The organism is Azospirillum largimobile (genome assembly GCF_977007025.2).
Genome location: NZ_CDRMUA020000003.1, coordinates 1 through 55,767, shown reverse-complemented (window position 1 = coordinate 55,767; position 55,767 = coordinate 1). Strand labels below are relative to the sequence as shown.

Here is a 55,767-nt window from a genome sequence, read left to right as displayed (position 1 = left end):
GCGGCTTGGCGCGGTGCTGGACCGCCGGCTGGGACAGCACAGGCCCCGCCCCGGCACCCCGGCAGGAAGACCCGCGGCACAGGCTGCGGTCCTCGTCCCCTCCCCCGCAACCAAAGCAGGATTGCAGCATGATCGACCTGATCGACAGACTCCCGGCTATGGCCGACACCGACCTGACCACGCTGGCCTCCAACGCCGAGCGGCTTGCCCTCAGCGGGACGCCAAAGCAGCGGACGGCCGCCGATGCCGCCCTGCCCGCCATCCGGGCAGAGGTCACCGCACGGAAGGAAAAGCTTGCCGCCCTTGCCCCCACCCGCGCACCGCGCCGCAGCAAGAAGGCGGCGGCGGTAGTAGACGCTCCCCAGTAGACGAAACGTCTGCAACCACGGCATTCTTGACCGGCGTAGCGTCTACCCCTACCCTCCGGCCCGGCTCATGTCGGGGAGGTGACGGTGAAGGGCGAGGAGTTGCGGACCTACCGCGAGGCGAAGGGGCTGTCGCAGTCCGAATTCGCCGTCTGGCTGAACGAACGGCTGCAGCGCCGCTACGACAAGCAGAAGGTCAGCCGCTGGGAGAATGATGCCGAGCGCATCCCGTCCGCGCTCGATGCGCTGATCAGGCGCGAAGCGGCCGGGGTCGAGAAGCTGGGCGGCCCGGCGCTGGTCGTCGTCGTCGCGAACCAGAAGGGCGGCTGCGCCAAGACGGTGTCCGCCGTCAACATCGCCTCCGCCCTCGCCCTCCAGGGCTATGCGACGATGCTGATCGATTGCGACCCGCAGGCGAACGCCACGCAGCATCTCGGCATCGACTCCTACACGCTGGAGGCCGATGCCAAGACCCTCTACTACGTCATGCATGGTGACCTGGACCTGCGGGACATCCTGGTCACCGTCGAGGAAAGCGGGCTGCGGGTCGCCCCCTCCTCCATCCGGCTGGCCGAGACGGAGGTCGAACTAGGCAAGGAAGCCGGCGGCGACTTCATCATGAAGGAGAAGATCGCCGCGGCAAAGCGGACCTTCGACTTCATCATCATCGACACGCCGCCCAACATCGGCGAACTGACGAAGAACGCCATGGTGGCCGCCCACACCGCCATCATCCCCTGCCAGACCGAAAAGTTCAGCCTGCTTGGCATGGGTTTCCTGCTGGAGAATGTCGCCAAGATCCGGCGCCGGATGAACACCGCCCTGTCGGTTCTGGGCATCGTCCCGACCATCTACAAACAGCGCGAGCGGAACGACCGCGAGGTTCTGGAGCAGATCCAGGAGCAGTACAGCCCGCACCTGCGGGTGTTCGACCCCGTGCCTAAGGCCTCGGTCTATGCCCAGGCCACCTCGGTCGGCCGCGCCGCGGTCGAAGCGATGCCCGATGTCGCCGGGGCCGCCGTCTACCGCGACGTCGCCGCCGCCCTGGTCGAGGAACGCATCATCCGCATCAAGGAGGTCGAACGTGTCGCGTAGTCTGCTGGGCAAGGCGCAGAAATCCGCCCAGAGCGCCAACAGCACGGCCGCCGCCCGCGTGAAGGATGCGCTGTTCGGTCTCAGCCGCCATGCCCCCCATCTGGTCGAAGTGCCGGTGGACCGCATCGCCCCCAACCCGAACCAGCCGCGGCGCGAGTTCGACGAGGAGGAGTTGCAGGGGCTCGCCGCCTCCATCGAACGCCATGGACTGCAGCAGCCGGTCGGCGTGCGCCAGATCGCCGACGACCGCTGGCAGCTGGTCTATGGCGAGCGACGGCTGCGGGCGATGAGGCTGCTCGGGCGGGAAACCATCTTCGGCATCCTGTTCACCGGCGACGACGACGAGGAAATCGCGATCGTCGAGAACCTGCAGCGGAGCGACCTGAACCCGCTGGAGGAATCCGACGCCCTGTTTCGTCTGGCGGAGCGGCATGGATATTCGCACCGGCAGCTTGCCGATGCGCTGGGGCGCAAGAAGACCTACGTCACCATGATGCTGTCCTTCCAGCGTCTGGCGCCGGCCATCCGTGCCGACTACGCCGCTGTCCGCCCGACCAAGTCGAAGCTGGAGTCCCTGGCGGCGATCGAGGACCAGGACGAGCAGGTCCGGGCCTGGGAGAAGCTGAAGCGGTCGGACGCGGGCGCTCCGCCCTCCCCCGCCATCGATCCCGTTTCAGCATCGCCGGAGACGGCGGCAAAGCGCGCAGTGGTCAGCGCACCGGCCGGCGTGGCGTCAAGCGCGCTGCCCAAGCGTGCGGCAAAGCCGGTGTTCCAGGCGCGTGACGTGCTGAGAGACCTGCAGGAAAAGCCGCAACGACTGTCGGAGACCGACCGTCAGGCCTTGCTGGAAATGCGGGCGGCCATCGACGCCGTACTCGAAGCCGCCACCAATTGAGACTGGTCGGAATCCGACCACCTTGCGTGACTTATGCAGGTGGTCGGATTCCGACCAGCAGGGTCACCGCGGGGCAGGGCCGGGCAGGGCCACTCCGCCGTTCATTCCGTCATGCGCGCCTGTGCTGGCTAGCCAATGGCCGATGGGTTTCTGCGGGTTGTCCGACGCCTCGCTCCATCCGGGCGGGACGCCCTGCATGTCGGGCAAGCGGTGGGCGATGCCCTTGTGGCAATCGATGCAGGTGCGCTCTCCGGTGAACAGATATTGTTCGTGGATGCGCGCGGCCCGTGCCCCCTGCTTGGTGATGTCCATGGAATCGGCGCTGTGGCAGTTGCGGCATTCCAGCGAGTTGTTGGACTTCAGCCGCGCCCATTCATGCTCCGCCAATTCGCGGCGCATCGCGACGAACTTGTCGCGGGTATCGATGGTGCCGAAGATCTTGCCCCAGACCTCCTTCGACGCCTGCATCTTGCGGGCGATCTTGTCGGTCCACTCGTGCGGGACATGGCAGTCGGGACAGGTCGCCCGCACGCCGGAGCGGTTGGTGAAGTGGATGGTCTGCTTCATCTCCTCATAAACGTTCGCCTGCATCTCGTGGCAGCTGATGCAGAAGGCCTCGGTGTTGGTGGCCTCCAGCGCCGTGTTGAAACCGCCCCAGAAGAACACGCCGGCCAGGAAGCCGCCCAGCGTCAGAAACCCCAGGCTGAGGGTGCGGCTGGGGCGGGAGATGGTCTGCCACGCCCGCCGCACCGAGACCGGAATGCGCGCCTTCATCGGCGGTCTCCCCGGTCGGATGGCCGGCTGACCAGGGTGTCGAGGTCGGTGAAGGTGTTGGGAACGATGGGCTGCGCCGTCGTCTGCGGCACATGGCACTGCATGCAGAAATAGCGCCGCGGCGCGACGGCACCCAGTGTCTGGCCGTCACGGTCGACGTAATGGGTGATGCTGACCATCGGCGCCTGCACCGCCTCGGTGAAGCGGCGGCTGTGGCAGGTCAGGCATTGGTTGTTGTTCAGCGTGATCTGATAGTCGCGGACATTGTGCGGGATCACCGGCGGCTGTTCCGGGTAATTGCGGGCGACCCGGCGGTCGTCGGTGACGTCGGGCGGGATCGGCGGGGTGTTGTTCTGCACGACGAAGTTCACCGGCGGCCGGAAGGGCGAGTCCAGCCGGCGCGGTTCGGAATTACCGCCGGCATTCTGGGCCGACAGCACCGCCGGCACGAGGAAGGGCAGCACCGCCAGCGCGGCGAGGTGATGGGGACGCATGGCTCAACTCCTTCCTCAGACCGCGACGATCTTGACGGCGCATTTCTTGAAGTCGGACTGCTTGCTGATCGGGTCGGTGGCGTCCAGCGTGCACTTGTTGATCAGCCGGGCGGAGTCGAACCAGGGTACGAAGACCACGCCGCGCGGCGGCTTGTTGCGCCCGCGCGTCTCCACCCGCGTCTGCATTTCGCCACGCCGGGACATCACCTTCACCTCCGACCCGCGGCGCAGGCCGCGCGCCTTGGCGTCGTCGGGATGCATGAAGACCAGCGCCATCGGCATCGCCTTGTACAGCTCCGGCACCCGCATGGTCATGGACCCGCTGTGCCAATGCTCCAGCACCCGGCCCGTCACCAGCCACAGGTCGAAATCCTTGTCCGGTTCCTCGGCTGGCGGCTCGTAGGGGAAGGCGAAGATGTTGGCCTTGCCGTCCGGGTTGCCGTAGAAGCGGACGTCCTCGCCCGGCTTGACGAAGGGGTCCAGACCCTCGCGGTAGCGCCAGCGCGTCTCCTTGCCGTCCACCACCGGCCATCGCAGCCCGCGCACCTGATGGTAGGTGTCGAAGGGCGCCAGATCATGGCCGTGGCCGCGGCCGAAGCCGGCATATTCCTCGAACAGGCCCTTCTGGACGTAGAAACCAAAATCCTTGGACTCGTCGTTGGCGTATTCGGCATCCACCTCCGACAGGGGGAAGCGGTCGACGTTGCCGTTGCGGAACAGCACGTCGAACAGCGTCTTGCCGCGATAGGAAGGATTGGCGTCCAGCACCTCCGCCGGCCAAACCTCGTCCGTGGTGAAGCGCTTTGAGAACTCCATCAGTTGCCAGAGGTCGGAGCGCGCCTCGCCCGGCGCGTTGACCAGCTGGTGCCAGAAATGGGTGCGGCGCTCGGCATTGCCGTAGGCGCCTTCCTTCTCCACCCACATGGCGGCGGGCAGGATCAGGTCGGCGGCCGAGGCGGTGACGGTGGGATAGGCATCGGACACCACGATGAAATTCTCAGGATTGCGGTAGCCGGGATAGGTCTCGTTGGCGCTGTTGGGGGCTGCCTGCAGGTTGTTGTTCACCATGATCCAGTAGGCGTTGAGCTTGCCGTCCTTGAGCATGCGGTCCTGCTGGACGGCGTGGTAGCCGACCTTGGCCGGCAACAGCCCCTTGGGCAGCTTCCAGGCTTCCTCCGTGTGGGCGCGGTGGGTGGGGTTGGCGACCTGCATGTCGGCGGGCAGGCGGTGAGCGAAGGTGCCGACCTCGCGCGCGGTGCCGCAGGCCGAAGGCTGGCCGGTCAGCGAGAAGGGGCTATTGCCGGGTTCGGAGATTTTCCCGGTCAGCAGGTGGATGTTGTAGACCATGTGGTTCACCCACACGCCGCGGACATGCTGGTTGAACCCCATGGTCCAAAGCGACATGACCTTGGTCTTCGGGTCGGCATACAACTCGGCGAGCGCCAGCAGCCGCTCCTTCGGCACCTTGGTCAGCTCGGCGGTGTAGTCCAGCGTGTAGGTGCTGACGAACTTGGCGAAGGCGTCGAAGTCGATGGGCTTGGAATCCGCCGGGTCCTTGGCATTGGCCGCCCGCACCTCCAGCACGCTTTCCGGACGCAGGCCATAGCCGATGTCCTTCTGCCCCATGCGGAAGTTGCAGTGCTTCTCGATGAACTCCTTGTTCACCCGGTTGGTCTGGATGATGTGGTTGGCGATATAGTTCAGGATCGCCAGGTCGGTTCCCGGCTCGAAGATCATCGGGATGTCGGCCAGCTCGAAGCTGCGATGCTCGAAGGTCGACAGCACCGCCACCTTCACATGGCTGTGGGCAAGGCGGCGATCGGTGATGCGCGTCCACAGGATGGGATGCATCTCCGCCATGTTGGAGCCCCAGAGGACGAAGGCGTCGGCATGCTCGAAATCGTCGTAGCAGCCCATCGGCTCGTCCATGCCGAAGGTGCGGATGAAGGCGACGGCGGCCGACGCCATGCAGTGGCGGGCATTGGGGTCCAGGTTGTTGGTGCGGAAACCGGCGCGCATCAGCTTGGACGCCGCATAGCCCTCCCAGATCGTCCATTGGCCGGACCCGAACATGCCGACCGCATCCGGCCCCTTGGCCTTCAGCACGCGCTTCCACTGGCTGGCCATCTCGTCGAAGGCGCGGTCCCAGGAGACCGGCAGGAACTCGCCATCCTTATGGTACTTGCCGTCGCGCATGCGCAGCAGCGGCTGGGTCAGGCGGTCCTGGCCATACATGATCTTGGACAGGAAATAGCCCTTCACGCAGTTCAGGCCGCGGTTCACCTCCGCCTGCATGTCGCCGTGGGTGGCGACGACGCGGTTGTCCTTGGTCGCGACCATCACGCCGCAGCCGGTGCCGCAGAAACGGCAGGGCGCCTTGGACCATTTCAGCGCCGTGTCCTCGCCCGCAACCATCGAACTCTGTGCGGCGGCCGGCAGGCTGATGCCCCCCGCGGCGGCAGCGGCGGCCACCGCCTGGGCCTTGATGAAATCGCGACGGTCCAACATGGGCGTTCCCCCTTGTCTTTTGGCGTTCGGGTCGGGCGGGCAGGGCAGGGCGGATCAGCACCTTGCCGGTCAGGGCTCGGAAGGCGGCACTCCCTCCCCGTGGTCGACGTGATGGAAGACCATGACCGCGGAGAACACGCCGTCCAGCAGATGCAGCGCGGTCATGCGGTCGGCGATCCAGCCCTCATGCGGACCTTCGACCGTGACCACCATCTTGCCGGGCTGTTCGATGTGAAGCTCGGTCCCGGGCATGGCCGTGATTGCCGTGCGGACCGTCGGCTGACGATCGGGCCGCACATGCAGCAGCAGCGAGGCGATGTGCAGTTCGCCGGCGGGCTTTAATCCAACGGTGTCATCGAGCGGCGTGGCGAGCGGCATGGGCTGGGCTCCCGGTCTGGTGGTCGAGGGTCACGGCACCGGCCGGGCAGGCGGCGACGCAGGCGCCACAGCCGGTACAGGCGGCATCGTCGATGCGCGCATGGGCGGCCCCGCCCGCGGCGGGGAGGAAGCGGATGGCCCCTTCCGGACAGGCATCCTGGCAACTGCGGCACACCACCCGCCGCACCGCCAGACAATCGTCGGCGACGGTGGCGCGCAACGACCAGGGTGCGCCCGTGGGATCGAAGATCGGCTCGGCGCAGGCATCGGCGCAGGCGCCGCAGAAGCTGCATTCTCCGCGCGCGAAGTCGACCTCCGGATAGCCGCCGTCGCCCGGACGCAGGATCGCCTCCGGGCAGGCGTCGGCACAGGCGCCGCAGCGGGTGCAGAGCGCGGTGAAATAATCGGGACGCGACCAGGGCGGATGGATCGGTGCGGGACCGCTTGCCGGACGGCCTCGCAGGAAGCTCCGCCGTCCCCTGTCGATGGTATCGGCGGCCATGGAGTCGGCCTCCGTCAGACCGGCGGCGGACCGGGCGGCCCCAGGATCAACTGCGACATCCAGACGGCGAAGCCATAGCCGCCGACGACAGCGATCGACAGCACCGGCCAGATGAACACGGCCAGCACAAGGAACATCGCGATCTCGCGCCTGCGGACCCCCGGATCGACCGGCGGAACTGGTTCCGGCGACAGTCGGGGATCGGCAGATGTGGAAGCATCGGTGCGGCGGGCTGGGCTGGGCTGCCGGGCTGCGCTCATGGAATGCGACCTTCCGCTTTATCTCGGATTGACGGTTCCAACCGGAAATTGCTGGAAACGTCACGCAGCAGCACCTTGCCCCTAGGGGGTATGTCGTCAGAGAGTCGGCAACTTCCTCTCGCGCCCGCGGAAAAGGCACTTCCCCGCCAACTCACACCTTCCCTCAAGAGTTGTTGATCTGGCGCAATTCGCACAGAGGTCCGCCAAACTCTTGACCGCGGTCAAGAACTCCTCCGCCACCGCGCGCTTTCATGCCTCCCGAGACACCAATGCCCGAGACACCAATGCCAAGGGGCGAAAGCCGGAGGATGGCCGTCGTGAGGTTCACGCGCTTACAACGCTGGGTAGGATCGGTTCTTGTCGCCATCCTTCTGCTGCTGACCGGCATCGCCGCGGCGCATGCCGCCGACAGCGGCCGGCTGCTGCCCTATCTGGCGAAGCTGCAGCCCTCCGACCTCGTTCCCGGCGCGGACCGCTTCGGCACACCGGCCGCCAACTCCCCCACCGTCCCGGTCTACAAGGGCGATGCCGTGGTGGGTCACGCCTATCTCACCTCCGACTTCGTCAACACGACCGGCTATTCGGGCCGGCCCATCGATGTGGTGGTCGGACTGACGCCGGACGGCACGGTGACGGGCGCGCGGCTGATGGACCATCACGAGCCCATCGTGCTGATCGGCATCCCGCCCGCCCGCATCAACGGCTTCATCGATGGTTATGTCGGCAAGAACGTGCTGGCGCTCGCCACCCAGAGCGCCGCCAGCCCGCCGGTGGATATTGTGTCGGGCGCCACGGTGACGGTGATGGTCATCGGCGATTCGATCATTCGCTCCGGCAAGAAGGTGATGACCGCGCTCGGCAAGACGGTGGCGGAAGCGGCACCGGCGGTGACGAAGACCATCGACCTGTCGAAGGATGCGGTGGAGGACTGGGCGACCCTGGTCGGCGACGGCTCGGTCCGCCGCCTGACCCTGACGGTGGGGGAGGTGAACGCCGCCTTCGAGCGCACCGGCAAGGCCGAGGCCATCGCCCGCGCCGAGCCCGGCAATTCCGACGACACCTTCATCGACCTCTACGCCGCCCTGGTGACCATCCCCACCATCGGCCGCTCGCTGCTGGGCGATGCGGAGTACGAGGCGCTGACCAAGCGGCTGAAGCCGGGCCAGCAGGCGGTGTGGGTGGCGGGGCAGGGGCGCTATTCCTTCAAGGGCTCGGGCTATGTCCGCGGCGGCATCTTCGACCGGGTGGAGATGGTGCAGCATGAGGGCTCCATCCGCTTCCGCGACAAGATGCACAAGCGCATGGGCAGCACCGCCGCGGCCGGCGCCCCCGACTTCCCCGAAATCGGCCTGTTCTTGCTGCCGGAGGGCACCGAATTCGACCCGGCCGCTCCGTGGCGCCTGCAGCTGCTGGTGCAGCGGGCCGTCGCCGCGCTGGACAAGGTGTTCGTCACCTTCGACCTCGGCTACCAGCCGCCCGACAAATATCTGAAGATCGAAAAGCCGGCCGCTGCGATTGCCGCCCCGGCCGCCACCCAGCCTGCCGCCCAATCCGCCAGCCACAGCGCCGCCATCCAGGCCGCCGGCGTGGCGGAAGCCGAGGAGGCCGCCGAAACACCGCTGTGGCAGCGCATCTGGCAGAACCGGCAGCTCGACATCGCGATCCTGTCCGCCGCCATCCTGCTGCTGACCGGCATCTTCTTCTTCCAAGACCAGCTGACCAGACGCCCGGCGCTGTACGAGCGGGTGCGGACGGCTTATCTGGTCTTCACGCTGGTCTGGCTCGGCTGGTACGCCACGGCGCAGCTGTCGGTGGTCAATGTCCTGACCTTCGCCAACGCCCTGCGCACCGACTTCCGCTGGGACTATTTCATGATGGACCCGCTGGTGTTCATCCTGTGGTTCTCGGTGGCGGCGTCGCTGCTGTTCTGGGGCCGGGGCGCCTTCTGCGGCTGGCTCTGCCCGTTCGGCGCGCTGCAGGAACTGGCGTCGAAGGCGGCAAAAAGGATCGGCATCCGCCAGGTCACCGTGCCCTTCGCCCTGCACCAGCGCCTGTGGCCGATCAAGTACATCATCTTCCTGCTGCTGTTCGGCTTTTCGCTGCAATCGCTGGCGACGGCGGAGAAGGCGGCGGAGATCGAGCCGTTCAAGACCGCCATCATCCTGCATTTCATCCGCGACTGGTGGTTCGTGGCCTTCGCCGTGGCCCTGCTGGCGGCCGGTCTGGTCATCGAACGCTTCTTCTGCCGCTATCTTTGCCCGCTGGGCGCGGCGCTGGCGATCCCCGGCCGGCTGCGGATGTTCGACTGGCTGCGCCGCTACAAGGAATGCGGCAGCCCGTGCCAGCGCTGCGGCAACGAATGCCCGGTGCAGGCCATCCATCCCGACGGCACGATCAACCCCAACGAATGCATCCAGTGCCTGCACTGCCAGATGCTCTACCACCACGACCACAAATGCCCGGTCATGATCCAGAAGCGGCAGAAGCGCGAGAAGTGGCAGGCCGCCGAGGCCAAGGCTGCGGCGGAGAAGGAAGCCGCCAAGCCCGCCGCCGCCCGCACCGCCGTGGCCACCGCCGATCCGGCCACCGGCCGGCTGACGCTGCGGCCCCACGGATCCTGACCGCCATCCCCTCCTCATCCCCATAACCGGACCCGGTCGCAACGGGTCTTATGACAACCCCGAAGCGGGGTCAGCGAAGGAGCAGACCATGTCGAACGAGACGAACAACACGGCAGGCGTCAACCGCCGTGCCCTTCTGGGCGGAACGGCGAAGGCGGCGGCACTCGCCGGCCTGACCGGTGCCGTGGGCGGTGCCGCCGCCGGCGGCATTGCCGGGAACGCGCTGTTCGGCGCCTCTGCCGCGCTGGCGGCGACCCCGCAGGCCGGCCGTCAGAGCGTCGAGGTGAAGCCCGGCGATCTCGACGAATACTACGTCTTCCATTCCGGCGGCCATTCCGGCGAAGTCCGCATCATGGGCCTGCCGTCGATGCGCGAACTGATGCGCATCCCGGTGTTCAACCGCTGCTCCGCCACCGGCTGGGGCCTGACCAACGAGAGCCGCAAGATTCTCACCGCCAATCTGACGGAGGAAACCAAGGCCTTCCTGTCCAAGCGCGGCGGCGAGTACCTGAACGGCGACCTGCACCACCCGCACATGTCCTTCACCGACGGGACCTATGACGGGCGCTACATCTTCGCCAACGACAAGGCGAACAGCCGGGTGACGCGCATCCGCTGCGACATCATGAAGCCGGACGTCATCCTCGAGATCCCGAACGCCTCGGCCATCCACGGCCTGCGCCTGCAGAAGTACCCGCGCACCGGCTACGTCTTCTGCAACGGCGAGCAGCGCGTGCCGACGCCGAACGACGGCAAGATCCTGGACGAGCCGAAGAAGTACCGGTCGCACTTCACCGCCATCGACGGCGATTCGATGAAGATCGCTTGGCAGGTGTGGGTCGACGGCAACCTCGACAACACCGACGCCGACTACCAGGGCAAATACGTCTTCTCGACCTGCTACAACTCCGAGGAAGGGGTGACGACGGCCGAGATGACGGCCAACGAGCAGGATTGGCTGGTCGTCTTCAACATCAAGCGCATCGAAGAGGCGGTGAAGGCCGGCAAGGTGGAGGTGATCCACGGCGTGCCGGTGGTGGACGGCCGCCATGGCAGCGCCTACACCCGCTACATCCCGATCCCCAACAGCCCGCACGGCGTCAACACCGCCCCCGACGGCATCCACGTCACCGTGAACGGCAAGCTGTCGCCGACCGTCTCGGTCATGGACGTGCGCAAGCTGGACGAGCTGTTCGAAGACAAGATCAAGCCGCGCGACGTGATCGTCGCCGAACCGCAGGTCGGCCTCGGCCCGCTCCACACCGCCTATGACGGGCGCGGCAACGCCTACACCACCCTGTTCCTCGACAGCCAGGTGGTGAAGTGGAACATCGACAAGGCCAAGCGCGCCTTCAAGGGCGAGAAGGTCGATCCGATCATCCAGAAGCTGGATGTGCACTACCAGCCGGGCCACCTGCATTCCTCCATGGGCCAGACCAAGGAGGCCGACGGCAAGTGGCTGATCGTGCTGAACAAGTTCTCCAAGGACCGTTTCCTGAACGTCGGTCCGATGAAGCCGGAGAACGACCAGCTGATCGACATCTCCGGCGACGAGATGAAGCTGGTGCATGACGGCCCCACCTTCGCCGAGCCGCACGACACGCTGATCGTCCACCGCTCCAAGGTCAATCCGAAGAGCATCTACACCCGCGACGACAAGATGTGGGAGGACGCCCGCATCCAGGCGAAGAAGGACGGGGTGGACCTGGACAACGACACCAAGGTGATCCGCGACGGCAACAAGGTCCGCGTCTACATGTGGAGCCGCGCCCCGGCCTTCGGCCTGGAGGAGTTCACGGTGAAACAGGGTGACGAGGTGACGGTCTACATCTCCAACATGGACGATGTGGACGACCTGACCCACGGCTTCACCATGACCAACCACGGCGTTTGCATGGAGATCAGCCCGCAGCAGACCGCGTCGGTCACCTTCACCGCCGACCGTCCGGGCGTGCACTGGTACTATTGCCAGTGGTTCTGCCACGCCCTGCACATGGAAATGGGCGGCCGCATGCTGGTCGAACCGCGCTCGACCTGATCGGAGCGGCGGGAAATCGCGCTCGCGTACCGCCCACTGCCAAAGCCCCTCTCCCCTTGCGGGAGAGGGGTTGGGGTGAGGGGGCGCAATCCCGATTTCCACTGGCCTCGGCCAGCCGCACCCCTCATCCCAACCCTTCTCCCGCAAGGGGAGAAGGGCATCCGAAACGGATCCCTCCATGCTCCTCCGCACGGCGACCATCCTCGGCACGGTTCTGCTCGGCTCCCCCGCGCTGGCGGCCACCATCCCGGTGGCTCCGGGCGGGCTGACCGCCGCCATCGCCGCTGCAAGCCCCGGCGACACGCTGCGCCTCGCCGCCGGCCGGCACATCGGCCCGGTGAAGGTCGACAAGCCGCTGACCCTGGAGGGCGAGCCCGGCGCCGTGCTGGACGGGGAAGGGCAGGGCAGCGTCGTCACCGTCACCGCCCCCGACGTCACGCTGCGCGGGCTGGAGGTGCGCAACACCGGCACCAGCCTGTTCGACCAGCATTCCGGCATCTTCCTGAGCAAGACCGCCAAGCGGGCGGTGGTCGAGGACAACCGGCTGCGCGACACGCTGATCGGCATCTATGTCTGGGGCGCCGACGACAGCCTCGTCCGCCGCAACGACGTCACCGGCCGCACCGACCTGCGCGTGTCGGAACGCGGCAACGGCATCCAGATCTGGAACGCGCCCGGCACCCGCGTGCTCGACAACAGCGTGCGCGATGCCCGGGACGGCGTCTTCACCACCACCTCGCGCAAGAACCTGTTCGCCGGCAACCGCTTCGAACGGGTCCGCTTCGCCGTCCACTACATGTACACCAACGACTCCGAGGTGTCGGGCAACGTCTCGATCGGCAGCAGCGTCGGCTACGCCATCATGTATTCCAACAATCTGGTGGTGAAGGACAACCGATCGGTCGCCGACCGGGAGCACGGCTTCCTGCTGAACGCCGCCAACAGCGCGCAGTTCACGAACAACAGCGTCGCCGGCCGCTTCGCCGGTGCGGTGTCCGACAGCGGCGAGGCGCTGGCCGACAACGACATTCCCCATGACAGCGAGGCGATGGACGGCCGGCTGCGCAGCGGCACCTGGAAATGCGTCTTCATCTACAACGCCAACAAGAACCGCTTCGCCGGCAACCGGTTCGAGGGCTGCGAGATCGGCGTCCATTTCACCGCGGGATCCGAGCGCAACAGCATGACCGGCAACGCCTTCATCGGCAACCGCACCCAGGTGAAGTATGTCGGCACCCGCTACCTCGACTGGTCGGAGAAGGGGCGGGGCAACTACTGGTCCGACAATGCCGCCTTCGACCTGAACGGCGACGGCATCTCCGACGAGCCCTACCGCCCCAACGACGTGGTCGACCGCGTCATGTGGGCCTATCCGGCGGCCAAGCTGCTGATGAACAGCCCCGGCGTCCAGGTGATCCGCTGGGCTCAGAAGCAGTTCCCGGCCCTGCATCCCGGCGGCGTGATCGACAGCGCGCCCCTGATGGCGCCTCCCGCCATGTCCGCTCCCGTCCAATCTGCCGAAAGGAACCAGCCATGACCGACTTCACCGCAGAGGTGCGGGGCGTCACCAAGCGCTATGGCGAGACCGAGGCGGTGCGCGGCGTGGACCTGACGCTGGCGCCCGGCGAATGCGTGGCGATGGTCGGCCACAACGGCGCCGGCAAAAGCTCTCTCATCAAGCTGATGCTCGGCCTGACCACCCCGACGGAGGGCAGCATCCGCGTGCTGGGCGGCGATCCGGCCAGCGCCGCCTGTTCCCCCATCCGCCGCCAGATCGGCTTCCTGCCGGAAAACGTCGCCTTCCATCCCAACATGACCGGGCGCGAGACGTTGGATTTCTACGCCCGGCTGAAGGGCGCTTCGCGCCGCGACAACGACGCGCTGTTCGAAAAGGTCGGACTGGAGCCCGCCGCCATCAAGCGCCGCGTCTCCACCTATTCCAAGGGAATGCGCCAGCGCCTGGCGCTCGCCCAGGCCCTGCTCGGCGGGCCGAAGCTGCTGTTCCTGGACGAGCCCACCACCGGCCTCGACCCGGCGTTGCGCCAGAGCTTCTACGCCATCGTGGCGGAACTGCGCGACAGCGGCACCACCGTCCTGCTGTGCAGCCACGCCCTGACCGAGCTGGAGGGGCAGGCCGACCGCGTGGTGGTGATGAGCCGGGGCCGCAAGGTCGCCGACGGTTCGCTCGCCACCCTGCGCAGCCTCGCCCAACTGCCGGTCCGCATCCGCCTGACCCTGCCCGGCGACGACATCGACGCCCTGGCGAGCCGGGTGGGGCAGGGTGCCGCCCTGACCCGTCTGGCCGGCGGCGTGGTCGAACTGGCCTGCGCCAACGACGACAAGATCGATCTGGTGCGCCGCATCGCCTGCGACGGTTCGGCCGCCAATGTCGCCATCGAGGATATCGAGATCGTCCAGCCGAGCCTGGACGAGATGTACGCCCACTTCCTGCGCCGGGAGGCTGCGGAATGAACACGCTACTCATCATCGCCGGCAAGGAACTGCGCGAGGCGACCCGCAACCGCTGGGTCGTCGCCACCACCCTGTTGATGGCGGCGCTGGCCCTGACGCTGAGCTTCCTGGGCTCCGCCCCCACCGGCACGGTCGGCGTCGGCCCGGTGGAGATCACCATCGTCAGCCTGTCCAGCCTGACCATCTTCCTGCTGCCGCTGATCGCATTGCTGCTGTCCTTCGACGCGGTGGTGGGCGAGATCGACCGCGGCACCATGACCCTGCTGCTGTCCTATCCGGTGGCGCGCTGGCAATTGCTGCTCGGCAAGTTCCTGGGTCATGCCGCGGTGATCGCGCTGGCCACCGTGGTCGGCTACGGCGCCGCCGGGGTGGCGATAGCGATGGGGGACGCCCCCATCGGCACGGAGAGCTGGCGTGCCTTCGCCGCGATGATCGGATCCAGCGTGATGCTGGGCGCCGCCTTCACCGCGCTCGGCTATCTCGCCTCCACCATCGTGCGCGACCGCGGCACGGCGGCCGGCATCGCCGTGGCGGTCTGGCTCGGCTTCGTCCTGCTCTACGACATGGCCCTGCTCGGCCTGCTGGTCGGCGGCAGCGGCATCGGGGTGGAGGCGCTGAACTGGCTGCTGCTCGCCAACCCGGCCGACGCCTACCGCCTGTTCAACCTGACCGGCTTCAAGGGCGTCAGCACCTTCGCCGGCACCGCCGGCCTCGCCGCCCATGTCCAGCTGTCGGTCCCGCTGCTGCTGGCCGTGATGGCCGGCTGGATCGCCGCCCCGCTGGCGCTGGCCGCTGCCCTCTTTTCGAGGAAGCAGATCTGATGCGCACCTCCCCACTCCTGCGGACCGCCCTTTTCGCCGCCGTCCTGCTGCTGCCGCTCACCGCCTGCAAGCAGGATAAGGCGGAAGTCGCCCCGCCGCTGCCCGTGACGCTGACCGCCGACGCCATCGGCCATTACTGCGGCATGAACCTCGCCGACCACCCCGGTCCCAAGGGCCAGATCCTGGTGAAGGGGCAGCAGCGGCCGATCTGGCTGTCCTCCGTGCGCGACACCTTCGCCTTCACCATGCTGCCGGAGGAACCGAAGGAAATCAGCGCCATCTACGTCACCGACGTCGGCAAGGCCAAGGACCCCACCGCCCCCGACCTGACCGTCTGGGTCGAGGCGCGCAAGGCCTGGTATGTGCTGGGCAGCAAGCTTCGCGGCGGCATGGGCGATACGGAACCCTATCCCTTCGCCGAGGAATCCGCGGCCCGCGCCTTCGCCGCCGCCAATGGCGGCACGGTGCAGCGCTTCGCCGAGGTGCATGAGGACCAGATCCTCACCCCGCCGGCCGGCCCCGTCGCCGAGGGAGGCCACTGATGGCCGCCGCGCTCACCAGACGCCGCTTTCTTACCGTTGGCGCAACCGCGGCCGGCCTGTCGCTGCTGCCGCACCGGCTTCTGCATGCCGAGGGCGTGCCCGTCCGGGTCTGGCGCGGTGTGGCGCTGGGGGCGGACGCCAGCCTGACCATCGCCCATCCCGATCCCGCCGAGGCCGATCGCCTGATCGCGCTGAGCCTGGAGGAGGTTTCCCGGCTGGAACGCGTTTTCAGCCTCTACCGCGCCGACTCCGCCCTGCGCCGCCTCAACCGCGACGGCCTGCTGGAAGCGCCGCCGACCGACCTCGTCCGCCTTCTGGCCCTGGCCGCCGCTTTCGGCCGCAGCACAGGCGGCGCCTTCGACCCTACGGTGCAGCCGCTGTGGCAGCTCTACGCCGGTCATTTCGCCCGGCCCGGCGCCGATCCAGCCGGCCCGCCGGCAGGGGCCGTCCGCGCCGCGCGGTCGCTGGTCGATGTCCGGGCGCTGCGAGTGGAGCCCGACCGCATCGCCTTCGGTGCCAAGGGCATGGCGGTGACGCTGAACGGCATCGCCCAGGGCTACATCACCGATCGGGTGACGGAACGGCTGAAGGCCGAGGGGATGGACCGCGTGCTGGTCGACATGGGGGAACTGCGGGCGCTCGGCCACCATCCCACCGGCCGCCCCTGGACCGTCGGGCTGGCCGATCCGGCAGACCCCGACCGCACGGTCGAAACGCTTGAGCTTGCGGACGGCGCACTGGCAACCACCGGCGGCTACGGCACCCGCTTCGACGCGGCCGGCCGCTTCACCCACCTGTTCGACCCCGCGAGCGGCGCTTGCGCCGCCCACTGGCAGGCGGTTACGGTACAGGCACCGGACGCCACGACGGCCGATGCCCTGTCGACCGCGCTTTCGGTGGTGCCGGAGGATCGGGTGCCGGCCATCCTGGCAGCCCATCCCGGCGTCGCCGCCCGCTTCACCCACCCCGACGGCCGCATCCTGCGGCTGCCTGCTTGAGAGATCGGATCATCGTCATGGGTAGTTTCAGCCTGTTCCACTGGGCCGTCGTTCTGCTGGTCGTCCTGCTGCTGTTCGGCGCCGGCAAGCTGCCGAGCGTGATGGGCGACTTCGCCAAAGGCATCAAGAGCTTCAAGTCCGGCCTGAAGGACGAGGAAGAGGAGCGCAAGCCGATCGCGTGATGGGGGAGGCGTCGGCTGACGATGCCCCCACCCCAACCCTCCCCCGCTGGGCGGGGGAGGGGGCAGGTGCTTAGCCGGCGGAGCGGCGGCAGTCCCTCCCCCGCCCAGCGGGGGAGGCTAGGTGGGGGTCTAACCTCCCCACCCCCTCAAGCCACCCGCAACGCCCCCGCGGTGTCGTGGTAGAAGCCGTTCACCAGCGGCGCGTCGATCAGCCCGCCCAGTTCCGCCGCCACTTCGGCTCCATCGCGCCGCCCGTCCAGCACCGCGCGGAACGCCTCGGCGACGCGCACCATGTCCATCGCCTGCGGCGACAGGCGGAAGCGCGAAACACCCATCTCCACCAGTGCCGGCAGCTCCGCCGCCAGGCACAAACACCCGTGCGACATCGTCTGCGTCCCGTTGACGGTCAGGAAGGGCTGGCCGTCCATCGTCGTCACCGGCATGCCGTCCGGGTCGTTGCCGCAGACGAACTGGCAGCCGTCCTTGTGCAGTCCATGGGCGCGCGCGTGATAGCAGCGGGCCGAGATGGCGAGCGGCGCCCGGCCCCAGGCCTGCACCTCCACCGCGACGCCCAGTTCCCGCCCGGCCTTCGCCAGCGCCGCAACGGTCGCCGCCGGCAGTTCGGCCGGCAGCGACACCGACACGGCTCCACGCTCCGCCATCCAGGCCAGCGTCGCCTCGTTGTAGACGTTGATCGTCGGCCCGATTGCGTGCGGACGCCCGGCCAGCAGGGCCAGCGCGCCCATGTCATTGGCCTCGACCAGCCCACCGTCCGCGAGCCCGGCATCCGCTGCCACCAACTCGCGCATCGCCGACCGTTCACGCTCGCTGCCGACCAGGATCGGGCTGGCGAGCCAGGCCGTCTTTCCGGCTGAGCTCAGGCGTTCGATCACCTCGCCCATCGCCTCGGCGAAGAAAGGCGCCCGCTTGAAGCAGACGATCTCGCCGACGATCACCGTGTCCACCGGCGCCTCGTCGGCGATGCGGGCGTAGAAGTCGCGCCAGCGGTCGACCGGCCAGTTGAACAGCACCGGCCCCAGAGTGAGTGACGCAGTCATTCGATAAAGCTCCTTACCGCCCGGTGCTCAGCGCCAGGCGCGGGTGTAGGCGCCGGTGGTCTGGGTTCCGCCCTCGACCATCGCCTGCAGGTCGATGTGCGGCACCGGCCGGCCGGCGGCGAAGCTGTCCAGAGCCTCGCGATAGGCGCGGACGACGGCGCCGATATAGGCCTTGCCGCGCTGCCGCCCCTCGATCTTCAGCGCATGGACGCCGGCCGCCTTCAACTCGGGCAGCAGATCCATGGCGTTCAGGCTGGTCGGCTCCTCGAACAGGTAGGCCGGCGCGCCGCCGGCGACGAAGCGGCCCTTGCACAGCGTCGGATAGCCCGCCTGCTCGCCCTCGCCGAACACGTTGATGGTGAAGCCGCCCAGCGTGGAGGCCAGCGCGCCGCCGCGTTGCTCGTACCGGACATGGCTGGCCGGGGAGCAGACGCCCTGCTTGTTGGGCGACAGGCCGGTGGCGTAGGAGGACAGCGAACAGCGCCCCTCCGCCATCGGGCAGAGGCCGCCGAAGACGAACACCTCGGTCTCGACGTCGACCTCGGCGTTCAGCTTGGCGATCTCCGGCACCGTCAGCACGCGCGGCAGCACCACCCGGCGCACGCCGAAGGCATCGCGGTAGAGCCGGATCGCCTCCACATTGGCGGCCGACGCCTGGACCGACAGGTGCAGGCGCAGATCGGGATGGCGCTTGGCGGCATAGGCCAGCAGGCCCGGATCGGCCAGGATGACCGCATCCACCTTCAGCCGCGCCGCGTCGTCCACCGCCTTCTGCCAGGGACCGAGATTGCCGGCCTGCGGGTAGGTGTTGATGGCGACATAGACCTCCACCTTGCGGGCGTGGGCATAGTCCACCGCGTCGGCCACATCCTGCCGGGTGAAGTTCAGTCCCGGAAAGTTGCGGGCGTTGGTCTCGTCCCGGAAGCCGAGATAGACCGCGTCGGCCCCGGCATCGACGGCGGCGCGCAGGGCGGCCGGGGTGCCGGCCGGGCAGATCAGTTCGAAATTGTCCATGATCCTCACGCCCCCGTCCCCGGATTTGTGCCCGGAACCGTCCCCGTCAGGCGTGCCTCGATCCTCGCGCCGATCCGCTCGATCCCGCGCCGCAGCGGCGGGGGCAGCAACCGGCGCGCCGCTTCGACGCGGTCCAGCACCGGCCCGGCATTCCGGCGCAGCACCGGCAGGGCGCGGGCCAGCGGTCCGGCGATGGACGCTGCATCGGCGATCAAATCCATCTCGTCCTCGCCGTCCAGCGTGTTGCGCAGGGCCAGGATCAGGGCGGTGTCGCCGGAAATGGTCAGTTCGCGGCGGAAGAACAGGGCGTCGCCGTCGATGCGCCCTTCCAGCAGGTCGAGCAGCCGGGCATAGGGGCCGCGGATGACCGCGTCGGCCGCAGCCCCACCGGCCCCAATCGCCCCACGGGGCAGTGCATGCAGGGACAGCTCCGGCCCGACGCGCATCATCAGTGCAACCGGGGCATCCACCGGCTCGATCAGCACGCGGGCGTCCTGCATCTCGCGCAGTGCGTCGAAGGCGCGCGGGTGGCGCTCCGCGAGCACGCGCAGAAGGCGGGCCAGCAGCGCATCGCTGACCCTCTCCCCCAGCCGCGGGACGAGCCCGAGCCCCGCACGGCTCAGGCTGGCTTCGAAACGTCGGGCCCGGTCGTCGTCAATCGCGGTCGGTGCGACGGCAGGATCGCGCATGGGCTCTCGAATGGGCTCTCGCATGGGCGGAGTCCCTCCTTATCGGTCATTCCGCCGCCCATCAAATCCGCTAATCGCCCGCCGTCATTGACCTCGGTCAAGTTTAAGCTTGAAAAGCCGGGCTCAGGCGGCGCCGGCCAGCCCCGCGCGGTCGATCAGGTCGTACAGTTCGCGGTCCTCGCGGCCGATGCGATGTTTCAGCGCAACCACCACCTCGCGCGTCTCGCGGACGAAGGCGGCGGGGTCCTTGGCGACCGCCACCGGGCCGGGCCAACGCGTGCGGTAGAGGTCGAACCGCGCCCGCAGGCCGCCCATTTCCGCCTGGAAGCGCGCCGCCGTGCTGCGCAGTTTCGCATCCGGGTGGGCGAGCAGGCGGGGGTAGAGCGCGCTGTCCTCCAGCGACAGGTGGACGGCGAAGATGCCGAACAGCTCCCGCACCGTGGCGATGAGCGCCGCCGTGTCCGACTCCACGGACTTCGAGGCGAGCAGCGATTCGATGCGGCCGACCAGCTGGCCGACGCCGGCATGGTGGTCGCGGTAGAGCGCGGTGCTGACGGTGACGCTGGTCATGATGCTGTCTCCAACCGGTGCCGCCCTTCATGGGCAGCGTTGAAGGCAGTATGCCGGCCCACCCGGCCGGCATCGTTGCGCCACAGCAAGCAGTTCCCCGAAAGATCGGGGTAACGCGGTGGCGGCCCTCCCGCACTACCTAACTGTCCAGGCCGCCGACAGGCTTACGATACGGGCGCAGGAGGGAGTGAGCATGACAGCGACACGACGAGCGATCCTGCAGGGTGCTCTGGCCGCGATAGCCATGGCGATGCAGCCGGCATTCGCCGGGGCCCAGGCCTATCCGCAGGCCGGCGCACCGGCGGCACGGCGCATTCCCTCCACGGGCGAGGCGATTCCCCCCGTGGGGCTCGGCACCTGGATCACCTTCAATGTCGGCGACGACGACGAGTTGCGCGACGAATGCGCGGCCGTCATGGATGCCTTCTTCCGGGCCGGGGGCGGGATGATCGATTCCTCCCCCATGTACGGCTCCGCCCAGCAGGTGGTCGGTTACGGCCTGCGGAAGCTGGGGCAGCCGAAGGGCCTGTTCTCCGCCGACAAGGTCTGGATCTCCTCCGGCAGCCGCGGGCCGTCGCAGATCGAAGAATCGCGCAGCCTGTGGGGCGTGCCGCGCTTCGACCTGCTGCAGGTGCACAACCTGCTGTCCTGGGAAGAGCATCTGAAGACGCTGTTCGCGATGAAGGCGGCGGGCCGGCTCCGTTATGTCGGCATCACGACGTCGGAGGGCCGGCGCCACGACCTGCTGGAGACGATCATGGCCAGCCAGCCGCTCGACTTCGTGCAGCTGACCTACAACATCGTCGACCGCGAGGTGGAGGACCGCATCCTGCCGCTGGCGGCGGACCGCGGCATCGGCGTCATCGTCAACCGCCCGTTCCAGCAGGGCGTCCTGCTCCGCCGGCTGTCCGGCCAGCCGCTGCCCGCCTGGGCCGGCGACATCGGCGCGTCCAGCTGGGCGCAGGTCGTCCTGAAATTCATCATCTCCCACCCCGCCGTCACGGTTGCCATACCGGCGACCAGCCAGGTCGCGCATGTGCGCGAGAACATGGCCGCGATGAGCGGACCGATGCCCGACGCCGCGATGAGGAGGCGCATGGCCGAGCATGTGAGGGCGCTCTGATGCCGGAGTGGTGGACCTACTCCGCCGAGGATTTCCTGCTGTTCAGCCCCCGCGCCTACTGGCGGCTGATCGAACGCCACAACGAGGCGCTGTGGCCGGCGCAGGTGTTGGCGCTGCTGCTCGGCATCGCGATTCTGTGGTTCCTGCTCCGGCCCCGGCCCTGGTCGCACCGGCTGATCGCGGGGAGTCTGGCGGTCCTGTGGGGCTGGGTCGCCTGGAGTTTCCTGTGGGAGCGTTACGCCACCATCAATTGGGCGGCAGTCTACATGGCGCCGCTGTTCGCGCTTCAGGCCGTGCTGCTTGCGTCGGTCGGGGGGCGGTTGCGCTGGTCGTTCGACCGGTCGGTGCGTGGAATGGTGGGGCCCGGATCTGTGGGGTTGGGGCTGTTCCTCTATGCTCTTGTCCTCCACCCGCTGACGGCGTCGCTGATGGGGCGGTCGATACGGGGAGCGGAGGTCTTCGGCATCATGCCGGACCCGACCGCCATCGCGACCGTCGGGCTTGTCCTGATGGCGGCCGGGCGCTGGTCGTGGCTGCTGCTCGTCATCCCATTGCTCTGGTGCCTTGCCGGCTGGCTGACCCTGTACGGCATGGGAGCGGCGGAGAGCTGGGTCCTGCTGGCGGCGGCGGGGGCAGGGGCGGCACTCGCCGTCCTGCCCGTCGCACGCCGTCAGGATTCGGATTGAAGCCAATTGTGGGGCCGCTCACAGCGCTGGAGCGGGAATGCGCCCAGGATCGCTCCGACGCCGCAAACAGCCTCCGGACGGAGCGATCCCATGAGTGTCCTGTTCATCGCCATCGCCCTATCGATCCTCAGCATCGGGCTGCTGTTCGGCTTCGATCTCTGCATCGACCTGCCTTCGGATTTGGCGGGGACAAGGACCAGCCGATGCAACGACGGAAAGCTCGGTGAGGACGTCATGGGTTAGCGGCAGGACAGTGGCCGAAGCGGTCGCCATGCGCCTACGGCTGGCCGCTGCCGCCGGCGGCACCATAGATGTGGCCGGTGGTGTAGCTGCCGTCCTCCGCCGCGAGCTGGACATAGATGCCGGCAAGCTCGGCCGGCTGGCCGGGACGGCCCAGCGGGGTCTGGCCGCCGAACTGCTTCAGCTTCTCCTGGGTGGCGCCGCCGCTGACCTGCAGCGGGGTCCAGATCGGGCCGGGGGCCACGCCGTTGACGCGGATGCCCTTGGACGCGAACTGCTTGGCCAGCGACTTGACGTAGTTCATCGTCGCCGCCTTGGTCTGGGCATAGTGGTACAGCTCCGGTGTCGGGTCGTAGGATTGCTCCGAGGTGGTGCCGATGATGACCGAGCCGGGCTTCAGATGCGGCAGCGCCGCCTTGATGGTCCAGAACGGCGCGTAGATGTTGGTCTTCATCGTCGCGTCGAACTCCTCGCTGGTCAGGTCGAGGATGGATGGGCAGGCCTGCTGCCGCGCGGCGTTGCACACCAGGATGTCGAGGCCGCCGAGCCCGGCGACCGCATCCGCCACCATCTGCCGGCAGAACGCCTCGTCGCGCAGATCGCCGGGGATGGCGACGGCCTTGCGGCCCGCCGCCTCGATCAGCGACACGACCTCGCGGGCGTCCGGCTCCTCGGTCGGGAAATAGTTGATGGCGACGTCGGCGCCTTCGCGGGCATAGGCGATGGCGGCGGCGCGTCCCATTCCGGAATCGCCGCCGGTGATCAGCGCCTTTCGCCCGGCCAGCCGGCCGGAGCCCTTGTAGCTGGTCTCGCCATGGTCGGGCGGCGGGTCCATGTCGCGGGCCAGGCCCGGCCAGGGCTGCGACTGGCCCTTGAACGGCGGCTGGGGATACTTGTACCGCGGGTCCTGCGGCGATGCGGTGTCGTCACTCCGGTCCATGTGCGTCTCCTTGGTCGGGCGTCACACACAGAACCGGGCAGGGGCGGATTGGTTGCCGGCCGGGGCGGGCGGCAGCCATTCCGAAACCGGGGATGGCCGCCCCGCCCCCCTGTCCTCAGCCGCACATCCCGCCGCAGCAGGAACCGTTGCGCCGCGCCAACAGCCGCTCGTAGGCGATGCTGACCACGCCGGCCGGCGGGATCACGCCCTGCAGCAGCGACAGCACGTCGGCCGTCAGCGTGCCGGGCGGGCAGTCCGTCACTTCACAGACAGACGCGCCGCTGCCGTCCGGACCCAGTCGCGCGTCGTCCGCCGCGACCGCCACGTCGCCGTTGCGGTCGATGCGCACGCGCAGGCTGGTCGCCGCCGCCCCTTCGGGACGGGCGATGCGGACCTGCCAGACCTCAGGCCCCTGCTGCAGGTATTCCCAGGAGAAGCCGGCGCCGAACAGGCTGAGGAGCTGGTGGTGCAGCGGGCGCGGGTCATGGTCGTTGACCAGCGAGAAGCCATCGCCGGGGGTCAGATCCTGCACCGACTGGAAGATCAGCTGGTGGCGCTGGTAGGGCGGGATGGCGCGGAGGTCGAGGACCGGTTCGGCCCGCGTGGCCTGGGTACCATGGAGGGTTGTGGTCGGCATCGTCGTCCGTCTGGCTGTGGGGGAGCGGCAGGATCGCCATGCACCGCTGTAACCCGGATCGCCGATGCCTTCTTTGCTCCAGCACAAACGCCGGAGAGGGTTGGCGCCGGAGAGGGTAGGGGCGTCAGCCGCCCATCGCCTTTGCGAAGGCACGGTCGTCGACAAGTTGCGGTGCCGCAAAGTCCGAGCGAAGGCACCTGAAGCCGCCTGCCGGCAAATTTTGCAACAGAACCCTGCCGTCAGTACGCTTGGCGGTATAGGGCCAAGGCATCTTCATAGGAAACCTCGCGCGGATTGTTGATCAAAAGCCTCTGCACCTTCATGGCATCGGCAGCCAGCATCGGCAGATCATCGCGCCGCACGCCGACCTGCTCCAACCGCTGCTCCATCGGCATGGCGGCGACCAGATCGCGCATGGCGCCGAGGAAGGCGTCCGTCGCCTTGGCCGGCGTGGCGAAGGATCTGCCGGGCAGGATCGCCGGGGCGAGTTCGGCATAGAGCGTCTCGGCGGCCGGCCGGTTGAACTCCAACACCGGTCCGAGCATGAGTGCGTTGCTCAGCCCGTGCGGCACATGGAAATGGCCGCCCAACGGGTAGGCCAGGGCGTGGACGGCCCCGACCGGTGCGTTGGCGAAGGCGATGCCGGCGAGCAGCGAGCCCTGGAGCATGGCCGCGCGCGCGGCGACGTCGCGTCCGTCGGCGATGACGGTGCGGATGTTGCCGCCCAATAGGCTCAGCGCCCGCAGGGCGAGGCTGTCGGACAGCGGGTTTTTCTTGTGGCGGGTGGTGTAGGCTTCGATGGCGTGGACCATCGCATCGATGCCGGTCATCGCCGTGACGCGCGGCGGAAGCCCCAGCGTCAGATGAGCGTCCAACACCGCCAGATCGGGATAAAGCAGGCTGGAGACCACCCCCTTCTTCTCGCTGGTGGGCGTGGTCACGATGGCGATCGGCGTCACCTCCGACCCGGTGCCGGCGGTGGTCGGCACCTGGATCAGCGGCAGGCGCGGCCCCTTGGCGAGACCGATGCCGTAGATGTCCGGCAGTTCCTGCGGCGTACCGGTCAGCAAGGCGACCAGTTTCGCCGTGTCCAGCGAACTGCCGCCGCCGACCCCGATCACGCCGTCGGCCCCAGAGTCCCGCGCCGCCTGCACCGCCAGCGCGACCGACTGCTCGGGCGGGTCGGCCACGACGTCGGAGAACAGGGTGCAGACCGTCCCGGCGGCCCTGAAACCGGCCTGGACCGGCTCCAGCAGCCCGGCTGCGACCAGACCGGCGTCGGTGACGATCAGCGCGCGGCGGATCCCCAGCCCCTTTGCCATCTCGCCCAGCCGGGTCGCCGCCCCCGCCTCGCACACCAGCTTCGGGGTGGTTTCGAACACGGAGTCCATCATGTCTCGGTCCTCACCGGAAAGGGGCGTCAGGCGGTTTCGGCAGGCGCGACCAGCCGTTCGAGCACGGCGCGAAGCTTCTCCGGCAGCGCCGCCGGGCGGCGCGTCTCGCGATCGACGTAGACATGCACGAAATGGCCGCAGGCCGCCGGAGTCGGATCATCGTTGCGGAACAGCCCGACCTCGTAGCGGACGCTGCTGGTGCCCAGCCGCGCCACGCGCAGCCCGGCCTCGACCCGGTCGGGGAAGCTGACCGGCGCGTAATAGCTGGAGCCGGTATCCACCACCAGCCCGATCACCGGGCTGGTTTCGATGTCGAGCGCACCGTTCTCGATCAGGTACTGGTTCACCACCGTATCGAAGTAGCTGTAATAGACCACATTGTTGACATGGCCGTAGGCGTCGTTGTCCATCCACCGCGTCGGGATGGTCTGGAAATGGGGGTAGGCGGCGCGGGTGTCGTGCTTGCGGTCCATCGGTGTTCCTCCCTGGAGCGGATTCGATATTGGAGACTCAGGCGACTTCGAACAGGCCGGCGGCGCCCATGCCGCCACCGACACACATGGTGACGACGACATGGCGCACACCCCGGCGCTTGCCTTCGATCAGGGCGTGGGCGACCAGACGGGCGCCCGACATGCCGTAGGGATGGCCGACGGCGATGGCCCCGCCGTTGACGTTCAGCCGCTCGTCGGGGATGCCGATCCGGTCGCGGCAGTGGATCACCTGTGCCGCGAAGGCCTCGTTCAACTCCCACAGCCCGATATCGTCGACGGTCAGTCCGTGCTGCTTCAGCAGCTTCGGCACGGCAAAGACCGGCCCGATCCCCATCTCGTTCGGGTCGCAGCCGGCAACGGCAATGCCCCGGTAGATGCCGAGCGGATGCAGGCCCCGCCGTTCGGCCTCCGCCGCCTCCATCAGCACGCTGGCCGACGCGCCGTCCGACAGTTGCGAGGCGTTGCCGGCGGTGACGAAACGCCCTTCCCGGATTTGCTGGCCGTCGCGGAACACCGGCTTCAGCGCCGACAGCCCGGCCAGCGTGGTTTCCGGCCGGTTGCTCTCGTCGCGGTCCAGCGTCACCGGGTGGCGGGTGGTCTCGCCGGTCGCCTTGTCGAGGCGGGTCATGGTGGTGGTGACCGGCACGATCTCCGCGTCGAAGCGCCCGGCGTCCTGCGCCTCGGCGGTGCGGGCCTGGGAGCAGGCGGCGTAGGCGTCCTGCGCCTCGCGCGGCACGCCGTAGCGCGCCGACACGATCTCCGCCGTCTCGATCATCGCCATGTAGACGTCGGGGCGGTGCTCGACCAGCCAGGGATCGCGCCAGCGGTCGACGTTCAAGTGCTCGGTCTGCACCAGCGACAGCGATTCCAGTCCGCCGCCGACCGCCACGGTCATGCCGTCGGCGACGATCTGCTTGGCGGCGATGGCGATTGCCATCAGGCCCGAGGCGCATTGCCGGTCCACCGACTGCGCCGCCACCGAGGTCGGCAAGCCGGCGCGCAGCGCGCATTGCCGGGCCATGTTCATGTGGGTGGCGCCCTGCTGCAGCGCCGCCCCCATCACCACGTCGTCGATCTCGGCGGGGTCGATCCCGGCGCGGGCGACGGCATGGGCGATGGCGTGCCCGCCCAGGGCCTGCGCCTGGGTATCGTTGAAGGCGCCCCGGTAGGCCTTGCCGATCGGGGTGCGGGCGGTCGATACGATGACGGCTTCTCTCACCGGTCTCCTCCTTGGCTGCGGTCGGCGTTCGGACCGGCGGCCTCCGCCGCGCGCTTCAGGATGCGGTCGACGTGGCTCAGGCCGGCGTCGATCTCGTGCTGGCGGTCGAGCGACGCGATCTCGGCGAAGCGGGCGGCCACGGCTTCCGGCGTGCGCTCGCCCTCGGGCAGGAAGACACCGTCCGATTCGACGATGGCGAGCCGGGCATAGGTGCCGGCGCCGGCCAGGATCACCGTGCGGCTCGGCGCCTGCTCCGACACCAGGAACAGCGCTGCCGGGGTGACGAAATCGGGGTTCAGCCGGGCCAAGGCCGTCTCGTCGAGGATGTCGGACGTCATGCGGGTCGCCGCCGTCGGGGCGACCGCGTTGACGTGGATGCCGTTGCGCACGCCTTCCAGATGCAGGACGTTCATCAGCCCGACCAGACCGGCCTTCGCGGCGCCGTAGTTCGATTGGCCAAAATTGCCGTAGACGCCCGAGGTCGAGGTCGTCATCAGGATGCGGCCGTAACCTTGTGCCCGCATGGTCGGCCAGACCGCGTGGGTGACGTTGGCCGCCCCCATCAGATGCACGTCGACGACCGAGCGGAAATCCTCCAGATCCATCTTGGCGAAGCTCTTGTCGCGCAGGATGCCGGCGTTGTTGATCAGCACATCGATGCGGCCCCAGAGGCCGAGGGTGCGCTCGACCATGGCGGCGACCTGCGCCGGGTCGGTGACGTTTGCGCCGTCGGCGATGGCCACGCCGCCGCGGTCGCGGATCTCCGCAACCACGGTTTCGGCGGCACCCGAAGCGCCGCGGCCGTCACGCCCGCCGCCCAGGTCGTTGACCACCACCCTGGCGCCGCGTGCCGCCAGTTCCAGCGCATAGCCGCGTCCCAGGCCGTTCCCCGCGCCGGTGACGATCGCGACGCGCCCGTCGAAGCGGATGCCGTCAGGCCCCAAGTCGTTCGATTGAATGCTCATGCCACGTCCACCTGTTCTTTCAAGAGCGTCAGGATGATCCAGTCGGCCGCCAGCGCCGGCTTGCCGCCGCCTTCGATCTCCACCGTCACCGCATAACGTGCGACCAGTTCCCGATCAGACCGGCGGGTCGCCTCGCTCAGCACGAAGCACGCGCGGACCCGCGCGCCGGCCCTGACCGGCGCCAGGAAGCGGACCCGGTCGAAGCCGTAATTGATGACCATCGCTTCCCCGGCAATCACCGGCAGCACGCCCGCCCCCATCGCGGTCAGCAGCGACAGCGACAGGAAGCCGTGCGCGATGGTGCCGCCGAAGGGGGTGTCGCGGCTTGCCCGCTCTGGATCGACATGGATGAACTGGTGGTCGTCGATGACGTCGGCAAAGGCGTCGATGCGCTCCTGGGGGATCGTGAACCAACGCGACGCGCCGATCTCGCCGCCGATACGCCCTTCCAGGTCCCCAGGGGAAACAGGTTCGATCATTGGGGGTCTTCCCGTGTCCGTTTGGCCGTTTATCGGATGCGGTCGCCGCAAAGTTTGCTTGCGCCACGCACAAAAAACATACCAAGTAGTATGTGAGCGTTCCGGTCCTGTCCAGGCAGAAATGTTGCCTGGGGCATGGATTGGTCCTAGCTTCGCCGAACCGACCGACGCCGCGCCGTCGCGGCGGGTCGGTGCGGGCGAAACGGGTTGGTCGTCGACGAACATATTGAGCTGGAACTGGATTATGAGCAGTGAAAAGAACCCGCTGTCGCCCCGCATAGACAAGACCGGGAACATCGACATCCTGATCGCCGCCGCCGAATGCTTCATGGAGCAGGGATACCATGCGACGAGCATCGACGATGTGGCCCGGCGTCTGGGCGCCACGAAAGGCCGCATCTATCATTATTATCGTTCGAAGACGGAGTTGTTCTTCGACGTCCACCGCGAGGGGATGCGGCGCAACTTCGAAGCCGTCACCCCGGTGATGAAGGGGCCGGACCCGGCGGCGCGGCGCCTCAGCGCCATGTTCCGCCAGCACGCCCTTTCGATGATGGAGAATCTCGCCCTGGAGGCGGTGGTGGTTCAGGGCGTGGAGATGCACCGCTTCGGCGCCACGACGCCCGAGCAGCGCCGCACGCTGGCCGAGCTGATGACCGTGCGCAACGACTTCGAAAGCCTGTTCAAGCGGGTCGCCTACGAAGGCGTCGAGGACGGTTCGATCCGCACCAGCGACGTGTCGGTGGCGGTCAAGGTGGCGCTGGGCGCCATCAACTGGCTGTCAATCTGGTACCGTCCCCGCCCGGCGGAGACCCGCGACGACCGCGAGATCCTGGCCGACAAGATCGTCGATTCGATCATGCAGGGGCTGAACGCGCCGGAATGAAAATGGAGAAGCCCCCGATCCCGCATCGGAACGAGGGCTTCGGTGTCCTTGATGCCGCGGGCTGAGGCCGCAAGGCCCGTCAGGCGAGGGTTTCCCGCTTGAAGCGGATGCCCGCCGCCTCGCGATCCCAGCACTCCTCCGTCAGCCCCTCGGCGCGCAGCGTGTGCTTCTGGAGCTTGCCGCTGGCGGTCTTCGGCAACTCCTCCACCACCCGGACGTAGCGCGGCACCATGTAGTGCGCAACCCGCGCCGCCAGGAAGCCGACCAGTTCCGCCGGATCGACTGACGCGCCCGGAACCGGGGCGACGACCGCCAGCACCTCGTCCTCGCCGACCGAACTGGGCACCGCGACCGTCACCGCCTCGCGCACCGCCGGGTGGGCGCAGATTTCCGCCTCCAGTTCGAAGGAGGAGATGTTTTCGCCGCGGCGGCGGATCACGTCCTTCAGGCGGTCGACGAAGAAGAAGCGGCCGTCCGCCTCCATGCGGAAGGCGTCGCCGGTGTGGAACCAGCCGTTGCGCATGGCCGCCAGCGTCGCCTGCGGGTTCCGGTAATAGCCAGAGCCGAGTGCCCATGGACGATGGGAGCGGATGATCAGCTCGCCGACCGTGCCCGGTGGCAGCTCCGCGTCGTTGCCGTCGACCACGCGCAACTCGAAGCAGGGCCGCGCGCGGCCGCACAGGCCCGGCACCATCCCATCCGGCCCTGCCGTCAGGGGGCTGGCGATCTCGGTCATGTTGTAGACGGTGTGGAGTTCGACGCCGAAGCGCGCGCCGAAGCGCGGTGCGTCGTCGCCGAAGGGGACGATGAAAACCTTCCTGAGAGTATGGTCGCGGTCGTCCGCCCCTGGCGGCGCCTTCAGCAGGAAGCTCGCCATGACGCCGAGAAGCAGGACGACCGTGCTGCCGGTGTCGCGGATCGAATCCCAGAACTCCGACGTGCGGAACTCCGGAACCATCGCCATGGAACCGCCCTTGCCCAGCATGCAATAGACGTAGAGCGTGCTGCCGCAATGGAAGATCGGCCCGCAGATCATGCAGCGGTCGTCCGCCGTGATGCTGTCGAAGGCGTCCGGCCCCATGGTGTAAATCTGCACGTAGGACGTCACGACCCCCTTGGCCGCCCCGGTCGTACCCGATGAATACATGATCGCGTGCGGATCCCAGGGCTGGATCGGCCGCTCGAGCTCCAGGTCGAAATCGGCGTCGGCGGGCGCATCGACCAGCGGCGCGATGGTGACGCCAGGCAACTCGGGCGGGTCCAAGTCCGCCGCGCCGACGGTCAGGACCGTAGACAGTGACCCACGATCGATCTCCGCCAGGCGGCCGACCAACGCGGTGTGGGCGATGAGGACTGCGGCGCCGGCGTTGTCCAGCATGTGCTCCAGCGGGCGTCCCCGGCTCGCCGTGTTGAGCGGCACATAGACCGCCCCGAGGTAATTGATGGCGAACCACGAGGTCAGCAAATCAGGCCCGTTCCCCATCCAGCACAGCACATGGTCGCCCTGGCGCACGCCTTGTGCGCGCAGGGCCGCGGCGCGGCGGCGGACACGCTCCAGCGTCTTCCTGTAGGTCCAGGTCTCACCCCGCCAGAAAGCGACGAACACCGCGTCGGGCTGCCGCTCGGCCTGTCTTTCCAGAAGATTGCGCAAGACGCACTCGTCCGCCGTGGGGATCCGCCCCCGATCATCTCCGTGCATCGCCGAAAATCCTCCCTGTTCGTCCAACCACGACATCCGGCCGTTGGGCCGCCCACCGCCCGGCAGCGGCGGCCATCCATATGTTTGCACCACCAATCAAACGATTGCAACATACTCGGTAGAATGTTAGGTGATGAATGCCGGCCCGGATCGCCGTCGGCTCGGGAGGAGAGGGGGGCAAACGAGATGAGCTTCGTTTCGATTGAGCAGTCGGACGGGGTGGCGCTGGTCCGCTACGACCGTGGCGGACGGGCCAATGCGTTGAGCGCGGCGGCGATGACGGAGCTGACGGACGCGGCCCGCCACCTGCGCACCGACACCACCGTGCGGGCGGTGGTGCTGACCGGCACCGCGGCGGTGTTTTCCGGCGGCATCGACCTGTCCGACCCACAGCTCTGGCCGACCGGCGGGGATGTGCTGGAGCAGCATGCCGCCATCGAGCGCGGCCGGATCCTGTGCGATGCGTGGGCGGCGCTGCCCCAACTCACCATCGCCGCCGTCGAAGGGCCGGCGATCGGCGGCGGCGGGGTGCTGGCGATGGCGTTGGACTGGCGGGTTTTCGGGCGCGGCGCACATCTTCGCCTGCCGGAGGCCCGGCTCGGCTTCACCCTCGCCTGGGGCGGCCTCCCGCGTCTGGTGTCGCTGGTCGGCCCGGCGCGGGCGAAGCGAATGCTGTTCACCGATTTGCGCGTCGACGCGGGGCTGGCGCTCGACTGGGGCCTCGCCGACCTCGTCGCCGAGGACGGCGCCGTGGTCGCGGACAGCCTGCAGCTGGCCCGTGACGCGGCAACGGTCCCGCCGCTGATCTTGCGCATGACCAAGCGCGCCATCGACGCCCAGACCGACCAGACGCGTCTGGCCCATGGCGACAGCGACCAGTTCCTGCTCGGCCGCCTGCTGCGCGATGCCGCCGGGGCCTGAGCCTTTCCCTCAAAACAGCACAAGAACCGGGAGGATAAACGCATGAAGTCGCTCAAGACGGCCCTGCTCGCGGGCATGGCCACCTTCACTCTGGCGGGCGTTCTGATCGGCACGGCCCAGGCGCAGGTTTCCGACGATGTCGTGAAGATCGCCGTGCTCGACGACATGACCGGCATCTACGCGGACCTCGCCGGGCGCGGTTCGGTGGTCGCGGCGCAGATGGCCGTCGAGGATTTCGGCGGCAAGGTCAAGGGCGCCCCGGTCCAGGTCGTCTTCGCCGACCATCAGAACAAGGCCGACATCGCCGCCAGCATCTCCCGCCAGTGGATCGACCGGGAGCAGGTCGACGTGATCGTCGATGTCGGGAACTCCGCCGCGGCGCTGGCGGTGCAGGAGGTGACGCGCGAGACAGGGCGGGTTCACCTGAACTCGACCGCCGGCACCACAGAGCTGACCAATGAGAAATGCTCGCCGACCGGCGTACACTGGACCTACGATACCTACGCGCTCGCCAACGGCGCCGGCCGTGCCCTGACCCAGCAGGGCAACAAATCGTGGTTCTTCATCACCGCCGACTACACCTTCGGCCGCAGCCTGGAGACCAACACGTCGAACGCGGTCAAGAAGGCCGGCGGCGCGGTTCTGGGCGCGGTGCGGGCGCCGGTCGCGACGCCGGACTTCTCGTCTTTCCTGCTTCAGGCGCAGGCGTCGGGCGCGCAGGTGGTGGCGCTCGCCAACGCCGGGGGTGACTTCGTGAACGCGGTCAAGCAGGCCAACGAGTTCGGACTGACCCAGGGCGGCCAGAAGATGGTCGGCATGCTCGTCTTCCTGACCGACATCGACAGCCTCGGCCTCGAGGTGACCAAGGGGATGGTCATCACCACCGGCTGGTATTGGGACAGCGACGAGCGGACACGCGAGTTCGCCCGGCGTTTCGGCCAGCGGCACGAGGGCAAGATGCCGACCATGGCCCAGGCCGGCGTCTACTCGGCGGTGCTGAACTACCTGAAGGCCATCGATGCCGCCGGCACCGACAAGGGCCTGACGGTGGTCAACCAGCTGAAGAGCATGCCGATCGAGGACATGTTCGCTCGCAACGGGAAGGTCCGCGCCGACGGTCGCATGGTCCACGACATGCATCTTGTCGAGGTCAAGAGCCCCGCCGAATCCAAGGGCCGCTGGGACTATTACAAAATCCTCAGCACCATCCCCGGCGACGACGCCTTCCTGCCGCTGTCCGAAAGCAAGTGCCCCCTGATCAAGGGCTGAGGATGGCGGGCTGATGGCGCCGTGCCGGCTGCCGGCACGGCGCGGGAAGGGGGGAGGCGACGGACGCCATCGATGTGGATCAGCGCACCGGCAGACGTTGGCGCCACCGCGGCACCGGAGAATTTTCGCGCATCGTGGCGATGCACAGCGTAGATTCTGCCGGGTCGCAGGATGCCCCTCCACTCTATCCAAGGAAGTCGGTAGCCGGCGACGACCGACGGGAGAGACGACGGACCGTCCGCCACCCCAAAGCCGTCAAGCACCCCGGAGCCGCCAAGCAGGAGACCGATCCGATGGCCGAAACCGCCGTAGGCCGCTTCACCACCGGTTCGCCGATGCGCCATGTGATGGTGATGACCGCCACCGGCTCGGTCGGGCTGATCGCGGTGTTCGCAGTTGATCTGCTGAACCTGTTCTACATCTCACTGCTGGGCGAACGCGAACTGGCGGCGGCGGTGGGCTTCGCCGGCACCGTCCTGTTCCTGCAATCGTCGCTGTGCATCGGACTGTCCATTGGCGCCGGAGCACTGGTAGCGCGCGCGATAGGCGGCGGCCGGCGCGCGGAGGCGGAGAGGCTGGCGGGCTCCAGCCTGATCCTCACCGCGCTGGTCGCCGCGGTGGTCGGCCTGCTGAGCTTGCCGCTGCTGGGGCCGGCGATGGATTTGCTGGGCGCCAGGGGAGCCACCAAGGACCTGGCTGTCGGCTATCTGACCATCCTGTCACCGACCCTGCCGTTGCTCGGCCTCGGTATGGGCTGTTCGGCGATGCTGCGGGCGCAGGGCGATGCGCGCCGCGCCATGACCGTCACGCTCTATGCCGCACTGCTCACCGCGGCGCTGAACCCGGTCCTGATCTTCGGCCTGCGGCTGGACCTGACCGGTGCAGCGGTGACGGTCGTGCTGTCGCGCTGCCTGCTCGCCGCCGTCGGCTGGCACGGTGTGGCGCGGGTGCACCGGCTGCTCGCCGCCCCGGGCTGGACCGGGCTGGTGAAGGATGCCGGGACCCTGGCCGGCATCGCCGGTCCGGCGGTCCTGACCAATCTCGCCACCCCGGTCGCCGGCGTCTACGTCACCACCAGCATGGCCCGCTTCGGCGATGCGGCAGTCGCCGGGGCGGCCATTGTCGACCGCATGGTTCCGGTCGCCTTCGGCACGATCTTCGCCCTGACCGGCGCGGTCGGTCCGATCCTGGCGCAGAATCTGGGCGCTGGCCGGCTCGACCGGGTGCGGGCGACCCTGCTGGCCAGCCTGGCGCTGATCGTCGTCTGGGTGCTGGCGGTCTGGCTGGGCCTGTTCCTTGCCCGCGACTGGGTGGTGATCGCCTTTTCCGCCGAGGGCGTGTCGGCCGATCTGGTCCGCCTGTTCTGCACCGCCGTGGCCGGCGGGTTCCTGTTCGTCGGCTTCCTCTTCGTCGGCAACGCCGCGTTCAACAATCTGGGCTTTCCCCTGCTGGCGACCGGGTTCAACTGGGGCAGGGCGACACTGGGAACCATGCCGTTCGTGGCGGCGGGCGGTTGGCTGGGCGGGGCGCCGGGGGTGCTGATCGGACAGGCGGCGGGATCGGTGCTGTTCGGTATCGCAGCGGTCTGGGTGGCGTTTCGGGTGACTGGACGGCTCGGCCATAAGCAGTTGGGCCGGACCGGAGGCGGCCCGGCACCGGAGGCGGTGGTGGTACCGGCCGACGTTCCGCTGTCCGACAAGGCGGCGGCGGCGCTGACCGCGCAGATCAACCGGCCGTGAGGCGGCACCGGGGGGAACTCCGTGGTCTCCTGCACCGAAGGTCAAGCGGAATGCCGCCATAGAGCGCGTACAAAGACACGCACAGGATTCACGTTCCAGATTTCACCGATTTCCCAATGAAATCAAACGCAATCGCATTTTGTGGTTCCTTCCAGAGAAAGGGCCGGCCGGGAATCGGTGGCGGCGAGATCGTCCAGCAGGGCGTCAAGCTCCAGCCCATAGGCCTCAGCCGCCTCCCGCACGGTCATGAAAGGCGCCATGGCGCAGCCGGGACAGGCGAGGCCGCGGCGAAGCAGGACCGGCACCACCGCGGGGCGCTCGCGCATCAGATCGGCCATGGTCATGTCGGCGATCGTCATCTTGGACACGGATGATGAGGCGACCATGGCGGCATGCTCCTGCGCTGGGGACAGGCAGCCACCATAGCCGCCGGGCAGCGAGCGGTCTTTGCGCCACCGCAAGCGCCCCGCATTCGGCCCCCCTATTCAGCCGTCCTGCATTCAGCCGCGCGGCGGAACCGGCGGCAGATCCTCGGCGATGGCGACCAGCGCGTGGGGCTTGCGGATCACCACCTGCTGCCGGCCGCTTTCGACGATGCCCTGGCTTTCCCAGGCCGACAGGGTGCGGCTGACGGTGTGCAGAGTGGTGCCGGTCATCTCCGCCACGTCCTGGCGCGACAGGGGGAAATCGATCTCCACCCCCGCCTCCACCCGCCGGCCGGCTTGGCGCACCAGACGCAGCAGGGCGTGCGCGATGCGGCGCTCCACCCGTTCGGTCGCGACCTCGCGCAGGCGGTTCTGCACTTCGCGCAGACGGCCGCCGACGATGGACAGCGCGTTGCGGGCGATGACGGAATGGCGGTCCATCAGCTCCGTCATCACGGCGGCCGGCCAGGACAGCTCGACGCAATCCGCCACGGCGACGGCATCGGCCGGATAGAGGCCGTCGGTGAAGATCGCCAGCGTCCCGAACATCTCGCCCGGGCCGATGAAGCGCATCACCACCTGCTGGCCGTCGGGACCGGTCTGCACGATCTTCACCCGCCCGTCGATCAGCGCATGGCCGGCCGCCGCCGGCTCCCCCTGGGTGAACAGGGCGGCGCCGCGGGCATGCCGGCGCGGGCGGGCGAGCGTGACCGCCTCGGCCAGCGCGTCGGCATCCAGCCCGGCGAACAGCGGCATGCCGCGCAGAACGGCGGGGTCGGGGGGCGGGGGCATGGCGGTCGTCCTGGCTCGGTCCGGGTCTGGCCCTGCAGTGTAGCGGCCAAAGCATACCCATTCGTAAGCGAATTTGTTGCGGGTCAAAGCGCGCCCGCCCGCCCGCCGCCAGAATGACCGGACCGGACCACCGAAGAGCCCGCCTCCCATGCATGCCCCCGCTCCCATCACCAGCGCCCCGATCACCAGTGCCCATCGCCTGATGTATCCGGCAGCCGCCTTCTATGCCGCGCTTGCCGTGCCGCTGTGGCTGGCGGCGGTGTCCGGCCTGCTGCCGGTGGACTGGTCGCCGGCTCTGCATGCCCACGAGATGACGCTGGGCTATGCGCTGGCGGTGGTCGGCGGTTTCCTGATGACGAGGCTGTCGCGGCGGATGGTGGCGGTGGCCTTCCTGTCCTGGCTGGCCGGGCGGCTGGCGCTGCTGGGCGGAGTGCCGGCGGTGGTGGCCCTGCCGCTGGGCATCGCCTATCCGCTGCTGCTGTTCGTGGTCGCCGGACTGCCGTTCCTGCGCACCAGCCGCAGCGGACACAACGCGGTGTTCGGTCCGCTGATCGGCGCCTTCCTGGTGGCGGAGGCGCTGTTCTGGGCGTCGGAGCTCGGGCTCGTCCCGGCCGGCGGGATGCCTGTCGGGCTGCTGCTGGTCGCGACCTTGCTGCTGACCATGGGCGGGCGCGTCATCCCGGCGGCGACGGCCGGCGCCCTGCGCCGCCGCGGCATCACCCTGGCGCAGCGGGTGCAGCCGCGGCTGGAGACGATGGGTGTCGCCGGTGCCGCGCTCTGCCTGCTGTCGGCGGCGACCGGCCTGCTGCCGCCGCTGGGGGCCGCCGGTGCGGCGATGGCGGGGGCGAGCGCGCTGCTGCGGCTGGCCCGCTGGAAACCGCTGCTCCTGCTGGGACAGCCGGAGATCGCCAGCCTGCATCTGGGCTATCTCTGCCTCGGCACCGGCTGGCTGCTGACGGGTTTCGCGGGGCTCTCTGGTCTGCCGCCGGCCGCCGGCTGGCACATGCTGGGGGTGGGGGCGCTCGGCATCCTCGCCAGCGCCATGATGATCCGCACCACCCTGCAGCGGGAGGCGGAGCCGGAGCGCTTCCCGCCCACCGCGACCGCCGCCGTCGCGCTGATGGCCACGGCCGCGGTTCTGCGCTTGGCGGCAGTCCGGTGGCCGTCGATGGCGCTGCTGGCGGCGGCGGGTGCCTTCTGGACGCTCTCCCAGCTTCTGACCGCCGCCGTCCTGCTCACCCGGCGGAGGCGTGGAAAACGATGATCCCTCACCCCCGCTGCCAGATCCCCTTGCCCGGCAGCCGGTCGCGGTCATGGCTGCGGTCGAAGTCCAGGACCGGCCCCTTCGGCACGATCAGGGTCGGGTTGATGGCGGGATTGGTGTAGTAGCCTGCCTTGATGTGGTCGAGCTTCACCGTGTCGCGGATGCCCGGCCACTGGTACAGCTCGCGCAGATAGGCGGACAGGTTCGGGTAGTCCTCGATCCGGCGCAGATTGCATTTGAAGGCGCCGTGATAGGCGGCGTCAAAGCGCACCAGCGTGACGAACAGGCGCCAGTCGGCCTCGGTCAGATGCTCCCCCGCCAGATAGCGGCTGGCCGACAGATGATCCTCCAGCCGGTCGAGCGTGGCGAACAACCCGTCGAACGCCTCGTCGTAGCTGGCCTGCGACTTGGCGAAGCCGCAGCGGTACACGCCGTTGTTGACGCTGGCATAGACCAGCTCGTTCCAGCGGTCGATCTCCGGCCGCAGCGGCTCGGGATAGAGGTCAAGCCGGTTGCCGGTCAGGCCGTCGAAGGCGCTGTTCAGGATGCGGATGATGTCGGCCGATTCATTGTTGACGATGCGGCGCTCCTGCCGGTCCCACAGAACGGGAACCGACACCTTGCCGGTATAGGTGGGATCGCTGGCGGTATAGAGGCGGTAATGGTGGCGGAAGCGGCCGACGCCCTCGCCGGCGTCCTGATCCTCGGCATAGACCCAGCCGTCCTCGCCCAGCACCGGCTCGGCGGCGGACAGGCCGATCACCCCTTCCAGCCCCTTCAGCACACGGAAGATCAGCGTGCGCGAGGCCCAGGGGCAGAGATAGGAGACGTAGAGGTGATAGCGTCCGGCCACCGCCGGCAGGGTGTGGCGCCCGGCGGCGTCCCCGGCGGCATCAGCTGCGCCGTCCGGCGTGATCCAGTCGCGGAAGCGCGTCGGCTCGCGGTGGAAGGCGCCGTTCTTGATCTCGCTGGCCGCGATGTCGCCCTTCACCCATACACCATTCACAAGCTGCGGCATCGCGGCCTCCAATCATAAGGGGGTGGAAACAGGGGGGTGGAAACGGAAAGGGACCGGCTAACCGGTCCCCTCCACACTGCAACAGACCGGAACGGTCCTTCGGTCAGGACTTGACCGCCTCGATCTCGATCAGCAGCTGGATGTCGTCGCCGACCGCCGGGGCGCCGTACTTCATGCCGAAATCGGTGCGCTTCACCGTGCCGCGGGCGGAGAAGCCGGCGGTCTCCAGCTTGCTGGCCGGGCTGACGCCGTCCTTGTTGAAGGTGATGTCCAGAACCACCGGCTTGGTCACGCCCAGCATGGTCAGGTCGCCGTGCAGCTTGCCGGTCTTGTCGCCGGTCTTCTCGATCTTGGTGCTCTTGAAGGTCAGCTTCGGGAACTCCTTCGCGTTGAAGAAGTCCGGGGAGCGCAGATGCTCGTCACGCTTGGCGTGGTTGGTGTCGATGCTGGTGGAGTCGATGGTGACGTTGACCGTGCTCTTCTCCACCGCGTCCTTGTCGAAGCTGATGTCGCCGCCGACCGTGTTGAAGCGACCGATCACGTTGGAGAAGCCGATGTGGTTGACGATGAAGGCGACGGCCGTGTGCGCCGGGTCGATCTTGTAGCTGACCGGGGCGGCGAAGGCGGGCGTCAGGGTGCCGGCGGCGGTCGCGACGAACAGGGCGGCGGCGAACAGGGTCTTCTTCATGAACGGAGCTCCGGAGATTGGGTTCGGATGATGGGGATGGAGGATCAGTAGGGCGATGCTTCGCCGCCGGTCAGCGCATAGGCCGCACCGATGGCGACCAGCGCCGGAAGGACCGCGACCACCGTGACGGCGGCCGACGAGGCGGCCCGGCCGACCGGGCCGCGGCCCTGGGGAACGAAGCGGCTGACATGGCCGGCCAGCAGTGCCGGCAGCGCCAGCAGCAGGACGGCGGTCTGCGCCTGGGTGAAGAGGGTCAGCACGGCGGCCAGCAGAACCGCGATGCCGGTCGCGACCCGGCCCGACACGCCCCAGCCATGGCGCTCGACCGGCCAGTTCCACAGCAGGAAGCCGCCGGCCGACGCCGCCAGGGCCAAAGCCATCTGGGCGATGGACGCCGATGAGCCGATCAGCGCCGTGCCGCCGACGGCCAGCGCAATCGCCAGCAGCGAGGCGGCCGGCGCGGTCGGGCTCTCGCCGCCCGCCAAACCATGCGTCTGCGAAGCGCGGGCAAAAGCGACCCACGCGGCGACGGCGAGCAGGATCACGGCGCTGACGACCGCCGCCATTGAATCCAGGGCGGGCAGGGCGATCCACAGAAGCGAACCGGCCAGCCACACCGCCAGCGCCGCCGAAACCGCCCGGCCACGCAGCCCCGCCGCATCGGCGGCGACACCCAGCAGAAGCCCGATGGCGGACGACCAGAACAGCTTGCCCATGCTCGACGGCGGGGGCAGGGCCGGCAGGCCGACCACCATCGCGAAGACCAGCAGGAATCCCGCTGCGATCCCGGCCGCCGCCAGCGGACGGCGCAGCAGGTGCAGCGCACCGACGAGGATCAGGCTGACCGCCAGGGGCAGGGCGCTGGACTGGACGAAGGGGTCTTGAAGCAACTCGGACATGCGGAGGGCCGGCTTTGGATGGGGTGGCGCAGGATGCGCTTGGTGCAGACCCTAACCTGTGCTCTGGTGAGCGCAAATTGGCGAGTTTTGCAAAAAGCATCTGCAGGAATGAGCGGGAATAAATGGGAAACGGTAACAATTGGGATGACCTTCGTTACCTGCTGGCCGTGGCGCGGCACGGCTCCCTGTCCGCCGCCGCACGCGTCCTGGGGGTGAACCACAGCACGGTGCTGCGCCGGGTTACGGCGCTGGAACAGGCCATGGGCGCCCAGCTGTTCGACAAGTTGCCCGGCGGCTATGTGCTGACCGCGGCGGGCGACGAGATGCACCGGGTGGCACAGAAGATGGAGGAGGATCTGGCCGCCGCCAACCGCCTGCTGTCCGGCCGCGACACCCGGATCAGCGGCAGCCTGCGCGTGACCACCGTCGACATCCTGACGCTCTACATCCTGCCGCGCCACATCGCCGCCTTCCGCCGGCTCCACCCCGAACTGCGTGTCGATCTGGTGGCGGCGGAGGCGTCGCTCAGCCTGACCCGGCGCGAAGCCGACGTGGCGATCCGAGCCACCAGCCGGCCTCCGGAAAACCTTGTCGGGCGTGCGGTCTCCGGGCTGGCCTTCGCCGTCTATGGGGCATCCTCCTATCTGGACCGGGTCGGCGGTGCCGACGACCTGGACAGGCATCCGTGGGTCGGGCTGGACGAGTCCTTCGAGCACACCTCCCTTGCCCATTGGATGAAACGGACGGTGCCGGCGGCCTCCATCGGCTACCGGGTCAATTCGGTCGCCGGGGCGGTGGAGGCGGTGCGGGCCGGGATCGGCCTCGGCCTGCTGCCCTGCGGGGTGGTGGACCGCGACCCCGGCTTCCGCCGCATCGGCGATCCCGTGCCGGAGGCCGATGCCAAGCTCTGGCTGCTGACGCACGAGGATCTCCGCCATATGGGACGTGTCCGCGCCTTCCTCGACTTCATGGCCGACGCGCTCACCCGCGAACGCGACCTGCTGGAGGGGCGGTGTCCATCCTCCCTCTCCCTCCCGATATCCCCCTCTCCCCCCCGGGGAGAGGGTCGGGGTGAGGGGGATGCATAGGGTGGATTCTCTATGAAACGGGAAGCGCGCGATGCTTGAAGATCCTTCTCGCGCATCCCCCTCACCCTAACCCTCTCCCCGGGGAGGAGAGGGGACACCGCCGGCACCGCGAGCCGCATGCATCCCAAAGCCCGCCCGATGCGCCCCCCGCCGCCGGGTGGACCACTGGAACTGCGGGTCGTCGGCGATCAGGTGGCGATGGTCGGACAGCCGGTTGCGCTCCAGCCAGCCTACGGTCGCTTCCAGCTCCGACAGCGTCATCTCGGAGCGCGCCTTCTTCATCAGCCGCTTCAGCACGGCGTTGTAGATGTGGTAGCCGGTCGGCCCCTCGGTGACGAGGTTGTTGTCCTCGTCCTCGATCACCTGCGCCGCGACCAGCTGGCCGATGCGCTGGCGCAGGTGATGCTCGGCGGCGCTCGGCGTCAGCGGCAATTCTCCCGGATCGCGCCCCTGTGCACCGAAATCCGGGCCGGGCGCCACCACCGCGAAGCTGAGCGCGGTGGCATTGGATTCCAGCGGGATGATCTCCGGCTCGCGGTCCGTGTTTCGTTCGAAGGGAAGCTCCTGCTGGGGACGGCGGGTCTTCACCATGGCGCGGGTGCCCTGCTGGGTTTCCACCATGGTGCGGAACTGCTCGAACAGCGCGTCGGACGGGTGGTAGATCAGCGCGCGCTGCCGGTCATAGGGGCCGCCATGCGGGTCCACCCGCGTCGCCCGCGCGATCGCCTGCTCCAGCCAAGGGCGCGAGCGGATATGCGTCAGGCAGGCGACATGGGTGATCGACGGCGCGTCCAGCCCCTCATAGGCCATGGCGACGGAGACCAGCACCGCCGGTTCGGGCCGCAGGCGGAAGGCGGCCACCACCTCCTGCGCGTCGCGGCATTCGGAAATGGCGAGGCGCGCCATGCGTCCGGCCTGCGCCTTCGGCATCCAGCCCTGCAGGGTCTCCAGATAGAAGCGCGCCGTTCCCTGGTCCGGCGCGATCACCAGCAGCTTGCCCAACCCCGGATCGTCGCGCCCGCGCGGCAGCTTCAGTTCCGCCCGCCGTTTCGCCCGATGCTCCCGGCAGGAGCGGTAGGCCTCGCGCAGCATCGCCTGGGCGAAGCCGGTGCGCAGCGCCGTGAACAGGGCATCCCGCGTGTTCTCCCCCGCCTTGGACAAGGCATCGACCCAGCGGTTCGTCCGCTCCGCATCCAGCCAGGAGGCGGACCCGTCCATCGCGCCGAAGGTGACGGGCAGGATCGCCTTCTCGGCCAGCGCCTGCCGGCGGGAATAGCCGACGACCGCCCAGCCCGGCGCCTTGAAGTCGATCTCCCGCACCTTGCGGGTTCCCTGCGGCGCGCGGTAGGGCAGCCACAGGATCGGACGGCCGTCGGCGCGCTCCAGCGTCCCGCTCATCAGCAGCCGGGCCGACGCATTCTCAAGAAGCGGCAGGATGGACCGGCTCCAGGCGGTTTCCTCCTCCACCGCCGCCATGCGGTCGGTGTCGAACACCGCCGGCAGATGATGCAGTTCGTCCACCGCCAGCAGGTAACGGTGACGGCGGAACTCCTGCAGGTGCAGGTCCGGCGCGGCGGCCACCGCCTGATAGGTCGTGACGTAGCCCTGCAGGCCGCGGCAGAGATCCCGCCCGTTCTCCGCCGCGCGCAGGGCGAGGTTGTGTCCCAACACCTCGCGCCAGCGCGGATCGACGAAGGCCTCCTCCGCCTGCTGGCGCAGGCTGTCGCGCGGCACGATCCAGCACACCCGGTCGATCCGCCCCGCCTTGTGCAGCGCCGCCGCCATGATGACCGGCAGCAGCGATTTCCCCCCGCCGGGCGTCACCGCCGCCAGAACGTCGCGAACCTCCGTCTGCTGCTGGCCGATGGCGTTGGCAATGGCGCTGACCAGTTGCTGATGGGTTCTCAGCTGCGGCATTCAACCCTGCTCTCGTTGTGGCACGAGGGAGGAGCAAGCCTAAATTCCCGCGAGTCCCCCGGTCATGGGTTCAATCGGAGGTGAGGGACCCCATCGGGAGTAGCGCAGTCTCCGGTCGGGGGCAGCGATTCGCGCCGCATAAGCCCTATGATGATGGCGGACCGCCGCAGTCTGATGTGCGTACCTGAAAGAGCATGAACCAAGCTCTGCCATGCTTCAGCCGAAAGGCCAGTAGTGGCCAGATCCTCAAAATCTGAGTTGCGCACCTCAGGATGCCGGAATATGGTTTGCGGCATGAACAATCAAATCAACGATGCACCCCTGACCCTGCGCGACGTGGCGGCGGCGGCCGGCGTCAGCCTTGCCACGGCGGACCGGGTCATCAACGGACGTCCCGGCGTCAGCGCCAAGACCGCGCTCAAGGTGCATGAGGCGGTGCAGCGGCTGGGCTTCCGCCCGCTGGCGGCTGCGGCAGAGCTGGCGCGGTCGCGCAGTTGGCGCTTTGCCGTCGTCCTGCCCGGCGGCGGCAACCGCTTCATGATGGACATCGCCGACAATGTCCGCGCCCAGGCCGACTGGTTTCGCGCACGGCGCATCGCAGTCGAGATCATCGAGACCGACGTGTTCGATGCCGACACCCTGGCGGCGGAACTGGCCGGGCTGCCGGGACGCTTCGATGCAGTAGCACTGGTGGCGCTCGACCACCCACGGATCCGGGCAGCCATCGACGATCTGGTCGACGGCGGCATGGCGGTGGTGACGCTGGTGTCGGACGCCCCGTCGTCGCGGCGCCAGCATTATGTCGGCATCGACAACATCGCCGCCGGCCGCACCGCCGGGTCTCTGGTCGGCCGCTTCCTCGGCCCGCCACGGAATGGCGAGCCGGGCAAGGGTGAGGCAGGCGGCTCGGTCGGCATCGTCACCGGATCGGGCAGCCTGCGCGACCATGCCGAACGCCGCTTCGGCTTCGGGCAAGTGCTGGCGGAGGAATATCCCCACCTCACCCGCCTGATCCCGGTGGAGGGCCGCGACGATCCCGAGCGCAACCGCGATCTGGTCCGCCGCATGCTGGCCGATACGCCCAATCTGGTGGCGATCTACAACACCGGCGAAGGCTCCGTCGGCATCGGCGAGGCGCTGGCCGAGGCCGGGCTCACCCGCAAGATCCTCTGCGTCGGCCATGAACTGACGCCGGCCACCCGCCGCATGCTGCTGGACGGCACCTTCGCCGCCCTGGTCGCCCAGGATCCGGGGCACGAGGCGCGCTCGATGGCGCGGGTGCTCCACGCCCTGGTTGCGGGCCAAGAGATCGTCGCGGCGCAGGAACACATCCGGGTCCAGGTCATCCTGCGCGACAACCTGCCCTGACGGGCATCGGAACCAGCCCGGAAGGGCATCAGAAAAGGTCGAGCGTCATGTTTCTCGGGATCGACATCGGCACCTCGAGCGTCAAGGCGGTTCTGACCGACGCAGACGGTGCCGTCACCGGCAGCGCGTCGCGCCCCTGCACCGTTTCCCGTCCCCACCCGCTGTGGTCGGAGCAGGAGCCGGAGGATTGGGTGTCCGCCGCCATCGCCGCCGTCGACGAACTGACGGAACGCCAGCCGGCCGCAGTCGCCGCCGTCATCGGCATCGGTTTCTCCGGCCAGATGCATGGCGCGGTGCTGCTGGCCGCCGACAACCGCGTGCTGCGCCCCGCCATCCTGTGGAACGACGGCCGTTCCCACCGCCAATGCGCGACGCTGGAGGAAACGCTCCCGACGCTGCGCGCCCTCAGCGGCAACATCGCCATGCCCGGCTTCACCGCGCCCAAACTGCTGTGGGTGGCGGAGGAGGAACCGGAGGTCTTCGCCGCGCTGGCCAAGGTGCTGCTGCCCAAGGCCTATGTGCGCTGGCGCTTCACCGGCGCGATGGTGGAGGAGATGTCGGACGCCTCCGGCACGCTGTGGCTCGACGTGGCCCGGCGCAACTGGTCGGACGAGCTGCTCGCGGCCACCCGCATGACCCGCGCCCACATGCCGGAACTGGCCGAAGGCTCCGACGCCGTCGCCCGGCTGTCGCCCGGTCTCGCCCGCCGCTGGGGGATGCGGGAGCCGCCAGTGGTGGCGGGCGGGGCAGGGGATTGCGCCGCCAGCGCCGTCGGGCTCGGCGCCATCACGCCCGGCGATGGCTTTCTCAGCCTTGGCACCTCCGGCGTTCTGTGGCGGACGACCGACCGGTTCCTGCCCAACCCGGCGATGGCGGTCCATGCCTTCTGCCATGCGCTGCCCGGCGTCTGGCACCAGATGGGCGTCATGCTGTCGTCGGCCGCGTCGCTGGCCTGGGCGGCCTCCACCCTCGGCACACCGGAGGCGGAACTGCTGGCCCCGCTCGGCGATGCGGTGGACGGCCCGTCGCCCGTCGCCTTCCTGCCTTACTTGTCGGGCGAGCGCACCCCCCACAACGACGCCACCGTGCGCGGCCTGTTCGCCGGCCTGTCGGCGGAGACCGGCCGAGGCGCGCTGGTGCAGGCGGTTCTGGAGGGCGTCGCCTTCGCCGCCCGCGACAACCTTGTCGCTTTGGGCGAGGGCGCCGGCGCCCCGACGTCCCTCGACCTTGCCGGCGGCGGCTCCCGCTCGCGGCTGTGGGCGCGCATCTGCGCCGACGTGCTGGGCGTCACCATCAACCGCATCGAGGATGGCGAGGTCGGCGCGGCGTTGGGCGCCGCCCATCTCGGCCGCATGGCGGCGACCGGAGAATCGCCCGCCACCGTCTGCCGCAAGCCCCGTCGCCTCGAAACCTTCACCCCTGATCCGGCCCGCGCCGAAGCGTACAGCCAGTCCTGGCTGCGCTGGCGCCGGCTCTACCCCCTTGCCAAGGAGTTCGCGTCGTGAGCACCGCCTCATTCTTCGGCGACCTGTCCCCGGTCACCTATCGCGGGCCGGACAGCCGCGACCCGCTGTCCTACCGCTGGTACGACAAGGACCGCGTGGTGCTGGGCAAGCGGATGGAGGACCATCTGCGGCTGGCCGCCTGCTACTGGCACAGCTTCTGCTGGCCGGGCGGCGATCCCTTCGGCGGCGAGACCTTCCAACGCCCGTGGATGCGCCCCGGCCAGGACCCGATGCAGGCCGCGCGCGCCAAGGCCGACGTCGCCTTCGAGATGTTCCGCCTGCTCGACATCCCCTTCTTCTGCTTCCACGACCTCGACGCCGCGCCGGAAGGCGTCACGCTGGCCGAGAGCACCGACAACCTGAAAGTCATCACCGAACTGTTCGCGGCGAAGATGGAGACCGCCAAGGTCCGGCTTCTGTGGGGCACCGCCAACCTGTTCTCCCACCGCCGCTACATGGCCGGCGCCGCGACCAACCCGGATCCGGACGTCTTCCTCTACGCCTGCGGGCAGGTGCGCGCGGCGCTGGAGGCCACCCACGCGCTGGGCGGCGCCAACTATGTCATGTGGGGTGGCCGCGAGGGCTACGAGACGCTGCTGAACACCGACCTGAAGCGCGAACTGGACCAGATGGGCCGCTTCCTGGCGATGGTGGTGGAGCACAAGCACAGGATCGGCTTCGACGGCCCGATCCTGATCGAACCGAAACCGCGCGAGCCGACCAAGCACCAGTACGACTTCGACGTCGCCACCGTCTACGGCTTCCTGGAGCGCTACGACCTGCTGGCCGACGTGCGGGTGAACATCGAGCAGAACCACGCCATCCTCGCCGGCCACAGCTTCCAGCACGAGGTGGCTTTGGCGCTGGCGCTGGGCATCTTCGGCTCGCTCGACATGAACCGCGGCGACGCGCTGCTGGGCTGGGACACCGACCAGTTCGCCAACGACATCGGCGAGCTGACCGTGGTGATGCACGACATCCTCAGGGGCGGCGGCTTCACCACCGGCGGCCTGAATTTCGATGCCAAGATCCGCCGCCAATCGCTCGATCCGGCAGACCTGCTGCACGGCCACATCGGCGGCATCGACAGTTGCGCCCGCGCCCTGCTGCAGGCGGCGCAGATGCTGGAGGACGGCGCCCTGACCAAGCCGCTGGCCGAACGCTACGCCGGCTGGGACGGCGCGGAGGGGCAGGCGATCCTGTCCGGCGGCCGCGACCTCGCCACGCTCGCCGACCGGGCGCTGACCAGCAACGTCAACCCCCAGCCGCGCTCCGGCCGGCAGGAGTATCTGGAGAACGTCGTCAACCGGTACGTCTAACCCCGCGACAGTATCCCCTCTCCCCCCCGGGGAGAGGGTTAGGGTGAGGGGGTCACGCGGCAAGGATCTTCAAGAATCCCGCACTTCCCGCTCTCCACCGGATCCACTCAATGCATCCCCCTCACCCCGACCCTCTCCCCGGGGGGGAGAGGGGGAAATCGGAGACTTCACGTCGATCAACAAGGCCGCCCCAGGACGGCCACACAGGGAGGAAACACGATGAAGCACCGCCTCACCGCAGCAGCCGCCGGTCTGTTCATGACTCTGGCCACCACCACCGCTCTCGCCGCCGGCACCACCGTCGGCGTCTCCTGGTCCAACTTCCAGGAGGAGCGCTGGAAGACCGACGAGGCGGCGATCAAGGCGGTGATCGAGAAGGCCGGCGGCAAATACCTGTCGGCCGACGCCCAGTCCTCGCCGGCAAAGCAGCTGTCGGACATCGAATCGCTGATCTCGCGCGGCGCCCAGGCGCTGATCATCCTGGCACAGGACGGCGACGCCATCCGCCCGGCGGTGGAGAAGGCGGCGGCGGAGGGCATCCCGGTCGTCGGCTATGACCGCCTGATCGAAATCCCGTCGGCCTTCTACATCACCTTCGACAACAAGGAGGTCGGCCGGCTGCAGGCGCGCAGCGTCTTCGCATTGAAGCCCAAGGGCAACTACGCCTTCATCAAGGGCAGCTCCACCGATCCCAACGCCGACTTCCTGTTCGCCGGCCAGATGGAGGTGCTGAAGGCCGCCATCGACCGCGGCGACGTGAAGAATGTCGGCGAGGCCTACACCGACAAATGGCTGCCCGCCATCGCCCAGCAGAACATGGAGCAGATCCTGACCAAGACCGGCAACAAGATCGATGCCGTGGTCGCCTCCAACGACGGAACGGCGGGCGGCGCCGTCGCGGCGCTGGCGGCGCAGGGCTTGGCCGGGACCGTGCCGGTGTCGGGCCAGGACGGCGACAAGGCGGCGCTGAACCGCATCGCGCTCGGCACCCAGACGGTGTCGGTGTGGAAGGACGCCCGCGAACTCGGCCGCCGCGCCGCCGAGATCGCCATGGATCTCGCCGGCGGCAAGAAGATGACCGAGATCACCGGCGCCACCAGCTTCGACGGCGGGCCGAAGAAACAGAAGATGACCTCCCTGTTCCTGACCCCGGTCGCCATCACCAAGGACAACCTCGACCTCGTGGTCGATGCAGGCTGGGTCACCAAGGATGTCGTCTGCCAGGGCGTGAAGCCCGGCAGCGTCAAGGTCTGCAACTGATGGCGGAGCCGTCCACCACCCTGTCCCCGGCATCCTCTCCGGAGGCGCCGACCGGACGGCGGGCCGGCATCGGCGACGCCCTGCGCGCGCTGGAGCTGGACACCCGCATGGTCGGGATGATCGGGGCGCTGGCCATCGTCTGGATCGGCTTCGACATCCTGACCGGCGGCGCCTTCCTGACCCCGCGCAACCTGTGGAACCTGTCGGTGCAGACCGCGTCCATCGCGGTGATGGCGACGGGCATGGTGCTGGTCATCGTCACCCGCAACATCGACCTGTCGGTGGGCTCCATCCTGGGCTTCACCGGCATGGTGGTGGGCGTGCTCCAGGCCCGCATCCTGCCGGAGATCTGGGGTTTCGACCATCCGATGACCTGGGTGGTGGCAGTGATGGCGGCGATCGCCGTCGGCGGAGCGGTGGGGGCGATGCAGGGCGCCGTCATCGCCTATCTCGGCGTGTCGTCCTTCATCGTCACTTTGGGCGGACTGCTGGTCTGGCGCGGCGCCGCCTGGTGGGTGACGACCGGCCAGACGGTGGCGCCGATGGACGGGCTGTTCAAGCGGCTGGGCGGCGGGTTCGAGGGCGCCATCGGCGCCGGCCCCAGCTGGGCGGTCGGCACCGCCGCCATCCTGCTGTCGGTCGCGGCCATCCTGATGACGCGGCGACGGCGGGCCGGCTTCGGCTTTCCCGTCCGGCCCTTGTGGGCGGAAGGGGTGGTGATCCTGCTGGTCGCCGCCGCCATCACCGGCGCGGTGATGGTGGTCAATTCCTATCCGCTTCCCATCCCGGTCGTGCGCCGGATGATGGAGGCGCAAGGGTTGACCACCGACGGCGGGCTGCCCTTCGTGGCCCACGGCTTCGCCATCCCGGTGCTGATCGCGCTGGCGGTGGGGGTGGGAGTGACCTTCCTGTCGCGGCGCACCCGTTTCGGCCGCTATGTCTTCGCCATCGGCGGCAATCCAGAGGCGGCGGAGCTTTCGGGCATCAACACCAAGCGGGTCCTGGTGATGGTGTTCGGGCTGATGGGGGCGCTGTGCGGCCTGTCCGCCTGCATCGCCACCGCCCGGCTGAACGCCGCCACCAACGCCAACGGCACGCTGGACGAGCTGTACGTCATCGCCGCGGCGATTATCGGCGGCACCTCCATGGCCGGCGGCGTCGGCACCATCCTGGGGGCGATGCTAGGCGCCATGGTGATGCAGTCGCTGCAGTCCGGCATGGTGCTGCTGGGGGTGGACGCGCCGATGCAGAACATCGTCGTCGGCCTCGTCCTGGTCGCCGCGGTCTACATCGACACGCTCTATCGCAGGGGGCTCAAATGACCGCTCTCGCAACGGCAGAACTGGCAGCGGCGACAGCGCCGCTGGTGGAGATGCGCGACGTTTCCATCGCCTTCGGCGGCATCAAGGCGGTGGACGGCGTCAGCATCGACCTCTACCCCGGCGAGGTGGTCGGGCTTCTCGGCCACAACGGCGCCGGCAAATCGACGCTGATCAAGATCCTGTCCGGCGCCTATGCCGCCGACCATGGCGAGATCCGGGTGAACGGCGAGCCGGTCCACCTCGCCAGCCCGCGCGACGCCAAGCGCTGCGGGATCGAGACGATCTACCAGACCCTGGCGCTGGCCGACAATGTGGACGCCGCCGCCAACATCTTCCTCGGCCGGGAGAAGCTGACCCCCTGGGGCACGCTGGACGACCACGCGATGGAGGCGGAGGCACGCAAGGTGATGGGCCGCCTGAACCCGCATTTCCGCCGCTTCAAGGAGCCGGTGAAGGCGCTGTCGGGCGGTCAGCGCCAATCGGTCGCCATCGCCCGCGCCATCCATTTCGACGCCCGCGTCCTGATCATGGACGAACCGACCGCCGCGCTGGGTCCCGCCGAAACCCAGCAGGTGGGCGAGCTGGTGAAGCAGCTGAAGCAGGAGGGGATCGGCATCTTCCTGATCTCCCACGACATCCATGACGTGTTCGATCTGGCCGACCGCATCCATGTGATGAAGAACGGCAAGCTGGTCGGCACCGCCCGCGTATCCGACGTGACGAAGGACGAGGTGCTGGGGATGATCATCCTCGGCAAATGCCCGCCGGGTGCCGTTCCCGGACCGGGCGCCGCCGGCTGACCGGTCAGCGCGCGGGCTCGCCGCGCGGCACCGGCGACGACACCAGCGTGGCGGGCTGGAGTTCCTTCATGGCCGTCTTTCCGTCGGCCGTCCTGCCGATTGCTCCCTGGGCTGCTCCCTGGGCTGCTCCCTGGCGCAGCCACTGCTCGGCGGGCTCGAAGCGGGTCCAGCCGGGCACGTCGGCGGCCAGATTGACCTCCTTCCATTTCGGATGGCGCGGCGGCTTCAGGAACTCGTCGAACTTGCCGAAGAAGGCATCGACGAAGCGGGCGACCTTGCGGTGCCGCTCCAGGTCGCGTTCCCAGCCATAGACGGCCATGACGGCACCGACGGCGACGGTGTCGACCTGTTCGCCGGGCTTGATCAGCCCCTCATAATCGGCGCTGGTCAGGCGTGACGGCAGATAGGTATCGAGCAGGGCCGCGCTCATGGGGATCGACAGGAAATGCAGGCCGTCTCCCGCCTTCAGGTCGCGGAACAGGCGGGTCGGCTTGCCGGCGACATAGGCCATGGCCGCGATCTCGCCCCGCCGCAGCTTCTCCAGCGCCAGGGACTGGTCGTTGCCCTGCGGCTCCACCTTGATGCCCAGCATGTCGAAGACCAGCGACGCCGTCATGTGCGTGCCGCTTCCCTGCACGTCGAAGTTCACCTTGCGCCCGGCGAGATCCTCGATGCGCGTCACGTCGGGGGCCGCCAGGATGTGCATTTCCTCGTTGTAGAGCTTGGTGATGTATTTGACGCGCCGGTCCAGGTTGGGCAGAAGCCGTTCCCGCTTGGCATAGGCCAGCACGTCGGACTGGACGATGCCGACGTCGATCCCCTTCAGCAGAACGATGTCCTTGAGGTTCTGGACCGACCCCTTGCCCAGCATCGGCAGGACGCGCAATGCGTCGCCGTCGTCGAGCACCGCGGCCAGATCGGCGGCGATGCGCACATAGGTCCCCTCGACCCCGCCCGACACGATGCCGACGGTCCCGCTGTTGGCGCCGACGCCGCGCGGATCGGCAGCATATGCCGGAGAAACGGCGCCCGCGAACAGGCACGCTCCCAGAAGAAGAATGCGGACGATCGATGCCTTCATGATGGATCCCTCCCTGGTTCCCGACATCTTGCTACCTGGATTTGCCGGCGAGCCAGACTGTCAGCTTTTGCAGTTGCTGTTCCGCGTCGCCGCTGCCGGCGGCGACCGCCCGGCGGTACCAGACCGCGGCCTGTTCGGGATCGGATGGAAGCCCGCGGACGCGCAGCCGCTCGTGCACCAGCGGATCGTGGGTCCGGCCGAGCGCCAGGGCCGCCGCCGCATTGCCGTTCTCGGCGACCATCTCGTAATAGAGCCGCGCGCCCGCCAGATCGCCCTGCGCGAACAGGTCGTCGCCCCGCTTCATCAATGTCGTCTCCGCAATGGCGGAGGGGAGCCGCGCCGGACGCTGCACCGCCGCCTCCCGAGGCTGCGCCCGCTCCGGGACCGGCGGCGGGGCGGCAACCGGCGGAAGGGCTGCCACGGCGACCGTGGCGACAGGTGCGATGACCGCCGGCTCCGGCGGGGCAGGAGGAGGGGACGGGGACGGGGAGGCCGCAGCCGGCTGAACGGCCGCCGGCGCATCGACGGAAGGCAGGGTGGCGGCGATGATCGGCATTTCCGGGACGATTTCCGGTGCCGCCGCCGGGGCGGGAGCCGATACCGGCACGACTGCCGCCGCGACCGGCTGTTCCGGCGCCCGTTCCGGCGCAGGTTCGGGCGCCGCCTCCGCGACGGGGGCAGGCGCGGGTGCAATGGCGTCGCTTCCGGACGGCTCCGGCGCTGCCTGCGGGGCCGACTGTCCGGATGCCGCCGGGTCCGGTTCGGTCCTGTCGCCAAGCGCTGCGGTCTCGATGCTCTGCGACGAACCGCCCTGGGCGGGCGGCGGGGTGCCGCCCGGTTCCGGCGTGGCGGCGCTGTGGGCTGCGGCGGTCTCGGCTGCGGCGGTCTCGGTGGCCGCCGACAGAATCGGTATCGTCAAATCCCGGGCCTGCTTGGCGATCACGCCGCCGCCGTGATCGGTCACCGCGGTGAGGTGCAGCGTCACACTGCCCGCCGTCTCGGGCGGCAAGGTCATGGTGAGACCGGGCAATTCCTCCAGCCGCACCCGCCACGTGTCGTCGGCGATCTTGTCGCCGCTCGACAGGGTGGTCCCCGGTGGCAGATCGTCGATCAGCACATAGGTGATCGCCTCATGCTGCGGGTTCGGCTGCCCATAGGGTGAGGTGACGGCGATGGACAGCAGGGTGGGCTGTCCCGGAATGCCGCCGGATGCCTGTGCCGCGATGAAGGGGATCAGCCGCCAATCCGTCTCCGCCTCGTTTCCCTTCTGGATCACCGTCGTCCGGGTGGGCGCCGCCTCCGCCTGCGGCATGGGGGCGGGCGCCTTCTCCCGCGCGCCGAGCCAGGATTCCAGCGTGTTGTCCGCCGGTCCCTCCACCGCACCGGTCCGCACGAGGCAGCAGCCGGTTTCGAAGGCATCAGGGTTGAGCCGGGCGGACACATCGGCCGGTTGAAGGGGAAGCGCAAGGACACCCAGTACGGCAAAACAAGGCCGGACGCCGCCTGTGACGGGAAGTAAAGAGCGTGCGCTTTCCCATCTGTCTCCACGTCGGAGAACATAGGCACGATGCAGAAAACGGCGCAGTGAACCGGACTGCGTTTCTCGCATGGCGGCATCCTCCCTGACAAAATCCCCTTGGACCCGCCTTGACGACAGGGTGCATTCCGGGACTTTTGAAAGACATGCGGCGTTGATTTCCGCCGCGAGTTGTTTCGAATTATTTATTATCTGAACGACCGGCCACGATCGTTTTATTCTATGATGTAACAGAAGAAAAACAACCATCCCGTAGAGGTCATTTTCCGCTTTGCGGCAAAGGGTGGATTACTTCGTAATATTCGGATAGGGATCGGATGGAGAAGCACCGGCACCGGCGGCTGGACTTTTCGCCGGAACGGGGTGCCGCCACCGGTCGCGGCGACACCCCGTCCGTCAGAATGCTCGCAGTGGTGTTTAGTTCGCAGAAAGAGCCCCTCTCCCCTTGCGGGAGAGGGGTTGGGGTGAGGGGTAGCAAATCTGAATTTCCTCCGGCTTCCAGCCGGCAGCACCCCTCATCCCAACCCGCGGGTCGGCAAAACGCCGTTGGCGTTTGGCCGATCCCGCCCCACAAGGGGAGAAGGGCATATAGAATGAAAAGTAGCTGCCCGGTCCTGAAATGCGATTATCCTGGCCCCTCAAGAGTCATCGATCACCGGACCCGCGCCGGGTTTCCCATCACCGTGGCCCCGGCCGGAACGTCGCGCGTCACCACGCTGCCGGCGCCGACGATGGCATCGTCGCCGATGGTGACGCCGGGCAGGATCAACGCGCCGCCGCCGATCCAGACATTGCGGCCGATATGGATGGGCCGCCCGAACTCCAGCCCGGCTTCCCTGGCGGCGAAGTCGCGCGGATGGTCGGCGGTCAGGATTTGGACCCCCGGCCCGATCTGCGTCCTGTCGCCGATGCTCACCGCCACGACGTCCAGGATGACGCAGTTGAAGTTGAGAAAGACCCCGGCGCCGAGGCTGATGTTGTAGCCATAGTCGCAATGGAAGGGCGGGCGGATGACGGCCCCTTCGCCCACCGCGGCGAAGCGCTCCAGAAGCAGTTTGCGCCTTTCGCCGGGCGGCAGGGCGAGTGCGGCGTTGTAGCGGACCATCCACTCCTTGGCGGCGGCCTGGTCGGCCTGGATCTCCGGGGCCGAGGCGTCATAGAGATCGCCGGCCAGCATCTTTTCCTTTTCGCTGCGTCCATCGGACGTCTGCATCGCTCAACCTCCGCATCATTCGCTCGTCCGGCGGCAATTTCCGGTTGCTGTCCGCCATGGACGCCCGATTAGAGCAGATGTCGAAAAGCGATGCGCGGACGCTTGAGGATGGGTCAGCCTTCGCCCTGGCCGGAACGGGTGCCCAGCAGGTTGCCGCGGCGGCGCCGGACCTCGACGCTCTGGCCGGGGGTGATGGGCAGGAACTCCTTCGGGCGCTCGTCGCTGCCGGCGATGGCACGATAGGTGGCGGCGTTCGCCTCCTGCACGTCGTTGCCGCGGCGGACCTGATCCAGGAATTTCTGGCTCGGCATCATGATGTATTCGATGTCGTTGATGCGCCGCCCGTCCTTCGACACCGTCTTCTCCACCCGGTCGAGAATGCCCTCCTCGACCAGGGAATCGACGGCGGAGGTCACGGTGCGCAGCGTGTCGCGCCGCCGGCTCCACTCGTTCATGCCGCTGTTGTTGATGATGTCGTCGGCGGACAGGATCATCGGCGGGACGCTATGCACCCCGTCGGGCAGGCGGGCCAGATCGAGATCGCCATATTCGATCGACAGCCGGTTGTAGAGCCAACGCGCCACCGGGCTCTTCAGCCGCATGATCCACTGATAGGAGATCGGCTTGAATTCCAGGTTGCGGATGGCCGAGGCGACCAGCGCGTTGAATTCCAGATAGGTGTCGTTCTCGTCCTCCTCGCCGCCCTCGCCGGTGCGCGGGCGGATGTAGAGCGTGGGGAAGACCGAGGATTCCAGCACCGGCCGCGCCGACTTGCGGCCGTTCTCCGGCACCTTGCTGATGATCATGCGCGTGCGCGCCAGGATCTCCAGCGCCTCGCGGATCTCCGCCGTGTCCATGGTGCGGTTGACCGCGCGCAGCTCCCGCCGGATCTCATAAAGCGAGAAATGGACGCGCACCCGGTCCTGCTTGTCGCCCATCAGCGACAGCCGCGAACGGTCCATGGCGAGGCGGCGCACCACCTGTTCGACGATCTGCTCGCGCTCGGACGGAAACACCTCATACTCGACCATCCGCTTGTCGGCCGGATCCTCGCCGGGGCCGGGCTTGGCCGGGCGGTAGATGCGGGCGGGCTGCAGGGTCAGCGTGAACAGGGCGTCCTTGAAGGGAAACTCCTTGTGGACCGACTGGACGAACGCGTTGGCGGCCGGCAGCTCCGGCTCCGTCCCCCGGCCCTTGGACACGAAGACGAATCGCGGCGCCGTGTCGTAAAGCGCGATCATATGGGACTGACTGCGGTCCTCCATCTCGAACAGAGTCAGCTGGACCGCGTTCGCCTTGCTCAT

54 protein-coding genes are annotated in these 55,767 nt (G+C 68.5%); 26 read left to right on the top strand and 28 right to left on the bottom strand.

Annotated features, from left to right (window positions below; all coding sequences use genetic code 11):
- The first annotated feature begins 128 nt into the window (after window positions 1-128).
- From ACWPKK_RS17895 to ACWPKK_RS17885, 3 genes are all read left to right on the top strand, one after another.
- Window positions 129-368: a hypothetical protein gene (locus ACWPKK_RS17895; RefSeq protein ID WP_452006847.1), complete on the top strand. Its 240-nt coding sequence runs from the start codon at window positions 129-131 to the stop codon at window positions 366-368.
- A gap of 78 nt (window positions 369-446) precedes the next feature.
- The gene (locus ACWPKK_RS17890) at window positions 447-1,460 is read left to right on the top strand and encodes an AAA family ATPase (protein ID WP_452006844.1); all 1,014 of its coding nucleotides are present in this window, start codon (window positions 447-449) and stop codon (window positions 1,458-1,460) included.
- Window positions 1,450-2,355 carry a ParB/RepB/Spo0J family partition protein gene (locus tag ACWPKK_RS17885; protein WP_452006841.1) on the top strand — a complete coding sequence of 302 codons (906 nt, stop codon included), beginning with the start codon at window positions 1,450-1,452 and terminating at the stop codon, window positions 2,353-2,355. Before ACWPKK_RS17890 ends, ACWPKK_RS17885 begins: the two co-directional genes overlap by 11 nt.
- 63 nt (window positions 2,356-2,418) lie before the next feature.
- Here the strand turns inward: ACWPKK_RS17885 and ACWPKK_RS17880 are convergent, their stop codons facing one another.
- The 6 genes from ACWPKK_RS17880 to napE form a co-directional block, all read right to left on the bottom strand.
- A complete protein-coding gene (locus ACWPKK_RS17880; protein WP_452006838.1) occupies window positions 2,419-3,129 on the bottom strand; it encodes a cytochrome c3 family protein in 711 nt (236 codons plus the stop codon).
- The gene (locus tag ACWPKK_RS17875) at window positions 3,126-3,623 is read right to left on the bottom strand and encodes a nitrate reductase cytochrome c-type subunit (RefSeq protein ID WP_452006836.1); all 498 of its coding nucleotides are present in this window, start codon (window positions 3,621-3,623) and stop codon (window positions 3,126-3,128) included. Before ACWPKK_RS17875 ends, ACWPKK_RS17880 begins: the two co-directional genes overlap by 4 nt.
- Before the next feature lie 15 nt (window positions 3,624-3,638).
- The gene (napA, locus tag ACWPKK_RS17870; RefSeq protein WP_452006833.1) at window positions 3,639-6,131 is read right to left on the bottom strand and encodes a periplasmic nitrate reductase subunit alpha; all 2,493 of its coding nucleotides are present in this window, start codon (window positions 6,129-6,131) and stop codon (window positions 3,639-3,641) included.
- Between the two features lie 69 nt (window positions 6,132-6,200).
- Window positions 6,201-6,509 (bottom strand): chaperone NapD, encoded by a 309-nt coding sequence (locus tag ACWPKK_RS17865; protein WP_452006830.1) that lies wholly within the window; start codon window positions 6,507-6,509, stop codon window positions 6,201-6,203.
- Complete coding sequence (napF, locus tag ACWPKK_RS17860) at window positions 6,484-7,011, bottom strand: ferredoxin-type protein NapF (RefSeq protein WP_452006828.1); 528 nt, start codon at window positions 7,009-7,011, stop codon at window positions 6,484-6,486. Before napF ends, ACWPKK_RS17865 begins: the two co-directional genes overlap by 26 nt.
- Before the next feature lie 14 nt (window positions 7,012-7,025).
- Window positions 7,026-7,271 (bottom strand): periplasmic nitrate reductase, NapE protein, encoded by a 246-nt coding sequence (gene napE / locus ACWPKK_RS17855; protein WP_452006825.1) that lies wholly within the window; start codon window positions 7,269-7,271, stop codon window positions 7,026-7,028.
- Between the two features lie 308 nt (window positions 7,272-7,579).
- Here napE and ACWPKK_RS17850 point away from each other — a divergent pair, with 308 nt between their 5' ends.
- From ACWPKK_RS17850 to ACWPKK_RS17815, 8 genes are all read left to right on the top strand, one after another.
- Window positions 7,580-9,892: a 4Fe-4S binding protein gene (locus tag ACWPKK_RS17850; protein WP_452006822.1), complete on the top strand. Its 2,313-nt coding sequence runs from the start codon at window positions 7,580-7,582 to the stop codon at window positions 9,890-9,892.
- Between the two features lie 88 nt (window positions 9,893-9,980).
- On the top strand, window positions 9,981-11,930 hold the full coding sequence (nosZ, locus tag ACWPKK_RS17845; RefSeq protein WP_452006819.1) for a TAT-dependent nitrous-oxide reductase: 1,950 nt from the start codon (window positions 9,981-9,983) through the stop codon (window positions 11,928-11,930).
- Window positions 11,931-12,108: 178 nt separating this feature from the next.
- Window positions 12,109-13,467 carry a nitrous oxide reductase family maturation protein NosD gene (locus ACWPKK_RS17840; protein ID WP_452006816.1) on the top strand — a complete coding sequence of 453 codons (1,359 nt, stop codon included), beginning with the start codon at window positions 12,109-12,111 and terminating at the stop codon, window positions 13,465-13,467.
- Window positions 13,464-14,402 carry an ABC transporter ATP-binding protein gene (locus ACWPKK_RS17835; RefSeq protein WP_452006813.1) on the top strand — a complete coding sequence of 313 codons (939 nt, stop codon included), beginning with the start codon at window positions 13,464-13,466 and terminating at the stop codon, window positions 14,400-14,402. Before ACWPKK_RS17840 ends, ACWPKK_RS17835 begins: the two co-directional genes overlap by 4 nt.
- Window positions 14,399-15,223: an ABC transporter permease gene (locus ACWPKK_RS17830; RefSeq protein WP_452006810.1), complete on the top strand. Its 825-nt coding sequence runs from the start codon at window positions 14,399-14,401 to the stop codon at window positions 15,221-15,223. Before ACWPKK_RS17835 ends, ACWPKK_RS17830 begins: the two co-directional genes overlap by 4 nt.
- Window positions 15,223-15,765, top strand: coding sequence for a nitrous oxide reductase accessory protein NosL (locus ACWPKK_RS17825; protein WP_452006808.1), 543 nt, complete (start codon window positions 15,223-15,225; stop codon window positions 15,763-15,765). The genes ACWPKK_RS17830 and ACWPKK_RS17825 overlap by 1 nt, the downstream gene beginning before the upstream one ends.
- Window positions 15,765-16,763: an FAD:protein FMN transferase gene (locus ACWPKK_RS17820; protein ID WP_452006806.1), complete on the top strand. Its 999-nt coding sequence runs from the start codon at window positions 15,765-15,767 to the stop codon at window positions 16,761-16,763. Before ACWPKK_RS17825 ends, ACWPKK_RS17820 begins: the two co-directional genes overlap by 1 nt.
- 17 nt (window positions 16,764-16,780) lie before the next feature.
- Window positions 16,781-16,945: a twin-arginine translocase TatA/TatE family subunit gene (locus ACWPKK_RS17815; protein ID WP_452006803.1), complete on the top strand. Its 165-nt coding sequence runs from the start codon at window positions 16,781-16,783 to the stop codon at window positions 16,943-16,945.
- A gap of 146 nt (window positions 16,946-17,091) precedes the next feature.
- Here the strand turns inward: ACWPKK_RS17815 and ubiV are convergent, their stop codons facing one another.
- The 4 genes from ubiV to ACWPKK_RS17795 form a co-directional block, all read right to left on the bottom strand.
- On the bottom strand, window positions 17,092-18,003 hold the full coding sequence (ubiV, locus tag ACWPKK_RS17810) for a ubiquinone anaerobic biosynthesis protein UbiV (protein ID WP_452006800.1): 912 nt from the start codon (window positions 18,001-18,003) through the stop codon (window positions 17,092-17,094).
- 27 nt (window positions 18,004-18,030) lie between these two features.
- Window positions 18,031-19,017 (bottom strand): ubiquinone anaerobic biosynthesis protein UbiU, encoded by a 987-nt coding sequence (ubiU, locus tag ACWPKK_RS17805; RefSeq protein WP_452006798.1) that lies wholly within the window; start codon window positions 19,015-19,017, stop codon window positions 18,031-18,033.
- Window positions 19,018-19,022: 5 nt separating this feature from the next.
- A complete protein-coding gene (gene ubiT, locus ACWPKK_RS17800) occupies window positions 19,023-19,706 on the bottom strand; it encodes a ubiquinone anaerobic biosynthesis accessory factor UbiT (RefSeq protein WP_452006795.1) in 684 nt (227 codons plus the stop codon).
- Between the two features lie 123 nt (window positions 19,707-19,829).
- A complete protein-coding gene (locus tag ACWPKK_RS17795; RefSeq protein ID WP_452006793.1) occupies window positions 19,830-20,276 on the bottom strand; it encodes a hemerythrin domain-containing protein in 447 nt (148 codons plus the stop codon).
- A 193-nt stretch (window positions 20,277-20,469) separates the two neighbouring features.
- Between ACWPKK_RS17795 and ACWPKK_RS17790 the strand changes: the two genes are divergently transcribed.
- From ACWPKK_RS17790 to ACWPKK_RS17780, 3 genes are all read left to right on the top strand, one after another.
- Complete coding sequence (locus ACWPKK_RS17790; RefSeq protein WP_452006791.1) at window positions 20,470-21,399, top strand: aldo/keto reductase; 930 nt, start codon at window positions 20,470-20,472, stop codon at window positions 21,397-21,399.
- A complete protein-coding gene (locus ACWPKK_RS17785) occupies window positions 21,399-22,085 on the top strand; it encodes a DUF6064 family protein (protein ID WP_452006788.1) in 687 nt (228 codons plus the stop codon). Before ACWPKK_RS17790 ends, ACWPKK_RS17785 begins: the two co-directional genes overlap by 1 nt.
- Window positions 22,086-22,175: 90 nt before the next feature.
- The gene (locus ACWPKK_RS17780; RefSeq protein ID WP_452006785.1) at window positions 22,176-22,328 is read left to right on the top strand and encodes a hypothetical protein; all 153 of its coding nucleotides are present in this window, start codon (window positions 22,176-22,178) and stop codon (window positions 22,326-22,328) included.
- Between the two features lie 34 nt (window positions 22,329-22,362).
- Here ACWPKK_RS17780 and ACWPKK_RS17775 read toward each other — a convergent pair whose 3' ends face one another.
- The 7 genes from ACWPKK_RS17775 to ACWPKK_RS17745 all read right to left on the bottom strand — a co-directional run bounded on the left by ACWPKK_RS17775 (window position 22,363) and on the right by ACWPKK_RS17745 (window position 28,453).
- Window positions 22,363-23,265: an SDR family oxidoreductase gene (locus ACWPKK_RS17775; RefSeq protein WP_452006782.1), complete on the bottom strand. Its 903-nt coding sequence runs from the start codon at window positions 23,263-23,265 to the stop codon at window positions 22,363-22,365.
- 115 nt (window positions 23,266-23,380) lie between these two features.
- On the bottom strand, window positions 23,381-23,902 hold the full coding sequence (locus ACWPKK_RS17770; RefSeq protein WP_452006779.1) for a DUF2249 domain-containing protein: 522 nt from the start codon (window positions 23,900-23,902) through the stop codon (window positions 23,381-23,383).
- Between the two features lie 239 nt (window positions 23,903-24,141).
- A complete protein-coding gene (locus ACWPKK_RS17765) occupies window positions 24,142-25,296 on the bottom strand; it encodes an iron-containing alcohol dehydrogenase (protein ID WP_452006777.1) in 1,155 nt (384 codons plus the stop codon).
- Between the two features lie 26 nt (window positions 25,297-25,322).
- Window positions 25,323-25,769 (bottom strand): acyl-CoA thioesterase, encoded by a 447-nt coding sequence (locus ACWPKK_RS17760; RefSeq protein ID WP_452006774.1) that lies wholly within the window; start codon window positions 25,767-25,769, stop codon window positions 25,323-25,325.
- A 37-nt stretch (window positions 25,770-25,806) separates the two neighbouring features.
- Entirely contained in the window at window positions 25,807-27,009 is a 1,203-nt protein-coding gene (locus tag ACWPKK_RS17755) for an acetyl-CoA C-acyltransferase (protein ID WP_452006771.1), read from the bottom strand.
- Entirely contained in the window at window positions 27,006-27,974 is a 969-nt protein-coding gene (locus ACWPKK_RS17750; RefSeq protein ID WP_452006769.1) for an SDR family NAD(P)-dependent oxidoreductase, read from the bottom strand. The genes ACWPKK_RS17755 and ACWPKK_RS17750 overlap by 4 nt, the downstream gene beginning before the upstream one ends.
- Window positions 27,971-28,453: a MaoC family dehydratase gene (locus ACWPKK_RS17745; protein WP_452006766.1), complete on the bottom strand. Its 483-nt coding sequence runs from the start codon at window positions 28,451-28,453 to the stop codon at window positions 27,971-27,973. The genes ACWPKK_RS17750 and ACWPKK_RS17745 overlap by 4 nt, the downstream gene beginning before the upstream one ends.
- A gap of 244 nt (window positions 28,454-28,697) precedes the next feature.
- On the opposite strand from ACWPKK_RS17745, the gene ACWPKK_RS17740 reads away from it, so the two are divergent.
- The gene (locus ACWPKK_RS17740) at window positions 28,698-29,339 is read left to right on the top strand and encodes a TetR/AcrR family transcriptional regulator (protein WP_452006764.1); all 642 of its coding nucleotides are present in this window, start codon (window positions 28,698-28,700) and stop codon (window positions 29,337-29,339) included.
- A 79-nt stretch (window positions 29,340-29,418) separates the two neighbouring features.
- Here ACWPKK_RS17740 and ACWPKK_RS17735 read toward each other — a convergent pair whose 3' ends face one another.
- Complete coding sequence (locus ACWPKK_RS17735; RefSeq protein WP_452006761.1) at window positions 29,419-31,038, bottom strand: AMP-binding protein; 1,620 nt, start codon at window positions 31,036-31,038, stop codon at window positions 29,419-29,421.
- Window positions 31,039-31,224: 186 nt separating this feature from the next.
- Between ACWPKK_RS17735 and ACWPKK_RS17730 the strand changes: the two genes are divergently transcribed.
- From ACWPKK_RS17730 to ACWPKK_RS17720, 3 genes are all read left to right on the top strand, one after another.
- On the top strand, window positions 31,225-31,959 hold the full coding sequence (locus tag ACWPKK_RS17730) for an enoyl-CoA hydratase/isomerase family protein (RefSeq protein ID WP_452006758.1): 735 nt from the start codon (window positions 31,225-31,227) through the stop codon (window positions 31,957-31,959).
- Window positions 31,960-32,001: 42 nt separating this feature from the next.
- Window positions 32,002-33,228 (top strand): ABC transporter substrate-binding protein, encoded by a 1,227-nt coding sequence (locus ACWPKK_RS17725; RefSeq protein WP_452006755.1) that lies wholly within the window; start codon window positions 32,002-32,004, stop codon window positions 33,226-33,228.
- A 293-nt stretch (window positions 33,229-33,521) separates the two neighbouring features.
- A complete protein-coding gene (locus ACWPKK_RS17720) occupies window positions 33,522-34,967 on the top strand; it encodes an MATE family efflux transporter (RefSeq protein ID WP_452006752.1) in 1,446 nt (481 codons plus the stop codon).
- 122 nt (window positions 34,968-35,089) lie between these two features.
- Here ACWPKK_RS17720 and ACWPKK_RS17715 read toward each other — a convergent pair whose 3' ends face one another.
- Together ACWPKK_RS17715 and ACWPKK_RS17710 are read right to left on the bottom strand one after the other, a co-directional pair.
- Window positions 35,090-35,428: a DUF1858 domain-containing protein gene (locus tag ACWPKK_RS17715; RefSeq protein WP_452006749.1), complete on the bottom strand. Its 339-nt coding sequence runs from the start codon at window positions 35,426-35,428 to the stop codon at window positions 35,090-35,092.
- A 39-nt stretch (window positions 35,429-35,467) separates the two neighbouring features.
- Window positions 35,468-36,184: a Crp/Fnr family transcriptional regulator gene (locus tag ACWPKK_RS17710; RefSeq protein ID WP_452006746.1), complete on the bottom strand. Its 717-nt coding sequence runs from the start codon at window positions 36,182-36,184 to the stop codon at window positions 35,468-35,470.
- Between the two features lie 148 nt (window positions 36,185-36,332).
- On the opposite strand from ACWPKK_RS17710, the gene ACWPKK_RS17705 reads away from it, so the two are divergent.
- Window positions 36,333-37,448: an NnrS family protein gene (locus ACWPKK_RS17705; RefSeq protein ID WP_452006743.1), complete on the top strand. Its 1,116-nt coding sequence runs from the start codon at window positions 36,333-36,335 to the stop codon at window positions 37,446-37,448.
- 4 nt (window positions 37,449-37,452) lie between these two features.
- Here the strand turns inward: ACWPKK_RS17705 and ACWPKK_RS17700 are convergent, their stop codons facing one another.
- The 3 genes from ACWPKK_RS17700 to ACWPKK_RS17690 all read right to left on the bottom strand — a co-directional run bounded on the left by ACWPKK_RS17700 (window position 37,453) and on the right by ACWPKK_RS17690 (window position 40,053).
- Window positions 37,453-38,466, bottom strand: coding sequence for a glutathione S-transferase family protein (locus ACWPKK_RS17700; RefSeq protein WP_452006740.1), 1,014 nt, complete (start codon window positions 38,464-38,466; stop codon window positions 37,453-37,455).
- A 103-nt stretch (window positions 38,467-38,569) separates the two neighbouring features.
- Window positions 38,570-39,154: a YceI family protein gene (locus ACWPKK_RS17695; protein WP_324871695.1), complete on the bottom strand. Its 585-nt coding sequence runs from the start codon at window positions 39,152-39,154 to the stop codon at window positions 38,570-38,572.
- Window positions 39,155-39,198: 44 nt separating this feature from the next.
- Entirely contained in the window at window positions 39,199-40,053 is an 855-nt protein-coding gene (locus ACWPKK_RS17690) for a hypothetical protein (protein ID WP_452006736.1), read from the bottom strand.
- Between the two features lie 122 nt (window positions 40,054-40,175).
- Between ACWPKK_RS17690 and ACWPKK_RS17685 the strand changes: the two genes are divergently transcribed.
- Complete coding sequence (locus ACWPKK_RS17685; RefSeq protein ID WP_452006734.1) at window positions 40,176-41,141, top strand: LysR family transcriptional regulator; 966 nt, start codon at window positions 40,176-40,178, stop codon at window positions 41,139-41,141.
- Between the two features lie 66 nt (window positions 41,142-41,207).
- On the opposite strand, the gene ACWPKK_RS17680 is transcribed toward ACWPKK_RS17685, so the two are convergent.
- A complete protein-coding gene (locus ACWPKK_RS17680; RefSeq protein WP_452006731.1) occupies window positions 41,208-43,058 on the bottom strand; it encodes a DEAD/DEAH box helicase in 1,851 nt (616 codons plus the stop codon).
- A gap of 294 nt (window positions 43,059-43,352) precedes the next feature.
- On the opposite strand from ACWPKK_RS17680, the gene ACWPKK_RS17675 reads away from it, so the two are divergent.
- The 6 genes from ACWPKK_RS17675 to ACWPKK_RS17650 all read left to right on the top strand — a co-directional run bounded on the left by ACWPKK_RS17675 (window position 43,353) and on the right by ACWPKK_RS17650 (window position 50,632).
- On the top strand, window positions 43,353-44,426 hold the full coding sequence (locus ACWPKK_RS17675) for a LacI family DNA-binding transcriptional regulator (RefSeq protein ID WP_452006729.1): 1,074 nt from the start codon (window positions 43,353-43,355) through the stop codon (window positions 44,424-44,426).
- A 47-nt stretch (window positions 44,427-44,473) separates the two neighbouring features.
- Window positions 44,474-45,931, top strand: a complete 1,458-nt coding sequence (gene xylB / locus ACWPKK_RS17670; protein WP_452006727.1) for a xylulokinase — start codon at window positions 44,474-44,476, stop codon at window positions 45,929-45,931.
- Complete coding sequence (gene xylA / locus ACWPKK_RS17665; protein ID WP_452006724.1) at window positions 45,928-47,250, top strand: xylose isomerase; 1,323 nt, start codon at window positions 45,928-45,930, stop codon at window positions 47,248-47,250. Before xylB ends, xylA begins: the two co-directional genes overlap by 4 nt.
- 219 nt (window positions 47,251-47,469) lie before the next feature.
- The gene (gene xylF, locus ACWPKK_RS17660; RefSeq protein WP_452006722.1) at window positions 47,470-48,510 is read left to right on the top strand and encodes a D-xylose ABC transporter substrate-binding protein; all 1,041 of its coding nucleotides are present in this window, start codon (window positions 47,470-47,472) and stop codon (window positions 48,508-48,510) included.
- A complete protein-coding gene (locus ACWPKK_RS17655) occupies window positions 48,510-49,832 on the top strand; it encodes a sugar ABC transporter permease (RefSeq protein WP_452006719.1) in 1,323 nt (440 codons plus the stop codon). Before xylF ends, ACWPKK_RS17655 begins: the two co-directional genes overlap by 1 nt.
- Window positions 49,829-50,632 (top strand): ATP-binding cassette domain-containing protein, encoded by an 804-nt coding sequence (locus tag ACWPKK_RS17650; RefSeq protein WP_452006717.1) that lies wholly within the window; start codon window positions 49,829-49,831, stop codon window positions 50,630-50,632. The genes ACWPKK_RS17655 and ACWPKK_RS17650 overlap by 4 nt, the downstream gene beginning before the upstream one ends.
- A 4-nt stretch (window positions 50,633-50,636) precedes the next feature.
- On the opposite strand, the gene ACWPKK_RS17645 is transcribed toward ACWPKK_RS17650, so the two are convergent.
- From ACWPKK_RS17645 to ACWPKK_RS17630, 4 genes are all read right to left on the bottom strand, one after another.
- The gene (locus tag ACWPKK_RS17645) at window positions 50,637-51,713 is read right to left on the bottom strand and encodes a TAXI family TRAP transporter solute-binding subunit (protein WP_452006714.1); all 1,077 of its coding nucleotides are present in this window, start codon (window positions 51,711-51,713) and stop codon (window positions 50,637-50,639) included.
- Between the two features lie 31 nt (window positions 51,714-51,744).
- Window positions 51,745-53,106 carry a hypothetical protein gene (locus ACWPKK_RS17640; protein ID WP_452006711.1) on the bottom strand — a complete coding sequence of 454 codons (1,362 nt, stop codon included), beginning with the start codon at window positions 53,104-53,106 and terminating at the stop codon, window positions 51,745-51,747.
- A 796-nt stretch (window positions 53,107-53,902) separates the two neighbouring features.
- A complete protein-coding gene (locus ACWPKK_RS17635; protein ID WP_452006708.1) occupies window positions 53,903-54,463 on the bottom strand; it encodes a sugar O-acetyltransferase in 561 nt (186 codons plus the stop codon).
- A gap of 113 nt (window positions 54,464-54,576) precedes the next feature.
- Window positions 54,577-55,767: plasmid replication protein (locus tag ACWPKK_RS17630; protein WP_324867745.1), on the bottom strand; the 1,191-nt coding region annotated here is incomplete at its 5' end.

Coding starts and splice junctions, on each gene's coding strand:
- ACWPKK_RS17895 (WP_452006847.1), top strand. CDS start 129: ATGATCGACCTGATCGACAGACTCCCGGCTATGGCCGACACCGACCTG.
- ACWPKK_RS17880 (WP_452006838.1), bottom strand. CDS start 3,129: ATGAAGGCGCGCATTCCGGTCTCGGTGCGGCGGGCGTGGCAGACCATC.
- ACWPKK_RS17875 (WP_452006836.1), bottom strand. CDS start 3,623: ATGCGTCCCCATCACCTCGCCGCGCTGGCGGTGCTGCCCTTCCTCGTG.
- napA (WP_452006833.1), bottom strand. CDS start 6,131: ATGTTGGACCGTCGCGATTTCATCAAGGCCCAGGCGGTGGCCGCCGCT.
- ACWPKK_RS17865 (WP_452006830.1), bottom strand. CDS start 6,509: ATGCCGCTCGCCACGCCGCTCGATGACACCGTTGGATTAAAGCCCGCC.
- napF (WP_452006828.1), bottom strand. CDS start 7,011: ATGGCCGCCGATACCATCGACAGGGGACGGCGGAGCTTCCTGCGAGGC.
- napE (WP_452006825.1), bottom strand. CDS start 7,271: ATGAGCGCAGCCCGGCAGCCCAGCCCAGCCCGCCGCACCGATGCTTCC.
- ACWPKK_RS17850 (WP_452006822.1), top strand. CDS start 7,580: ATGGCCGTCGTGAGGTTCACGCGCTTACAACGCTGGGTAGGATCGGTT.
- nosZ (WP_452006819.1), top strand. CDS start 9,981: ATGTCGAACGAGACGAACAACACGGCAGGCGTCAACCGCCGTGCCCTT.
- ACWPKK_RS17840 (WP_452006816.1), top strand. CDS start 12,109: ATGCTCCTCCGCACGGCGACCATCCTCGGCACGGTTCTGCTCGGCTCC.
- ACWPKK_RS17835 (WP_452006813.1), top strand. CDS start 13,464: ATGACCGACTTCACCGCAGAGGTGCGGGGCGTCACCAAGCGCTATGGC.
- ACWPKK_RS17830 (WP_452006810.1), top strand. CDS start 14,399: ATGAACACGCTACTCATCATCGCCGGCAAGGAACTGCGCGAGGCGACC.
- ACWPKK_RS17825 (WP_452006808.1), top strand. CDS start 15,223: ATGCGCACCTCCCCACTCCTGCGGACCGCCCTTTTCGCCGCCGTCCTG.
- ACWPKK_RS17820 (WP_452006806.1), top strand. CDS start 15,765: ATGGCCGCCGCGCTCACCAGACGCCGCTTTCTTACCGTTGGCGCAACC.
- ACWPKK_RS17815 (WP_452006803.1), top strand. CDS start 16,781: ATGGGTAGTTTCAGCCTGTTCCACTGGGCCGTCGTTCTGCTGGTCGTC.
- ubiV (WP_452006800.1), bottom strand. CDS start 18,003: ATGACTGCGTCACTCACTCTGGGGCCGGTGCTGTTCAACTGGCCGGTC.
- ubiU (WP_452006798.1), bottom strand. CDS start 19,017: ATGGACAATTTCGAACTGATCTGCCCGGCCGGCACCCCGGCCGCCCTG.
- ubiT (WP_452006795.1), bottom strand. CDS start 19,706: ATGCGCGATCCTGCCGTCGCACCGACCGCGATTGACGACGACCGGGCC.
- ACWPKK_RS17795 (WP_452006793.1), bottom strand. CDS start 20,276: ATGACCAGCGTCACCGTCAGCACCGCGCTCTACCGCGACCACCATGCC.
- ACWPKK_RS17790 (WP_452006791.1), top strand. CDS start 20,470: ATGACAGCGACACGACGAGCGATCCTGCAGGGTGCTCTGGCCGCGATA.
- ACWPKK_RS17785 (WP_452006788.1), top strand. CDS start 21,399: ATGCCGGAGTGGTGGACCTACTCCGCCGAGGATTTCCTGCTGTTCAGC.
- ACWPKK_RS17780 (WP_452006785.1), top strand. CDS start 22,176: ATGAGTGTCCTGTTCATCGCCATCGCCCTATCGATCCTCAGCATCGGG.
- ACWPKK_RS17775 (WP_452006782.1), bottom strand. CDS start 23,265: ATGGACCGGAGTGACGACACCGCATCGCCGCAGGACCCGCGGTACAAG.
- ACWPKK_RS17770 (WP_452006779.1), bottom strand. CDS start 23,902: ATGCCGACCACAACCCTCCATGGTACCCAGGCCACGCGGGCCGAACCG.
- ACWPKK_RS17765 (WP_452006777.1), bottom strand. CDS start 25,296: ATGATGGACTCCGTGTTCGAAACCACCCCGAAGCTGGTGTGCGAGGCG.
- ACWPKK_RS17760 (WP_452006774.1), bottom strand. CDS start 25,769: ATGGACCGCAAGCACGACACCCGCGCCGCCTACCCCCATTTCCAGACC.
- ACWPKK_RS17750 (WP_452006769.1), bottom strand. CDS start 27,974: ATGAGCATTCAATCGAACGACTTGGGGCCTGACGGCATCCGCTTCGAC.
- ACWPKK_RS17745 (WP_452006766.1), bottom strand. CDS start 28,453: ATGATCGAACCTGTTTCCCCTGGGGACCTGGAAGGGCGTATCGGCGGC.
- ACWPKK_RS17740 (WP_452006764.1), top strand. CDS start 28,698: ATGAGCAGTGAAAAGAACCCGCTGTCGCCCCGCATAGACAAGACCGGG.
- ACWPKK_RS17735 (WP_452006761.1), bottom strand. CDS start 31,038: ATGCACGGAGATGATCGGGGGCGGATCCCCACGGCGGACGAGTGCGTC.
- ACWPKK_RS17730 (WP_452006758.1), top strand. CDS start 31,225: ATGAGCTTCGTTTCGATTGAGCAGTCGGACGGGGTGGCGCTGGTCCGC.
- ACWPKK_RS17725 (WP_452006755.1), top strand. CDS start 32,002: ATGAAGTCGCTCAAGACGGCCCTGCTCGCGGGCATGGCCACCTTCACT.
- ACWPKK_RS17720 (WP_452006752.1), top strand. CDS start 33,522: ATGGCCGAAACCGCCGTAGGCCGCTTCACCACCGGTTCGCCGATGCGC.
- ACWPKK_RS17710 (WP_452006746.1), bottom strand. CDS start 36,184: ATGCCCCCGCCCCCCGACCCCGCCGTTCTGCGCGGCATGCCGCTGTTC.
- ACWPKK_RS17705 (WP_452006743.1), top strand. CDS start 36,333: ATGCATGCCCCCGCTCCCATCACCAGCGCCCCGATCACCAGTGCCCAT.
- ACWPKK_RS17700 (WP_452006740.1), bottom strand. CDS start 38,466: ATGCCGCAGCTTGTGAATGGTGTATGGGTGAAGGGCGACATCGCGGCC.
- ACWPKK_RS17695 (WP_324871695.1), bottom strand. CDS start 39,154: ATGAAGAAGACCCTGTTCGCCGCCGCCCTGTTCGTCGCGACCGCCGCC.
- ACWPKK_RS17690 (WP_452006736.1), bottom strand. CDS start 40,053: ATGTCCGAGTTGCTTCAAGACCCCTTCGTCCAGTCCAGCGCCCTGCCC.
- ACWPKK_RS17685 (WP_452006734.1), top strand. CDS start 40,176: ATGGGAAACGGTAACAATTGGGATGACCTTCGTTACCTGCTGGCCGTG.
- ACWPKK_RS17680 (WP_452006731.1), bottom strand. CDS start 43,058: ATGCCGCAGCTGAGAACCCATCAGCAACTGGTCAGCGCCATTGCCAAC.
- ACWPKK_RS17675 (WP_452006729.1), top strand. CDS start 43,353: ATGAACAATCAAATCAACGATGCACCCCTGACCCTGCGCGACGTGGCG.
- xylB (WP_452006727.1), top strand. CDS start 44,474: ATGTTTCTCGGGATCGACATCGGCACCTCGAGCGTCAAGGCGGTTCTG.
- xylF (WP_452006722.1), top strand. CDS start 47,470: ATGAAGCACCGCCTCACCGCAGCAGCCGCCGGTCTGTTCATGACTCTG.
- ACWPKK_RS17655 (WP_452006719.1), top strand. CDS start 48,510: ATGGCGGAGCCGTCCACCACCCTGTCCCCGGCATCCTCTCCGGAGGCG.
- ACWPKK_RS17650 (WP_452006717.1), top strand. CDS start 49,829: ATGACCGCTCTCGCAACGGCAGAACTGGCAGCGGCGACAGCGCCGCTG.
- ACWPKK_RS17645 (WP_452006714.1), bottom strand. CDS start 51,713: ATGAAGGCATCGATCGTCCGCATTCTTCTTCTGGGAGCGTGCCTGTTC.
- ACWPKK_RS17635 (WP_452006708.1), bottom strand. CDS start 54,463: ATGCAGACGTCCGATGGACGCAGCGAAAAGGAAAAGATGCTGGCCGGC.